Raw genomic sequence first — 57,671 nt, 5'->3', positions numbered from 1 at the left:
CGTAGTGAAAGCTGGCTGGCTCTACGCCGTTTTCGTCGAAGTATTGGCGTACGGCGTCCACCATCGGCGGCGGGCCGCACAGGTACACGTCGACATCTCCGTCGTTAATACATTCTGCGGGCATGTGCTGTGTCACCCAGCCCTTGCGCGGGTGCACGGATTCGGTTGCGGCCACAACGGTGCTGAACGTGAAATTCGGGAGCCTCAACGTGTATGCCTGAATGTCTTCGACCAGAACCAGGTCGAGGTCTCGCGTCACACCGTAGATGAGGTGCACCTTCTGCTGGGAGTTCGCGCGGGCCAATACTTCCAGCATCGACAGGAATGGGGCCAGCCCCGTACCTCCCGCGAGGAACAACAAGGGCCGTTCGACTGCACGCAAATAGAAGGTGCCCATCGGTCCAGTCAACTGAACCTTGTTGCCCGGCTGGGCCGATTCGAGCCATGTGCTCATGACGCCGCCGGAAATCTTCTTGATCAAAAAGCAGATTTTCGATTCGCCGGGCAACGAGGAGAACGAGTAGGAGCGATGCTGGCCGCTGCCGGGTACATCGATGTTGACGTACTGGCCGGCAAGGAACACGGGCGGTGTGCCGTCAACATCCATCTCAAGCACGACGGCCGCGTCGTTGTGCTTTTCGACCTTTGTGACCGTCGCGGCGAACTTGCTCTGCTCAGTCTTGCAGGCCGTCGATGACGCGGGGACGGCAATGACACAATCGCTTTCCGGAACCATCTGACATGTGAGGACGAGACCGCTCTGCTTCTCGTCGTCGGTCAACGCGTCTTCTATATAGTCGTCGCCCAGATCGTAGCGGCCACTCTCCGCCCGGCATTTGCAGGTACCGCATACGCCGTCGGAACAGTCCATCGGCAAGTTGATTCTGGCGCGAAAGGCGGCATCGAGAACTTTCTCGCCGGCCTTGCATTCGACGAAGCGGGTTACTCCGTCTTCGAAGTTCAGTGCAATGTTGTAGCTGGACATGTTGTCTCCTACTTCCTTGTCTCTATTCGACCGGTCGCATCAAACGTGATAGACGTCGAGTACCTGTCGGATATAGTCGTTCTTCAGTGCAATCTTCTTGCTGGCAATCAGCAGACGGTCGTCGACCTTGCGCAAGGTGACGTACATCGTGCCGAAGAACTGGTCGGTAATCCTGTAGCGATGAATGAGCGTGTTGAAGTTGTACCGAAGGTCCACCTCGCCATCACGTTCAACCAGCACTTCCACATTGGTCACGTTGTGGCTCGTGCGCGGTTCCGGCATCGAAGCGCCGCTTCGTTCGGTCTTGATGCGGAACACGCGGTCTTCGAGCCCACCGCGATCCGGGTAGTACATCAACGAAATCTGCGTCTGCGGGTCTTCTGTCAGGCTGTCATCGTCGTCCCACGCCGGCATCCAGTAAGTGACGTCCTCGGTATAGCAGGCAAGCCACTCGTCCCATTGACGGTCATCCAGGAAACGGGCTTCCTGATAGAGCGCGCGACATACTTTTTGATAGTCGAAGTTCATACCGTCGCCTCCGCCCGTTCTTTTCGCAACGCTTCGCGCATGACCTGCAGCCAGTACTCGTGCTGAACGACAAAGAGGCCCTCGTCTTCGCTCCGCTCTCCGGAGATGAGCGGATTCAAGCCCATGCTTTTGGCGTTTTCATCGGGTCCGTGAATCCACAGCGGAGCACCGCGCGAGAGGTCGTTCCACATCGTCGTTGAACCGGCGTAACCGGACTGACACGCGCGAAATTCTTCGAGATCGTCGCTGGTCCCCATGCCAGATACGTTGAAGAAATCTTCGTATTGGCGAATGCGGGTCGCGCGGTCTTCGGCACTCTCGCCCTTGGGGGCGAAACAGAAGATGCTGACTTCGGTCCGGTCTACGCTAATCGGACGAACCACACGAATCTGCGTGCTGAACTGATCCATCAAAAAGACATTGGGATAAAGGCACAGATTGCGAGTCTGGTTGATGACGAATTTGCCCTTGTCTTCGCCCACACGCGCCGTGATTTCGTCGCGGTGCCGATAAACCGGTCTCACTTCCGGGTTCATGGTGTTGGTCCACAGCAGGATATGACCGTGCTCGAATCCGTACACGCCGGCAATCGACTTGCTCCAGCTGTTCGCATCCACTGCCTTGGTGCCTTCTTCCTTGCGCCGGCCCATCGTCGCGGCATAGTTCCAGTGGACGGTGCTGACGTGATAGCCGTCGCAACCGTTTTCCATCTGCATCTTCCAGTTGCCGTCGTAGATATACGAGGAGTTTCCGCGCAATACCTCCAGGCCGTCGGGTGCTTGCGCAACGATCTGATCGATGATGACCTTCGTCTCGCCGAGGTAATCCTCAAGCGGCATGACGTCGGCATTGAGACTGCCGAAAAGAAAACCGCGATAGCTCTCGAAGCGCGCAACCTTCTTCAGGTCGTGAGAACCTTGCTTGTTGAATTGCACTGGATATTCGGTGGTCTTCTCGTCCTTCACTTTCAGGAGCTTCCCGGCATTCGAGAAAGTCCAACCGTGAAAAGGGCAGGTGAAACTGCTCTTGTTGCCGTGCTTGCGGCGACACAGCATTGCACCTTTGTGCGCACACGCATTGATGACCGCGTGCAATTCGCCGGTCTTGTCACGGGTAATGACGATAGGCTGACGACCAATCGACGTGGTGTAGTAGTCGTTGTTATCAGGAATCTGGCTTTCGTGTGCGAGATAAACCCAGTTGCTCTCGAAGATGTGCTTCATCTCGAGTTCGTACAAGTCGGCGTTGGTGAAGATGTCACGGCGGCAGCGGAAAACACCGTTTTCTTTGTCGTCTTGCACTGCGTTACTCAGCAGGTCTTCCAGCTTCAACGCCTTGTCGATAATTGCAGACATGTTTGCTCTCCCTATGCGGGCTCCATGGCGGAGCCCTTGCATCGGTTCAGTGATTTATGCGGAGAATCAGGCAGCGAGTCGGTCAGAAAGCCGCCGTGTCGAGCGGTTAAACCGCGGCTGACGCCCTCGGGCGATTGACCAACTGATTGTCTTTACCCTCAATCAATGGGCTCAGCGCAATGTCGAACTGGATCTCTTTGTACGCATCGGCCTTCAGACCCAATGCAATGCCGCCGGTCTTCTCGACCACGTGAGGTACGAGTTCTTCGCGGGTCGCATAGGCGAAGTCGTCCCAGATCAGCGGGTCGCCTTCGATATTGATTTGCGTCGTCAGCTTGCGTGTTTTATCGCTGGTGACGAAGAAGTGCACATGCGCCGGACGATTACCGTGTCGAGCAAGCATGTTCAACAGTTGCTGGGTCGCACCCTGCGGCGGGCAGCCGTAGCCAACCGGCATGAGCGTGCGGAATTCGTATTTACCGTCGGCACCGGTTCGCACTGCGCCGCGAAGGTTGAACTCGCTTTGTGCACCGGTCGGGTCGAAGTGCGAATAGAAGCCCTTCGAGTTGGCATGCCAGCACTCGACCACCGCGCCCGCCACGGGCTTGCGATCGGGTCCGGTGACTGTGCCATGAATGATGAGCGGGCCAGCGTCTGCGTCGGGATTGATATCGATTTTCGACACACCGTCGCGAACCGGCGCGCCGGCGACATACAACGGTCCTTCAATGGTTCGCGGCGTGCCGCCATGGATGTCTGCCTCGAGGTCCTGCGCATCCATGCGAATGTCGAGATACTTTTCCAGCCCAAGACCTGCAGCCAGAAGCGCCGCTTCGCCGTCTTGTCCGAGCTTATTGAAGTAGGTCACGCCCGCCCAGATCTCATCGGGGGTCATGTCGAGGTCGTCGATAGCCTTGAACAGGTCGCTCAGCAGGCGATGGGTGATCTCCTTGGCGCGGGCGTTGCCGTCCTCGCGACCGAGGTTGGCGGCGGCCGCGAGAAGGTTCTGCACTTCGTTCGTTTTAAACACTTTGGCGTTCATTGTCTGCTCCTGACTCTCTATTTTTCGATGGGGTTAACCCTTGTTTCTGCGCAGATTAAGTATGCTCAGAAGGTATAATCGGGTTGTGAAACTCGGTATGAATGCAGGATAGTTGAGGCCAAACCGACCGGTCCAACACCGATTTAGTATCGGGCTATATCTAAGAGGTATTAAATGGAGCTACGACACCTCCGGTACTTCGTGGCGGTTGCCGAAGAGCGGAACTTCACGCGTGCCGCGCAACGGCTTCACATCGCCCAGCCCCCGCTCAGTCGGCAGATACAGCAACTGGAAGAGACGTTGGGCGTGCAACTCTTCGAAAGAAACTCGCGCCCGCTGAAACTGACGGAGACGGGCAAGTTCTTTTACGGCCACGCGGTGCAATTGCTGGCACAGACTTCAGAACTCGAATCGATGACGCGCAGAGTCGGCAACATCGAGCGCAGCATGTCCGTCGGCTTTGTCGCATCCACGCTCTACGGGTTGCTGCCAAAAATAATCCGCCGCTTTCGCGACGAAAACCCGACCGTCGAACTCAGCCTTCACGAAATGTCGACTACCGACCAGATCAGGGCGCTCAAGGACGGCCGTATCGACATCGGGTTTGGCCGCATCCGGCTAGAAGATCCGAACATAAGGCGAGTGGTTCTGCGAGAAGAGAAGATGATTGTCGCGTTCCCTCTCGGCCACCCGCTTTCGATTTCCAGGCCTGTCTCGGCATTACGCGACCTCGTAAACGAAACGCTCATCATCTACCCGAAAACGCCCCGTCCAAGCTACGCGGACCAGGTCCTCGCTGCTTTCCAGGATCGCGGATTGAAGCCGCGAAAGATCTATGAAGTTCGCGAAATACAGATTGCGTTGGGGCTAGTCGCCGCAGGCGAGGGGATTTCCATTGTCCCGAGCAGCGTCTATGGTTTGAAGCGCGACGACGTGAGCTACAAGGAACTGGACGACCCGACTCTGGTGTCGCCAATCATCATGAGTGTGCGTGCGATGGACGAGTCGCGCGACATCAGCGAGATGCTCGATCTGATCTATCGGCTGTACGAGGAAGAGCAGGTGGCATCCGTCGCCCGCACGGACGGGGGTCGGTAAGCCTGTCATACCTCGCGGGTATGGCACTAGACGTCGATGGTCTTGGACAGGGGAAGATTGCGCGCGCAATACTTCTGCAACCCATCCATCTCGTCATCCCAGGTATGAATCCCCAAATCACCTCTGTCGAAGCGATTCTGGTTGACCTTCCAACCATTCGCGCGCATCAGCTCTCCATGGCGACGATGCAGCAACAAACCATGGTCATCATCCGCCTTCGCGCGAGCGACGACATCGAGGGCATAGGGGAGGCGACCACTATCGGCGGTCTCTCTTACGGCGAAGAAAGTCCCGAAGGCATCAAACTGACCATCGACACATATCTGGCGCCAGTGTTGGTGGGACAAGACGCGACGGACATCAACGACGTCATGCTCAAGCTGAACAAGGCGGCCCGCGGCAACCGGTTCGCCAAGTCCGGCATTGAAACGGCGCTGCTGGACGCACAGGGAAAACGTCTTGGCGTGCCGCTGTCGGCGCTGCTAGGCGGATCTGTTCGCAAGACGCTTCCGGTGCTTTGGACGCTCGCGAGCGGCGATACCAATCGCGACATCGAAGAAGCCGAAATGCTTCTTGCCGAACGTCGGCACGATACGTTCAAGCTGAAGATTGGACGGCGTAGCGTTCGCGACGACGTAGCGCACGTGTCCAAAATCAAGGCCGCCCTCGGGGACCGCGCAAGAATCACCGTGGACGTGAATCAGGCATGGAACGAAATCGATGCCGCACTGGGAATTGCCGCGCTGGAAGCGGCCGGCATCGACCTCATCGAGCAGCCCACGCCGCGCGAGCAACGTGGAGCGCTTGCCCGCCTCGCTGCTCGCTTCATCGTGCCGATCATGGCGGACGAGGGCGTCACGGGCCCCGAAGACGCTCTCGATCTTGTACGTGGCTCCTGCGCCGACGTTTTCGCGCTGAAGATTGCGAAGTCCGGCGGTATCTACGCGATGATGCGGACCGCTGCCGTCGCCGACGCCGCCGGCGTGGCGCTATACGGCGGCACCATGCTCGAAGGCAGCATCGGTTCGATTGCTTCCGCGCACGGATTCAGTGCACTCCCGCAATTGTCATGGGGTACTGAGCTTTTTGGGCCACTCCTGCTAAAGGATGACGTGGTGACGGCTCGCCCCCAGTATCGCGATTTCGACTTGCATCTTCCTGAAGGGCCGGGGCTCGGACTTCAGATCGATGAAGAAAAGCTCGCTTTTTACCGCCGTGATAAACAGGCCTGAGCACACCGGGCCATTCCACATTCGTTATGACGCAATCGCCAGCAATGGAGAAGGGCGTCGCGCAAGGAGGAGAACATGCTGTATCTCGCAAGAATGGATGTACACCTGCCGCAAGATATGCCGGTCGTTCAGGCCAATGAGATTAAGGCCCGTGAAAAGGAATATTCGCAAGAATTACAGCGGCAGGGGAAATGGCAGCAATTGCACCGGGTCGTCGGTCAGTATGCGAACTACAGTATCTTCGACGTCGACTCGCACGACGAGCTACACGAGATTCTTTCTGGCCTACCGCTATTTTCGTACATGTCGATCGAGGTGACAGCGCTTGCACGTCACCCTTCGTCGATACGATAGAAGCCCGGACCGATAGGCCCAGGCGCTGCCGCCAGCCCTACAGCTTGAAAAAGCGGACGGTGGAGTTGAGTTCGTGGCCCTGCGACTTGAGCGAATCCGAAGCTGCGGCTATTTCCTCGACAAGTGCGGCATTCTGCTGGGTCGATTGGTCCATTAAGGCGACTGCCTGATTCACTTCATCGATCGCACGGCTCTGTTCGCGAGCCGACGTAGCAATCTCGCCCGTGATCGTCGCGACATGCGAAATGGCGGTGGCCAACTCGGCAATGGTCTTTCCGGCGAGGTTGACCTGTTCGGCACCCGCCTCGACATTCACGACCGATGACTCCAGCAGTCCCTTGATCTCTTTGGCTGCGGTCGTTGAGCGTTGGGCAAGGTTGCGAACTTCGGCGGCGACGACGGCAAAGCCGCGTCCGCTTTCGCCCGCACGGGCGGACTCGACCGCTGCGTTCAAAGCGAGGATATTCGTCTGGAATGCGATGCCTTCTATCATGCCGACGATCCCTACAATCTTGCTGGATTGCTCGACCGCGGCGTTCATCGTGTTCGCGGCCTTCAAAACCGCTTCATTCCCGCGATGCGCCGTCTCTACTGCGCCGCTCGCCACGCTATTGGCGCTCTTCGCCTGTTCGGCCGTACCGCGTACCGTTCCGGCAAGCTCCTCCATACTCGCAGCCGTCTGCTGCAGCGAAGCCGCCTGCTGCTCAGTCCGCGATGACAGGTCCAGATTGCCTGACGATACTTCACCCGCCGCGAGTTCGAGATGGCCGCTGCTGCTCACGACCTTCTGCATCACGCCGTGGAGCTTCGCGACAAACGCATTGAACTGACGCGCGAGAAGTCCGACTTCATCTTCGCTATCGAGCGGCAGCCGCCGGGTCAGGTCACCGTCGCCGGCCGCGATCTCATGCATCGAACTGGCGAGGCTGCGGATCGGACCGGTCATCTTCCGCCCGAGCAGGATCGTCATACCAAGTCCTGCGGCCAGCACGAGAAGACCCGTCGCGATCAGCGTCAAAGTCAGCTTGTTGGCGGCCGCCATCATTTCCGGCCCTGGCACCAGGGCGAAGTATTTCCAGCCGTTCTTCGGCGACGTATAGACGAAGGATTCGTATGAAACGCCGTCCATCTGCACAGTGGTCAGCCCGTCGGACGACGCGGCCAGTTGCGCATAGCCTCCGCCAAGGCCTTTCAGATCCTTGAATTCGTGTTCCTTGGCCCTGGGGTCGATCAGGATCTTTCCGTTGTTGTCCGCGACGAGCAGGTAGCCCGTCTTGCCGAACTTGATACCGCTGGTGAGGCGAGCGAAGTCAGCAAGCGAGATGTCGCCCTCGAGCACGCCGAGGATTTCTCCCTTGCTGTCTTTCACGACACGAGCAAACGAAATGATCGCACCGCCCGAACCCGCTGCGCTCAGATAGGGAGCAGGGCGCACGACGCGATCGGGCGCCGTCAACGCTAACTGATACCACGGCCTCACGCGAGGATCGTAGTGGTCGCCATTCATGCTCTCGATTGGCCACTGGACGTAGCCGCCCCAGCGCGTGCCGATATCGAGGTATCGCATGTTCGGGTGACTGTCGCCGAACTGCTTGAGCAGGGCGAAAATGGTTTTTTCGGTTTCGCCGTTCGCATCCGGCGTCATCTGCCCGCCGTGGCTCAGATAATCGGTGATGCTCTGGTCAGCCGCTCTTAGTTGCGTTGTCTGTACCAGGTAGCTGATGTTTTGCTCGACCTCGCGGAAATTGGTGTCGAGCGATTCATCGGCCTGAAGAATGCGCTCATGGCTGGATCGCTCGAACTGGTCGACAGCCTGCTGCCGCACATTGCGCGCGCCGACCGTGGTGAGAAGAAGAACCGCAACCGCGAGTGCAGCACCGGCCACAGCGCTGAACTTGAAGGCGATCGAACTCGTAAGCTTCACAAATGACCTCTGAGCAGTATCTGAACTTGAACCGTAATGTATTGTTGAGCGCAACGGCCGCAGAGCGGGCCGTTATGATGGTTGTCGGCCTGGTTTCCGGGTGCTTGAGCGGAGTTGGTGCCAAACTTCGAAATATTTCTGCGGCATGCGCGCGTGTCGTGTTGGCGTTGGGGGGATTGTTTGTGTTGAGGGGGCCGTGGGCTCGGGCGCTTTCAGGAACAATTTTCCCACGGCAGTTGGCGCACAAAATTGTTCCTTTAGGCAGTATGTCAGTCGAGGGCCGCCGTAGCAGGCCTGACTTCGCCACCGGAGATGCACGAGCGGGCAAAGCCGCCGTTACGCCACTTCTGCCAGTATCCCGCTGACCTCGGCCAGCGCTTGCCGTCGCAGTTCGCCGAGATCGACATTCGCCACGGCATCGTCCTTCACCACGCAGCGCCCCGCCGAGAATAGTGCCGCGACCGTCGGCCGTCCGCCCGACGCCACCGGTCCGATCGCTGGATCGTGCAGACCGAAGTAGCGGGGATCGTCGAGCCGGTACACGGCGATATCGGCGGAGTAGCCCGGCGCAATTCGCCCGACGCCTTCGAGTCCAAGCACGCGCGCGCCACCCGCCGTCCCCCAGTGCACGACTTCTTCCACCGAAGCGGCGTCGGCGCCGCCTTCGAACGTGCCGCCCCGATAGACAGGTTGCGCCGCCATGCCGCGCCGCGCGCGCTGCGCGAGCCACGCCATGTGGACCTCGGAGATCATGTCGGCGGCTTCGTTGGACGCCGCGCCATCGACGCCGATCGACACTCGCACGCCCGCGTCCGCCATCTGGCGCACCGGCGCGATGCCGCTGCCGAGCCGCCCGTTCGATTGCGGACAATGCGCGACCCCGGTTCTAGTCTCGGCGAGCAGCGCGATCTCGTGTGCGTCGAGCTTGACGAGATGCGCGAACCAGACGTCGTCGCCGAGCCAGTCGTATTCGCCGCAGAACTCGACCGGCGTTGCGCCATGCATCGCCTTCGCGCTGTCCTGATAGCCAACCGTCTCCGACAGGTGACTGTGCATCCTCAAGCCGAGCCTGCGCGCGACGCTGGCCGTCTCGCGCATCTCGTGCGGCGAAATCGAATAGAGCACGGTGGTCGGCGCCATTGCGACACGACGCATCGCGCGCGGTGAGGCATCGTGATAAGTCGATGCCAGCCGCTCGATATCGGCGAGATAGGCATCGAGCGACTCGGGCCGGAGCGCGGTCGGCAACTCGGCTTCGAGCTGGCGCGTGCGCGTCGCGCCGCCGCGCAACAGCACGAAGCGCAGGCCGAGCTTGTCCGCTTCGTCGAAGAGGATAGCCGAACTGTCGAACGGCATGCCCGGGTAGTACAGGTAGTTGTGGTCCGCGACCGTCGTGCATCCCGAGCGCATCAGTTCGATCAACCCGATGCGGGCAGCGAGGCGGAAGCGCTTCTCATCGAAGAGTACGCGAAAGCGATACGGCGTCGCGGCGAGCCACGGCGTGAGGGAGGCGTTGAGTCCCGCAGGATCGCCCTTGAGCAGCGACTGGAAAAGATGATGATGCGTGTTGACCCACGCCGGATAGACCACGCAATCGGAGGCATCGACTATCGTCTCGCCCTCGCGCGGCGCGAGCCTGCCAATCGCTGCGATCGTTTCGCCTTCGATGCGGATGTCCGGTCCGTCCACGCGCGCGGGTTCTTCGGCGCTGCCGTTGCCACCGGTCATGATGGCCGCTGCATTGCGAATCAGTATGCTCATATCGATGGTCTCAGAGTTCGCTTTCGTGCCAGCCGCGCAAGCCGATGCGCGCGACCCATACGGTGATGCCGAACAGCACCACGCCCGTGAGCGTGATCAGAAAGAGCGCCGCAAAAAGGCGCGGAATGTTCAACTGGAATCCCGCCTGCAGAATCTGATAGGCCAGACCCGAACCGCTGCCGCCGGTTCCCGCGACGAACTCCGCGACGACCGCACCGATCAGCGAAAGTCCGCTGGAAATCCGCAAGCCGCCGAAGAAATACGGCAGCGCGCTCGGGATGCGCAGACGCACAAGCGTCTGCCAGCGTGTCGCGCGATTGATGCGAAACAGGCTGACAAGGCCCGGGTTGACGCTGCGCAAGCCGAGTGCGGTGTTCGAGATGATAGGGAACAACGCGACGAGCGTCGCGCAGATCACGAGCGCGAACGTCGTGTCCTTCACCCAGATGATGATGAGCGGCGCAATCGCGACGACTGGCGTGACCTGCAGCAAGATTGCATAAGGAAATAAGCTCGCCTCGATCAGCGGACTCTGCGCGAAGAGCAGTGCGACCGCCACGCCCAAGACTGTTGCGAGTGCGAAGGCGAGCAGCGTGATCTTGAGCGTCGCGAGAAGACTCATGACGAGCATCGGGCCATCGGCGACCAATTGCAGCGCGATGTCATGCGGCGCAGGCACGAGATACACCGGCACTTTGAAGAGCGCGCACCAGCCTTCCCAGACCAGCAGCATCAATATGCCGACGACACAGGGCGCCATCGCCTTCGCTACGCCGGGCCGCTGTAACAGCGGCGGGCTGCGCCGGCGCTCGGCTGTCGGCTGCATCGCAGGCTTCGTTGCAAGCGTCTGACTACTCATGATTGCGCTCCTTCGGTATCGACCTGCCTGTCTTCACTCGATGCCAGATGCGCGTCGGTGATCAGGTCCGACAGCGTCTTGCAATGTTGCATGAAGGGTGCCGACACGCGATACGCTTCGTCGCGTTCGGCCGGCCCGCCGATCGGCACGTCGGCGATGATGCGCCCTGGACGCGCCTGCATCACAACCACGCGTCCCGACAGATACACCGCCTCGTAGACGCTGTGCGTGACGAACACCACGGTCATGCCGCGCTTCCTCCAGAGCGCGCGAAGATCGGCATCGAGCTTGTTGCGCGTGAATTCGTCGAGCGCGCCGAATGGCTCGTCGAGCAGCAGCAGGTCGGGTTCCGTGACAAGCGCCCGTGCCAGCGACGCACGCATCTGCATTCCGCCCGACAGCTCGCGCGGACGCGCTGTGCCGAAGCCGCCAAGACCGACGTTCGTGAGCGCCGTGGCGACACGCGCGTCGGCTTCGCGTCGCGGTACGTGCGCGAGGTCAAGCGGCAGGCGCACGTTGTCGGCAATCGACGCCCAGGGCATCAGCGTGGCTTCCTGGAACACCATCGACATGCGCCGCCCGACCGATCCGACGACGCTGAACGGCTGGCCCCACCACCGCATGTGACCGTGCGTGGGTGTCTCGATGCCCGCGAACATCTTGAGCAGCGTGCTCTTGCCACAACCCGACGGTCCGAGCAGCGAGACGAATTCTCCCGCGCCTATGGTGAGGCGTACATCGTCCAGTGCGATCGTGCCATTCGGATAGACCTTGTCGACACGCTGGACGGCGAGCGCCGTGTCTTTGCTGTCATCGCTCATGGCCTCATGCCTCCTCTGTATCGATGCGGAACACTTCACGCTCGCCGTGCTTTTCGAGCAGCTCGAGCAGCATGCGGCGCATCAGCAGTCCGGGCTGATCGGATGCCATGTGGCATTCCTGCTGGCGGCGCACGTCGATGCACGCGTCGTAGTCGGTGGCTTCGAGAATCTCGCGGTCTTCATCGGTGATCGGCCGGTCCCAGTCGATCAGCTCCTGGGTCGAACATTGCTCTTCGGTGTCGTTGCGATAGAGCCATTGCACGAGCATCATCGTCCGGTCGTCGATCGGCGTCGCGCAGTTGTAGATGATGTGATGCACGCCGCTTGCCGGATACATGCAGCCGAAGCGCCGCGCGAACGGCAAGTACCATCGGTTCATCAGATGGCGCTCAGTGATGTCGTCGGTGGTGCCCGTGATGCGGAAGCTGGCTTGCGGGTTGCGGATCGGCACGCGCGTCTCGGCCTCAAAGCCCCATTCGTTCGGACGGAACTCGTACTTCGATGGCTTCGGATTGTCGAAGAGACCGAAGTTCGACTTGTGCACGAAGCTGAAGTGCGAGTTGTCGAACGAATTCTCCATCATGCGCAGCGGGCTTGTATTCCACTGTTCATAGAACTGCAGGATCCGCCGGTAGCCCGGTGCGGTTTCCTCGGCAAATTCGGGAATCGGCTGCAGCGGGTCGTCGAGCGCAACCCACGCGTAACCGTAGCGCTCCTCGCAGCGATACGACTGCACGATCGCGCGCGACGGAATCTCGCCGCCCGCGTTTTGCGGAATGCGCACGCACTTGCCGCTGCAGTCGTAGGTCCAGCCGTGATAGCCGCAGGCGATGTTGCCATCGGCATCGACGAATCCCTTCGAGAGCTTCGCCGTGCGATGGCAACAGCGGTCGCGCAGCGCATGCGGCTTGCCGCCCGCGCCTTTCCACAGGACGATCGGTTCGTCAAGCAGCGTGAACGGCTGCGGACCTGCGTCGAGTTGCGAGATCGGCATGACCGCGTACCAGAAGCGGCGCAAAACTTTCTGACGTGTAACCAGCATGATCGGACTCCTTGATTCCGTGAAGCCCGCTCAGGGCATGACCTTCGCGTTCTGGATGTACTGCAGCGTATAGGCGCTCTTATAGTCGGTGCTCGCTTTGAGCAGCTTCGCGCCGACCATGTAGTCGTAGGTCTGCTTCCAGCGCGTGTCGGTCATCGCGCCGATGCCGAGCGTCGAGGCGTCTCCGCCCGTCACGAGCTTCAGCTTCTTCAGTTGCGCCACGCCGAACGCGAGCTGCGCATCGGTCATCTCGGGATTGTCCTTCTTGATGAGCGCGTTGCCCGGCGCCGGATCGACGAGATAGCTTTTCCAGCCTTCCATCGACGCCTTCACGAAGCGCGCGACCACATCGGGCTTCTCGGCAAGAGTCTTCTTCATGCCGACGATGGTGGTGTTGTAGGGCGGATAGCCGGCGTCGGCAAAAAGGAAAAAGTGCGTTTTCACGTTCGCGCGTTCGGCCTGGAACGTCTCGGATGACGGATACGCCTGCATCGCGACGTTTGCATCGGCGAAGAACGGCTGAATGTTGAACGTATAGGGACGCGTCTGACCGTCGCTATAGCCATACTTCTCCTTGAGCCAGGGCCACCACGACGTGCGGCCCGAGCCCGCGACCAGGATTGTCTTGCCTTTGAGGTCCGCGAGGCTCTTCACGTCGTCGTGCGTGAGCATGCCTTGCGGGTCGAACTGAAATGAGGCGGCGACCGTCGTCACCGGAATCCCCGCCTCGACGCTCGACAGCACCTGGAAGTCGTAGCCGAGAATGAAGTCAGCCTGGCCGCCGACGAGCAACTGCATACCGTTGACTTGCGGGCCGCCCATCCTGATCGTGACGTCGAGCCCGGCTTTCTTGTAGAGGCCCGTGGCCTGCGCCTGATAGAAGCCGCCATGCTCGGCCTGCGCATACCAGCTTGTCAGGATGGTGATGTGATCGTCGGCGCGCGCCGATGTCGTCGAACAGATGCTCGCGGCTAGAACGATGCTGCTCAAGATGCGATTCAATACACGCATGAAAAGGGCTCCCCTGTTGGAACGTAGGAAGACCATGCGGACGTAAGAACGTGTCGGGCGCAATGCGCTCGGCGTGCCGGATGACGATCGAGGAAGATTCGGGGCGATTCACGCAACGCTTCCTGTCGACGGAATCCGGACGATTCCGTTCGAACGTCGAGGCTGGTCGACGTAGGCGCGCGATGCGCCCCAAGAGCAATGCCCCACGCCGGTCAGATACGCCGACGCTAGCCGCTTATACTCTGCAACGCTTTAAGCGATATCCATGCCAGAGATTCGTTGCCGGGACTGCCGGACCGTGTCGTTGCAAGCCTGTCAGAGAGGGCGATACAGGGGCAGCGGCGCCCAATCGTGAGGCATGGACGCACTGTGAAGGAACGCCTTCCTCACAGAGAGACGTTGTACGGTTTTATAAAGGTAGGTGGAAACCCAACCCTTTTTCTGACGGACGCTCTTCAATCAGACGGAAACGATTTTAAAGAGATCGAATACAGATGGGGCTCGCCGTGAGCACATGAATGGCGCTCGCTGTTCGCAGGGCGCGTTCAGGCGCCCCGCCAAGCGTCGAGCTCTGCGCGAAGCGCAGCCACTACGCCAGTCCAGTCGCCTCGTGTCGTTTGTCGAAACAAGTGCGCCTGTGCGTACCATGGACTATCACTTCTGTCGAGTTGCCATCTCCAGTCCGGCATGAACGGCACAGCAATCCATACGGGCTTTCCGAGCGCCCCCGCCAGATGCGCTACGGCCGTGTCGACGCTGATCACGAGGTCGAGGCGAGCGATCAGCGCAGCCGTCTCGGCGAACGTAGTAAGCTGCGCGGAAACATCGCGCAGCAGCGCGCGCTGCTCAAGCTGCGCGAGGCACGTCCGATCACTGTCACGTACATCATGTTGCAACGCGAAGAAGTCCGCGTCGGCATCGAATAACGGCGTCAGTTGTTCGAGCGATATAGACCGGTTGTGGTCATTCACATGTGTCCGGCTTCCCGACCATACGATCCCAACCTTCGGCCGTCGAGCAGAGGCGGCAAACAGATCGTCCCATTGACGGACAAGCGCGTCGTCTGCGTGAACATATGGACCGGTCACCGCGAGATCGGGTGCGCGAACCTTGAGCGCAAACGGCAGACTCAGGGTCGGAATGTGATAATCGAAATGCGGCACTTCTCCCGTCTCGCCGATGACTTCGGCCGCGCCCCGATAATTCTTCAGAAGCGGCAGCAGTGCATCCTGAACGCGCAACACGACGCGAGCTCCAGCCGCACTGAGCCGATCCACGAAGCGTACGAATTGCAGCGTGTCGCCAAACCCCTGCTCGTGATGAACGAGTATTGTCCTGTCACGTATCGGTTGCCCGCCGGTCCATAGGGTGCTCTGCGGAAAGCCGTGGCTACCGGTGCCATCGCGCCAACGCCATTCGTATTCGCGCCAGCCGTGTTCGAATTCGCCGAGCAGCAAATTCGTCTGAGCCCGATTGGTGCGGGCACCGACGTCGTTCGGATCGAGCGAAAGCGCCTTCTTGAATTGAAGCAACGCCTCATCGAAGCGTCGCAGATCTCGCAAGGCGACACCGAGATTGACGTATGCGCGCACGAAACGCGGTTTGAGCGCGATCGCCTGCCGGTAAGCATCCAGCTCGTCCTCATAGCGCTCCAACTTACCGAGCAGCGAGCCCCGGTTGTAATGCGCTTCGGCTGACTGCGGCTGGATTTTGCACAGATGCACCAGGATTTCGAGTGCACGCTGCAATTCACCAAGCTGTATCAGCTCCATTGCGACGCCATGCAATGAAGCGGCATGGTCTGGAAACCGGGCCAGGCAGCGCTCGAACAGCGCTATTGCATCGTCGTGACGTTGTGCCAACTGACACACCCGCGCGGCGAAATTCAGTTGTTCAAACGACACGGACATGTGCGCCGATGCCTGTATCAGAAACTCTGCTGCGCGTGCATGATCGCCTTGTTCGGCGGCGATGTAACCGAGGCCCGAAAGCGCTTCACTGTGGTCGGGGACGCTTGCGAGAATACCGTGCAGCAGACTTGCAGCATCGTCAAGTTGACCGGCCATGAGGTTCTTTTGGGCGGCGGCGAGAGCGTGTTCAATGTGCATTGTCACGGGATCTGCTGAACCCATTGACTCCGCCAACCCGGCGCTTCAAAGGGATCTGAAAAGTACTGGGTCTCGTGAATGACCTTCCCCTTGCGGAACTCCATAATGCTTACCGTGTAAGCCGGTCGCCCGTCATAGGTGATGGAGTATTCCGTGATCCATAGATTACCTTCTCCTTGAATTCGCCTGACATCGAAACCTGCTGGCTTGCCTGGATGATGACTCCGCAGTGCCTGCAAATTCATTCGTCCGAGGATTCGTTCGCCTGACTGGGGATAGTCACAGATGGCATCGTCATCGTAAATATCGTGTTCTGCGTCGAGATCGCCGGCCGCTGACGCTTGCCAGTGCGCATTCAGGGCTTCAATTATTTTCTCTTCCTGCATGGAGTGCCTCCGGCTACCTTAAGTTCACCTATTGCGTGCGTCGTGGGATAAACCCGGGCGCCCGTCCAGACGACTTCGAGACTCCACGAAGCATGTGCTCAATGTGTGCTCTTGCCGAGGTCTAAACTTCATCGTGATGGGCAGTTGCTAGCAAGGGGACGACTTCACGAATTGTCTACGATATCTTCGAGCCGGTGTCGAACGACCGTTCCTGGCCCTATCAAGCCGGAAAACATAGATGCATGGCTCAACCCCGATCCACAGGACCGGGAGGCAATGTACGCACTACTCGATGACAGGGACCGGCCGTACTACGAGCATCGCATGGCCGCGTGACGAACACTGCTGGCTCGTTTCCGAGCCTTTCGGGGCCGGCATCGCGAATGCCACGCGCCGAGAGGGCGAACCGACTCAGCCAAGCAGTGCAAGCTCCGGCATGGAAAACCCGGGAAGGAGGCAGACATGAGGCAATACAGCACGCGGGTTCCCCGCCTCGGCGTGGTCGCTGCGGTTATCCTGGCCGGCCCGATGCTATTCCAGCCGGCCTTTTCTCAGGACGCAAGCTTCCAGAAGTCAGGCCAACTGGCCGGTGCGGGAGCGCTACGACATATTCAGGCACGCATCACGGGTGTAGACCTGTCACACAACAGTGTGACCTTGCGCGACACGCGCGGCGAAATGGCCGTGATAGAAGTCAGCCCGGACGTCACAGAATTAAAAGAATTTGACGTGGGGGACACGGTGAAAATCGCATATAGAAACGCAATTCTGACGCACCTCACCAAGTCCGCATCCAGCGGCATCCGCGAGCGAATCGAAACCGAGGTTGTGCAGCCAACACAGGATGGCGAAGCCAGTTCTACCCAGAGCGTGGAGCTGCTGGCGACAGTGCTGAAAATCGACCGGAAGAAACGGTTGGTCACACTGCGCGGCCCGACCCTAACTGAGGAATTCGACGTTGCCCCAGACTGTTCTATTGACGGTCTGAAAATCGGAGATTCGGTCCGCGCGAAATTCGTCTCTGCCCGAGCAACTTCGGTTGAGCGGGTCGGGACTGCTCCGCAGTGATAGATGTGTCGCCCGGCGGCACTTGTCATTGCGACGCAAAACGGTTGCGCGATGTGCATGCATCTCCAATGGACAGCGTGTGCTGGAAAAAACGCGCTGCCGCCAAATCGCCGGAGCGGGCAAGAATGGCACCCGCCTATAATCACTATCAAAAGGTGGGCAGCGCCGTAGCGGGAAACTGCTGGAACGTAAGCGGAGGGCGGATGCGATGCGACGGTTGCAGAAGTTGTAGTGGGCTGAAGCAGCAGTTCGCTCCGCAGTTACATGCTTTGAGGCTCAACAATGAGGCGGCGTCGTGACTACAGACTCCAATAAAAATAGCATGGCTGCGCTGACGCTGGCTGCCATCGGAATTGTGTACGGCGACATTGGAACCAGTCCGCTATACACAATGAAGGAGGTATTCGCGAAACATCACGGTCTTTCGCCTGTCCCCGTCAATGTGCTGGGGGTGGTCTCGCTGATTTTGTGGGGCCTAATAATCGTAATTTCGCTCAAGTACGTAACTCTTGTTTTGCGGGCGGACAACCGAGGGGAGGGCGGAATTATGGCGATGACCGCGTTAGCGCTATCGTCGGTCACTCAGAAATCCCGTTGGTACTACCCGGTGATGCTGCTTGGCATGGTCGGCGCAGGGCTGTTTTTCGGCGACGGTGTGATTACGCCAGCCATTTCAGTCCTGTCGGCCATTGAAGGGCTGGAAGTGGCCGCACCTGCTCTTAAGCCGTATGTTATCCCTGTGACATTGGCCGTTCTGGTTGCACTCTACTTGTTGCAACGCAGGGGCACAGCCGGTATCGGAAAATGGTTCGGCCCGATTGTGCTGGTCTGGTTCATTACGCTTGCTGCGATGGGCGTTGCTAATATCGCTAAGAACCCGTTCATTCTGATTGCCTTTAATCCGCTCCACGCCCTCGGCTTTCTCATCCACAACGGGTGGTTGGCCTTCGTCGCTCTCGGTGCGGTTGTCCTGGCGCTTACTGGTGCGGAAGCGCTGTATGCTGATATGGGCCACTTTGGCAAGAAGACAGTTCGCCTGGCCTGGTTCTCTATCGTCGCTCCCGCGCTGGCACTCAATTACCTCGGGCAAGGCGCCTTGTTGTTATCGAATCCGGCAGCGGTTTCGAATCCTTTCTTTTTGCAGCTTGGCCCCTGGAGCGTCTATCCGCTCGTAGTGCTCTCGACGATGGCGACCGTTATCGCATCGCAGGCGACAATCTCTGGTGCATTTTCAGTGACCCAGCAAGCTATTGCGCTGGGCTTCCTGCCCCGGATGCGCATCCGCCAGACCTCTGAAAGTCACAAGGGGCAAATCTATATCCCACTCGTCAATTGGCTTCAGCTCACGGCTGTCATATTGGCCGTTGTGGGATTCGGCTCGTCTTCCAATCTGGCTTCGGCCTATGGCATTGCTGCGACCGCCACGATGTTGACGACGACGCTGCTGACGTTCTTCGTTGTTCGTTTCGGCTGGAAATTTCCGCTGTTGCTGTCGGTCGCAGCAACCGGATTCTTCTTGACGATTGACGTCGCTTTGTTCTCTTCCACGAGTTTGAAAATCATTAGCGGCGGCTGGTTTACGCTAACAATCAGTGCGCTGATGGTCATGCTCATGCTGACGTGGCGAAGGGGGCGCGAACTGGTATTCCAAAGCCTCCAACGCCAACTCATCCCTCTCGACGACTTCCTCCAGTCGCTCTTCATCAATCCACCACTGCGCGTGCCTGGTACGGCCGTATTCTTCCGTGCAGAAGGTGACGGCGTACCCCATGCGCTGTTGCACAACCTACTGCATAACCAGGTGCTGCATGAACGAACGATATTTTTGACTGTGTACGCCACCGACATCCCCAGAGTTCCGGATAGGGAACGCATCAAGGTGGTCCCGCATGGACACAACTGCTATCAGGTCAACGTCTACTATGGGTTCTCGGATGAGCGCGACATACCGCGCGCTTTGCAAGAAGGCCGGCATGCTGGGCTCTCGATTGACCCGATGCAAACCTCCTTCTTTATCGCCCGCCAGACAGTCCTCGCCACGCCGAAAGCCGGCATGGCGCTATGGCGGGAGGCCTTGTATTCCGCGATGTCTCGCAACGCTCGCGACGCGGCTGATTACTTCAAGATTCCGCCCAATCGGGTCATCGAACTGGGAGCGCAGGTGGAGATTTGAAGGGTAGTGCCAACTCGAGCGAAGAGTTTCGGGTCCGTCCTTGGCATGACGGCCTGTCGGCGCTTATCGTGGAAACCGCAACCACGCCGAACGTATATTCACGCAAAAGCACAACTTCTAAGGCTGCGGGTGCGGTATTCGAGCCGTGCCTTGGATGAGTGCAGGACGGGCTTTGAGATGTCTGGCCGCGTCCAATCGTTCAATATGACGTTTTCTTCGGCGACGGCGCGACCGGCTTGCGGAAGGTTTCCAGGACCGTTGCTGCCTCGAAGGATTTCGTAGCTGAGCGTGTGCTCTTCATCAGCGCCTCGATGCGTTCCGCGGTATCCGTGGAGGGCGCGGGGGTGTACACCATGATGCGCGTACCCGGAGCATCGGGCACCTCGAGCGACAGTGCATCCAGCTCGAGTACGCCCGCAACGGGATGCTCAATCACCTTTCGCCAGTCGCTGCGCTTGAGCACGTCGTGCTCCGCCCACCATTTGCAAAACTCCGAGTCGGTGTCGTTCAGTTCCTCGACGAGATCTCGAAGAAATACTTCGCCGGAGGGACGGAGAATGTAGTCTCCGCGGAACTGTGCGAGAACGCATTTCGCATAGGCGTCCCACTCTCGGAACAGCTTTCGGGCACCTTCCGCATGAAACGTGAACCACAGGAGATTGCAACGGCCCGCCGGCAGGTTTCTGAAGTCAGTGAACACTTTAGTTGCAGCCTCGTTCCACGTGACATAGTTCCAGTTGCCGTCGACCACATAAGCCGGCATGTTGCCTAATTGCTTCAGCATCCGGCGCACGGTGTCAGTCACGTTTTGCGCGATCGGATAAGGCCCGGGCGGCGTGTAATGGTTCGCAAGTTCAAAGAGGTGTGTCCGTTCGTGCGGAGAGAGTTTCAATGCATTAGCTATGCTCTCCACGGTTCGAAACGACACGTTGACTTCGCGGCCCTGTTCGAGCCACGCGTACCACGTGACGCTGATGCCCGCCTTCTCCGCAACCTCTTCACGACGAAGCCCAGGGGTTTTCCGGCGTGGTCCGGATGGGAAATCGATGTCTTCCGGACGCAGACGAGCTCGGCGAGTGCGCAAGAAATCGGCCAGTTCGTTTAACCGCTGCTGCTTTTCCACCGATTCGTCTCCTTGAGTTTCCTATTCCTGTTACTGCCATTACTAGTAATAGCAGTTGCTAGTTTAGCGAAACGAACCGTGTCACTCTGAGCCCGTCGCTGGCGTTCACCATCCGGTGTTCGGTGAAACGATTATATGTCGTGATCCGAATGAAGATGAAAGGCCCGTGCATGAACGACCGGCAGGACGACAAAAACATTCACGGAGACATAAATGCATCTTTCGTTTCGCCTGATCCGCGCAACCGGGCTGGCTCTCGCTGCCGCGTTGACGATTCCGTCCATGAGCGCGCGCGCCGACTACGCAGGAGCCGCGCGAACCTTCCTTTTCAACCCCGCCGTTCAGATCCCTTTCTCCGATACCGCTAAATTCAAAAAGAAGCCGCCCTACGTGATCGGCTTCGCCAACGCGGGGCTTGGCGACAGTTGGCGCGTAGTCATGCAGCACTCGCTGATGAAGGCGGCGGCGGAGCACACCGATGTCATCAAGCAGCTCATCGTCACTAACGGCAACATGGACGACGCGAAGCAGGCCGCCGACATCCAGGACCTGATATCGCGCGGCGTCGACTTGCTGATCGTCAGCGCGAACACCCAGAGGGCGCTCGATCCTGTCGTCTCGCGCGCGATGAAGCAGGGCATTCCCGTCGTGATGGTCGACCGCCGGATCTCTTCGGATAACTTCGTCTCCTTCGTGACGGGCTCGGATGCCATGATGGGGCGCGTGTGGGCGCAATGGATCGTCGAGAAACTGCACAGCAAGGGCAACGTCGTCATGCTTGCAGGACAGGCGGGTTCGAGCGTCAGTGCCGACCGCGAGGCCGCGGCCAGGCAGGTGTTCTCGCAGTATCCCGACATCAAGGTGCTCGACACGGTCTACTCGGACTGGAGCCCTGTCAAGGCGAAGCAGCAGATGCAGGCGATGATCGCCAAGTACGGGCATACCATCAACGCGGTCTGGTGCGCTCATGGCTTGCCCGTCGCCGGGTCCATCGACGCGTTCATTGCCGCGGGCTTCAAGGCCGGCGAAATCCCGCCTCATACGACGGCGGACCTCAACGGCCCGCTGCAGCTTGCGTTGAAGTACAAGATTCCAATGCTGGAGATCGGCTATCCGCCAACCATGGGCCGCACTTCCATCGAGGTTGCGCTCAAGGTTCTAAACGGTCAGACCGTGCCTAAGATCTACGAGATCAGTCCGCAGATCGCGCTGACGCGCGGGGACGAGACGGCGTCGGTGCCGCATCCGGACCAGTACATCGATCAGATCGTCGACAGCAAGGGACCGCCCGATGTAATCATCGACGGCGGAATGGGCCCGGGTTACAACCCGGCGACCTTCAAGGTCAAGCTGCCGGGTGAGAAATGAACGGGCACGCTGACATCAGCGCCGGGGATCTGCTAGAGGTGATTCGGATCACCAAGGAATTCCCCGGCGTGAAAAGCCTCGATCAGGTGTCGCTCGGTGTGCGCGCCGGTGAGATTCATGCGCTGGTGGGCGAGAACGGCGCGGGTAAATCGACGCTCACCAAGATCATGGCCGGCGTCTATGCGCCGGATTCGGGCGAGATACGTTTCGCCGGCCAGCCGTTGCAATGGAAATCGGCCGCAGACGCGAAACGCCATGGCATCCATGTGATCCACCAGGAGCTGGTGCTGTTTCCGCAATCTACGGTCGCTGAGAACATCTTCGCGGGCGCCGAGCCGCGCACGCGGATCGGGGTACTCGATCATGGCCGGATGAATCGGGATGCACAGGCGTTGCTGGGCGAACTGGGCGTGCGGCTCGATTCCCGCGAGCGCGTCGGCAACCTCTCCGTCGCCGATCAGCAGATGGTCGAGATCGCCAAGGCCATGGCTGGCGAGACGCGCGTGTTGATCCTCGACGAGCCCACTGCGGTCATCGCGGGCAAGGAAGTGCAATTGCTATTTGCGCGCGTGCGGGCGCTGCGGGCAAAGGGCGTCGCGATCGTCTATATCTCGCATCGGCTCGACGAGATATTCGAGCTGTGCGATCGGGTGACCGTGATGAAGGACGGCCGCAAGGTCGCGACGCAAAGTGTCGCGAACACCACGCGCGATCAACTGGTACGTCTGATGGTGGGCCGCGAGATGAAGGACATCTATCCGGACAAGCCGATCCTCGCGCCCGGCGTTCCGAACGTGCTGGAGGTGAACGGTCTGTGCGTGGGTAATCGCGTAGTCGACGCGTCGCTTACCGTGCGTGCCGGCGAGATAGTGGGCATCGCGGGCATGGTGGGATCGGGCCGCACGGAGCTCGCCGCAGGAATCTTCGGTGCGCTGAGAGCGCATCGCGGCACCGTCGACATAGGCGGTACCCGGCGCACCCGCATGACGCCCCGAACCGCCATCCGGCTCGGGCTGGGTTTTGTCACCGAGGATCGCAAGTCCCAGGGGCTGCTCATGCTGCTCGATGTCGCGCAGAACGTCACGGCCACCACCCTTGCGCAGGTGTCGCGCTTTGGCCTGATGCGCCCGGCGCTGGAGCGCGCAGCGGCACAGGCAGCAATCAACGAATACAGGATTGCAGGCGCCCATCCCGCCGGCGGCGTCGCCACGCTCTCCGGAGGGAACCAGCAGAAGGTGCTGATAAGCCGCTGGGTGCGCGTGTGCAAGCGTGTGCTCATTCTCGACGAGCCGACCCGTGGCGTCGATGTCGGTGCGAAAGCCGAGATCTACCGCGTCATGCGCGAATTGACCTCGCGAGGTCTTGGAATCCTGATGATCAGTTCGGAGTTGCAGGAGGTGATCGGCATGTCGGATCGCGTGCTGGTCATGCGGGAAGGCCGTATCAACGGCGAAGTGAGCGGCGAACAGATGACCGAGCACGACATCATGCGCCTTGCCACGACCGAAACGTCACAAACCACAGGAGACGCGCATGAGCACGCTTATTGATCGAACCGGCGGCAGGGCAACCGGCATGCGGCGCCACGTGGCGCATAACGCCGCTCCGTTGGCCGGGTTCTGTCTGCTGGTTTTGCTCCTGATCGCAGGCGCCTATGCCAGCGACCGCTTCGCGACCGTCGGCAACCTGCTGAATGTTCATCAGCAAGCCACGGGACTCGCCCTTGTGGCCCTCGGGCAGACGCTGGCTATTCTGACCGGCGGCATCGACCTCTCGGTGGGTTCGCTCATCAGCGCGAGCGCGACTCTCACGTCCGGCCTCGCGGACAACCCTCATGGCGGATGGACGAGCGCCATCGTTGTCGTGCTGCTGCTTTCAGCAGTAGTTGGCCTGATTAATGGCGGCCTCGTGCTGCGGCTCAAGGTCCATCCGCTGATCGTGACGCTCGGCATGGGCGCCGTTTTGCAGGGCGCGATTCTGTACTACTCACTCGGGCCGGCAGGCAATGTTCCCGACGGCTTCGATTCGATTGCCTACGGCCGCTTCCTGAACATACCGGTGACGGCGACGATCGTAGTACTGCTTTACTTTGCGCTGTCGTTTTTCATGCGCCGCACGCGCCTCGGACACTACATCTACATGGTCGGCGACGACGAACATGCGGCCAGCCTCACAGGCGTTCCCAAGGCGCGCGTGATCCTGTTCGTGTACGTCTTCTCCGCAATCTGCGCGGGCGTGACCGGTATCTATCTGGCTGCGCAATTCGGCTCCGGACAGCCCTATCTCGGCGTGAACTACACGCTGGCGTCGATCACGCCCGTGGTGGTGGGCGGCACCGTGCTGACCGGCGGCCGGGGTGGTGTGATCGGCACGCTGATCGCCGTCTACCTGCTGAGCCTTCTCAACAACCTGATCAACTTCGCCGGGATCGCGTCGCAGTACCAACTGATTGTCCAGGGGTTAGCCGTCATCATCGCGGTGTCGGTCAATGCGCAGCGCAAACGGGTGACAGCATGAGTTCGGTTCTCTCCAAACGTCCGTCGCTTGCACGCTATCTCTCGATAGATACAGCGCGCCGCTACGGCATCTATGTCTTCTTCGCGGTCCTGGTCATTGCCTCCGGTGTGTTTTCGCCTACCTTCCTGCGGCGCGACAATGTCGTGAACATGCTGATGCAGTTCGCGCCGCTTGGCATCGTCGTCATTGGGCAGGTGTTCGTGATCCTCGTAGGCGGGCTCGATCTCTCCGTCGCTTCCGTGATGGCGACGGCCGCAGTCATAGCTACGGGCTTCGACGGCACAAACGCATCGGCACCCGCGATCTTCGGCGCGACCGTCGCCATGTGCATGTGCTCCGGCCTGTTGAATGGACTGCTTGTCACGAAACGGCAGGTCTCGCCGTTTCTCGCGACGTTCGCTACGGCCGTCGTACTCGAAGGTCTTCGCTTCGCCTACACACAAGGCGCGCCCTCAGGCAACGTCCCGCCCGTTTTTCACGAGATGGGTACCGGCTTTGCCGCGGGACTGCCGGTCAACATACTGATCCTGGCCGCGTGCGCCACGTTGTTCGGCGTGTTGCTGCATCGGTCCACGTTCGGGCGGCGCGTCTTCATGGTGGGCGGCAATTCGGAATCGGCGCGTCTGGTGGGCGTACGACCGGATCTCGTGCGCATCGTCTGCTATGTACTCAGTTCGCTGTTGGCGGGACTGGCGGGGCTCATCCTGTCGGGCTTTGTCGGCATCGTCGACAACTGGGTCGGCAAAGGCTTTGAGCTCGATTCGATCGTTGCGGCGGTCATGGGCGGCGTCGCGCTGTCAGGCGGGCGCGGTACCTTGCCGGGCGGACTGATGGGCGCCGCGATTCTCATCATCGTATTCAACATCGTGTTGCTGATCGGCATGCCGGTTCAGGCGCAGACCATCGTCAAGGGCGTGATCATCATCGGCGCATCGGCCTGCTATGTGACCCGGCGGCGCCGCTAGCAGACCTGATTTCAGGAACGACGCTAGCGCGGGCGAGCGTCCAGCAGAGGAGGAGCAGGCATGAGAGCAGTCAGGTTTCATTGTGCACACGACATTCGCGTGGAGAACGTGCCGGACCCGAGCGGCATCGGCGCAGATCAGATGATCGTCAAACCGATGTGGTGCGGCATCTGCGGTACCGACCTGCATGAATACCAGGCAGGTCCGATCGTCGTCCCGACCGAGCCGCATCCGCTGACGGGGGCCAAGGCGCCGCAAGTGCTCGGCCATGAGTTCAGCGCCGAAGTGCTCGAAGTGGGGCGGGACGTGAAGAACGTGCGAGCGGGAGACCGCATATCGGTCATGCCGCTGGCATCTTGCGGGCAGTGCTATTACTGCGTGCGGGGCATGCGTCACCTTTGCACGAAGATGGGGTGCGTCGGCTTGAGCTGGGACGGTGGGGGCATGGCGGAATATACCGTTCTCAATGACTATCACGCGAACAGGCTGCCGGATAACGTCAGCGACAAGCAGGGCGCCCTGATCGAGCCCGCGGCGGTCGCCCTCTATGCGGTGGATCGCGGCGGCGTGACGGTCGGCTCGTCTGTGCTGATCACGGGCGCGGGGCCGATCGGCGTGCTGGCGGCGCTCGCGTGCCATGCGGCTGGCGCCAGCCAGATCTTCGTGAGCGAACCGAACCCCGCCCGTGCCGCAAAGATGTCAGAGTTCGGCGTGACCACGCAGATCTTCGATCCCACGGAGGGCGAGTTGCCGGAGAGGATTCGCGATCTGACCGAAGGCGTGGGAGTAGACGTGGCGATCGAATGTTCGGGCAACCAGCATGCACTGAACGCATGCGTCGACGCCGTGCGATCGGCCGGCGCAGTCGTTCAGGCCGGCTTGCACGTGGGCACCGCCACCGTCGATCCGATGAAGTGGTCGCTCAAGGACATTCACATAGAGGGCACGTGGTGTTATCCGGTCACCATCTGGCCGCGCATCATCGGCATGATCGCGAACGGAAAATTCCCGGTGGAGAAACTCATTCACGACCTGATCGACGCGGACGACGTCGTGGCCAAGGGCTTCGACGCCCTGAGCGACAAAGGTGGCGACAAGATGAAGATCCTGATCAACCCGCAGACGACCTGACAAGCGAGCACGCACGAATGACTGATCAAAACAAGGTGAAAAAGCCTTCGATAGGCTGGATTGGCCTCGGCAAGATGGGCACACCCATTGTCCTCAACCTGCTCAAGGCGGGTTACGACGTGGTCGTGTACGACGTCGATCCGGGGCGCCTCGGCGAACTCGCTACGCACGGCGTGAGGCCGGCGCCCGATATCGCGGCGCTCGCGGCATCGGCGCAACTCGTCTTTTCCATCATCCCCGATGACGCGGTTCTGTTGAAGGTCGCGCTCGGGTCGCAAGGTGTGTTCGCGAACCTGCCGGCGGGCGCCGTGTATGTCGACATGAGCACAGTGTCGCCGGCAGCATCTGCAGCCGTTCGCGACGCTGCGAAAGAGCGGGGCATCGGCTATATCGCGGCGCCGGTCTCGGGCAGCACCGTCCTCGCGGAGAAGGCCCAGCTCACCGTGTTCGCGTCGGGCCCCAAGGATGCGTTCGACGCGGCGCGCGGTGTATTCGAAGCGATCTCGGCGCGCCAGTATTACGTTGGTGAAGACCAGCAGGCGCGCTATCTGAAGCTTGCCATCAATCATCTGGTGGGGTCGACGGCGGTGCTGCTCGCGGAAGCACTCACGCTCGGCAAGAAGGGCGGCCTCGACTGGACCGAGATGCTGACCGTGATCGGCGATAGCGTCGCGGCTTCGCCGCTCATCAAGTACAAGCTCGACCCGCTCAAGCAGCGCGATTTCAAGCCGGCGTTTTCAGCGCGGCAGATGCTCAAGGACATGTCGCTGGTGGTGGATGCCGGCGAAGCCGCAGGTGTGCCAATGGCGGCCGCCGCCCTGGTGCGCAAGCAGTTCGCCGAGTATGTGGACGCGGACGGCGCGGAACTCGATTTCTTCTCGATCGTGCGCGCGGTTGAATTGAGCTCCGGCTTGCACAATTGAGCGCCGCTCGCATCACAACTATCAGGAGTCGCATATGCATTACACCGTTTATTGCCTTGACCATGACGGCATGGTCGAACGCCGCCTGTCCCACTACGACGCCCACAAAGCCTATCTCGCGACTGCGCCGGTCAAAATGGTGATGTCCGGCCCGCTGCTTGCGGCGGACGAGAAGACGATGATCGGCAGCTTCTTCCTCTATGAAGCCGACGACATCGGCCAGGTTGTCCGCTTTAATACGAACGATCCGTTCAACGAGGCCGGCATCTGGAAGAGCGTCGACATCCGCCCGTTTCTCAAGCGCGTCGACAACCGCTGATCCATGCTTCACGACCGATAAATCGCCATGCGTAATCTCGACGAAAACACCATCACTGATGCGGTACTCAAGCGCCACGAGGGGGCGTCCAATGTCCGTCTGAGGGCGGTTATGACGAGTCTCGTCCGGCATCTTCATGATTTCGCGCGCGAGGTGCAGCTGACCGAAGATGAGTGGGAAGCGGGTATCCGCTTCCTGACGGAGGTCGGTCATATCACGGACGGCAATCGTCAGGAGTTCATTCTGCTCTCCGACACGCTCGGACTCTCGATGCTCGTCACCGCAATGGCGAACAGGAAGCCCGTCGGATGCACCGAGGCCACGGTCTTTGGGCCGTTTTTCGTCGGCGGAGCGCCAGTGCATCGCAATGGCGACGACATTGCCAACGGTGCCGGCGGCGAGCCATGCTTCGTCTCAGGCCGCATCATGGGGCTCGAGGGCGAAGCTGTGCCGAATGCGCGGATCGAGGTCTGGCAGGCAGATTCGGCTGGCTTCTACGATGTTCAGTACGAAGGCGATACGCACCGGGCGCGGGCAGTGCTGCACAGCTTGCCCGATGGTTCCTATCACTTTCGCTCGATCGTGGCGGAGCCTTATCCGATTCCGCACGACGGACCCGTAGGCAAGCTCCTGGCCGCGCTTGGGCGCCACCCGTGGCGGCCCGCTCATCTGCACTTCATGATCACCGCGCCCGGCTATGAGCGGCTCGTGACCCATGTGTTTCGCGACGGTGACCGCTACCTCGATTCCGACGCCGTGTTCGGCGTGCGCTCGTCGCTAATTGCAGACTGGATTCACCATGAAGAGGGCGTGGCGCCCGACGGCACGCGCATGCAGTCGCCGTTCAGCACGCTCGCTTTTGACTTTGTCCTGAACCGTTCATCATGACACCGAGCATCGCGACGCCATTCATCTATTCCACCCGCGCGACCCGCATTGTTTTCGGCGCGGGCTCGCTCGCGCGGCTCAGTGACGAACTCGACGAACTCGGCATCCGGCGCGCGCTCGTGCTTTCGACGCCGGAGCAATGCGCGCTGGCCGAGCGCGTGCGCGAGCTGGGCGGAGGACGCTGCCATGCGATATTCGATCGGGCAGTCATGCACGTGCCGGTCGAAACCGCCGAAGCCGGTGTCGAGGCGGCCCGCGATGCCGGAGCCGATGGACTGGTCGCGGCAGGAGGCGGTTCCACACTGGGCTTGGCGAAGGCAATCGCGCTGGAAACGAGCTTGCCGATCGTCGCGATCCCCACGACTTACGCGGGCTCCGAAGTCACTCCCATCTACGGGCTGACCGCGAGCAGCGAAAAGAAGACCGGCAAGAGTCATCGCGTTTTGCCGCGCACGGTGATCTATGACGCCACGCTCACGCTGAGCTTGCCGGTGGGGCTGACCGCCACCAGCGGACTGAACGCCATCGCCCATGCGGCTGAGGGCTTGTACGCGCAGGACATCAATCCGGTCATGTCGATGTTCGCGGAAGAGGGCGTGCGCAGTCTTGCGCGAGGCCTCGTATCGGTATGCGAACGTCCCGACGATCTGGCTGCTCGAGAAATCACGCAATACGGTGCATGGCTTTGCGGCACTGTGCTGGGCAATGTGGGCATGGCCTTGCATCACAAGCTGTGCCATACGCTTGGCGGCACCTTCAATTTGCCGCACGCGCAGACGCATGCCGTGGTCCTGCCCTACGCCATGGCGTTCAACCTGCCGTCGGCGCCCGATGCCGCTCAGCGCCTGCGCCGGGCACTCGATATGAGCGATCCAGTGGCTGCGCTCTTTGATCTCGGCCGGGCCTTGGGAACGCCCCGTTCGCTTGCCGAGCTCGGCATTCAGGAGCGCGATCTCGACCGTGCCGCGGAAATCGCCATGCGCTCGCCGTATTTCAATCCCCGCGCACTTTCCCAAAGTGGCATCAGGCAGGTATTGCAGATGGCGTTCGAAGGCGTCCGCCCGACCATGGCGTCGTTTGGTCCTCCGTAAAGTCCGGCTTGAATAGCCGACGGATACACCGTTTCACGCACGCGGCTGCAAAAGCACGAAGCAGGGCAGTCGTTTCCCAGATATCTCAACGAGTAACGTTCATTTCATGAAAAATCGCGCTCTTATCATCGGGGCCAGCGGCATCGCAGGCAGCAATCTGGCCGATCGGCTGATCGAGGCCGGCTGGGGAGTCTACGGGCTATCTCGCGGCCGCACACAAATATCGCCAGCGGTTCAGCCGATCATTGCCGACCTGGCATCGGCGGAGTCGGTGCGGGCCGCGCTTCACTCGCTCGACGTAACTCACGTGTTCTTCACTGCCTGGGCGAGGCAGGCGACCGAGCTCGAGAACATCCGTGTGAACGGCGCCATGGTCAGCAACGTACTCGATGCGCTCGAAGCCGGGCCGTCGAAACTGGAGCATGTTGCCTTGGTGACCGGACTCAAGCACTATCTCGGCCCCTTCGAGGCTTATGCGACAGGCGCCGTTCCGCAGACACCGTTTCGCGAAGAGCAAGGCCGTCAGAACGTCGACAACTTTTACTACGAGCAGGAAGACCGCGTATTCGCCGCGGCACAGCGTCAGGGTTTTACATGGAGCGTTCATCGGCCGCACACGATCATCGGATTCGCGGTCGGCAACGCGATGAACATGGGCACGACGCTCGCAGTCTATGCGACGCTTTGCAAGCAAGCGGGACTGCCTTTTGTTTTCCCTGGCTCGGCGACGCAATGGAACAGCCTGACCGACATGACCGATGCGCGTCTTCTCGCCCGGCATCTCGAATGGGCCTCGACGTCGGAAGCGGGTCGCAATCAGGATTTCAATATCGTCAACGGCGATGTCTTCCGCTGGAAATGGATGTGGTCCCGTATTGCAGACTATTTTGGCGTCGAGGCGGTCGCGTTTGACGGAGAAGTGCGCCCTCTAGAAAGCCGCATGCGCGACGCGGGCACACAATGGAGGCAGATTGCCGCGCGCTTCGATCTCGTGGAGGCCGACATCGACAGGCTTGCATCGTGGTGGCATTCGGACGCCGACCTCGGCCGTCCGATGGAAGTGCTTACCGATATGTCGAAGAGCCGCAAGGCCGGTTTCCTGGACTTTCAGGCGACCGATGAGGCGTTCTTCGATCTGTTTGGCCGGCTGAAAGCGCAGCGGATAATCCCCGCGTGATAACTGACCGGACGCACATGTGGTCTGGCTTGCCGTCCGTCGTCTGAAGTATTCGACCGGTCCGGAAGCGCCGCCGCAATGAGACCTTTTGAAAGCCGACCAGTCTCTTTGGCGGCTCGCCCGTCGAGAGAGGCAGATTTATGCATGCGTACTGGCCGTTCGCAGCACGCAAGGGCAGGGCCGCTATCTGCTTCGGGCTTTTGTCTGGTTTAACCAGCTTGAGGCAGCGGCGCAGCGGCTTACATTAAAGGACTGCGTAGACGATGCGGGTGATGTAGCATCTCTGCCGTGACCTGCAGTGCCTGTCGACAACCCTCGCGATCTTGCGGGCCACCCAGACACACGCGGATCGTATTCGGCGGATTGCCGTCCGTCGAAAAAGCCGCCCCCGCCACCGCCCCGACGCCCTGATTGCGCAATTGCAGCGCAAGCTCCGACGCACTCCAGTCACACTGCGGCGGAATCGGCAACCACAAATGAAAGCCATCCGACTGCGCTTCGTAATGCCAGTCGGCCAGTTCCTGTGAGGCAATGGTCTGACGCACGTTCGCTTCCTTGCGGATCGCGTCAAGCATCTCGTGCGCGGTGCCGTCGTTGACCCATTGCGTCGCCAGCAGCACCGTGAAAGGACTCGGCATGACGGTCGTCGCGCGTAACGCGCCCGCGACGCGCTGCGTCTGCCTCGCTGTCGGCGCGCGCAGATACGCAACGCGCAGCCCTGCGCCGAACGTCTTCGAAAACCCCGTCACATACCACGTCAGTTCCGGCGCAAGTGATGCCAGCGCAACCGGCCTGTTCGCCGGCAGCCAGCCGTATGCGTCGTCTTCGATGATGGGAACGCTGTAGCGCAACGCGACATCGGCGAGCGCTTCACGCCGCTGCGTGGAAAGCGTCAGCGTGCTCGGATTCTGCAAGGTGGGATTGCAGTAGAACGCACCGGGCTTTCCGGTCTTGCACAGCGCTTCGAATGCATGCGGCAACGGTCCTTCTTCATCACGCGGCAGTGGTTGCAAACGTACGCCGAGTTGCGATGCGATCGCCTTGATGCCGGGATACGCAAGCGTGTCGAGACATATCGTTTCGCCGGGCCGCGCGAGTTGCGATACCAGCGCCACGAGTGCGCTATGGATGCCGGGGCACACCAGCACCATATCGTCTTCGCATTCGGGCAGACGCTCTTTCAACCACGCACGTCCAGCCGCGCGATCGTCGGGCGTGCCGCCAAAATCCTGATAGCGCAGCAGCCGGTAAGGATCGGTGTGGGCGAGCAGATGCGCGGACGATTCACGCAGCCGTGCCGCAAGCTCGGGCGGCTCGGGCGGCATGTTCATCGACATCTCGACGCTGCTGCCGCCCGCGAGCGGCAAAGTCTGCGTGCGTCCGCGCACGAACGTGCCGCTGCCCGCGCGTGCATCGAGCAGGCCGCGCTTGCGTGCTTCCGCATAGGCGCGCGCGACGGTCGTGTAATTCAACTGCAATGCACCTGCCAGATCACGTAGACCAGGCAAACGGTCGCGAGGACGCAAACGGCCGCTCGCCAGATCTTCTTCGATCAGATCCGGTATCACGAGATATGCCGGTTTGCGGCTTTCAGTGAGCCGCTTGAGCCAATGATGCGTGAGACTGTCCATGCTGTATTCCCGGTGCGAAAGCGTATGCGTGAGCGTGAATGTCTTATTCAAAGTACCACGTGAATCGCGCAAAAAAATATCGGTTTTCATTCAATCAGAAACTTGATCGCATTGATTGGATGAATGCACGCTTGCGGGGTATCGCGCACCATCCGCACGCAAAAGGCGCTGCGTCGTTGTGCGAACCGATGCATGCGAATCTGTCGCCGATACCCAAAACCCCATGCCGGACAAGGCTCGCAAAGATTTTTTCGGATCGCTCGAACAGTCGCGGTTTGATTGATTGGAAGTTGATCGCATGAACCGGGCCGGAAATTGGCATATCCGTTGCGTTAAGTGATTCGCCGATCGGGGTATTTCCGGTTGAGCAATCCGATCAATTACGCGACTTATTGGAGAGCGATATGCCTGCCGTCAACAAACCTCTGCATCAGAAAGGCGACTACCTGGTCGACTACGAAGAAAAAGTCTTTCCTGACGTCAAGGCCGAGCCCGGCGAGAAAGCGCTCGTCACTTTTCATACCGTCGCATTCGAAGGCTCGATCGGCTTCGTGAATCTGCTGCAGGCAACGCGTCTGCAGCGTAAGGGCTTCGATACGTCCGTGCTGCTGTACGGTCCTGGCGTCACGCTCGGTCTGCAACGCGGCTTCCCGACACTCGGCGACGAAGCGTTCCCCGGCCATCTGAACTTCAACAAGCAGCTCGTCAAGTTCATGGAAGAAGGCGGCAAGGTGTACGCATGCCGCTTCGCGTTGCAGGCGCTGTATGGTCACGGCGAGGCTTCGCTGATCGAAGGCATTCGCCCGATCAACCCGCTCGACGTGCTGGACCTGCAGCTTCTCCATCGCAAGGAGAACGCGCTGATCATCCATACGTGGACTGTCTGAGCGAGCCGGGTGCCGATCATGTCCGAGCAGCGAATCATCCGTGCAGCGGCGGTGCAGATTGCGCCCGACTTCGAGCGTCCCGGCGGCACGCTCGAGCGGGTTTGTACCGCCATCGACGAAGCCGCGGCGAAAGGCGTGCAACTGATCGTCTTTCCCGAGACTTTTGTGCCGTACTACCCGTACTTTTCGTTCGTGCGTCCGCCTGTCGCGTCGGGCGCCGAGCATATGCGGCTCTACGAGCAGGCCGTGGTCGTGCCCGGTCCCGTCACGAAAGCCGTGAGCGAGCGCGCGCGCCGTCATTCGATGGTGGTCGTGCTCGGCGTGAACGAGCGCGATCACGGCAGCCTGTACAACACGCAGCTCGTGTTCGACGTCGACGGGAGGCTCGTGCTGAAGCGCCGCAAGATCACGCCGACATTTCATGAACGGATGATCTGGGGGCAAGGCGATGCAGCGGGGCTGAAAGTCGCGCATACGGGCATCGCGCGAGTCGGCGCGCTTGCGTGCTGGGAGCACTACAACCCGCTCGCGCGCTATGCGCTGATGACGCAGCACGAAGAGATCCATTGCAGTCAGTTCCCGGGCTCGCTGGTCGGTCCGATTTTCGCCGAGCAGATCGAGGTCACGATCCGTCATCACGCGCTCGAATCGGGTTGCTTCGTCGTCAATTCGACGGGTTGGCTGCGCGAAGCGCAGATCGAATCCGTCACCACGGACCCGAAGCTTCAAAAGGCGCTGCGCGGCGGCTGCATGACGGCCATCGTGTCGCCAGAGGGCCAGCATCTCGCCGAGCCGCTGCGCGAAGGCGAGGGCATGGTCGTCGCGGATCTCGACATGTCGCTGATCACAAAGCGCAAACGCATGATGGATTCCGTCGGCCATTATGCGCGGCCCGAACTGCTGAGTCTTGCCATCAACGATCGCCCGGCGATGCCTGTCGCGCCGATGGCGACGTCGTTCGAACGCGCGGACGCCGCGCCTGAAATCACGAGTGGAGGTCAGGATGAATGCCAGCATGAACCTGTCGCCGGCTGAGCCGCGTACGCAGCGTCAGATGATGGAACTGCGCACAGAGCTGCAATCGGCGGGGCTGCGCCTCGTCGATCCGAACGCGGGGGCCGCGAGCCGTCGTGGTGGCGCGGGCCCGTCCGACCACAAGGCCGTGACCGTGGATGGCGTCACGATCATGGTGCCCGTGCATACCAGTTCTGCGTGGAATTCGCCGTTCGTCGCGGGCGCGCCGGATGAAGCGGGCGCGAGCGCGTTGATGCGCGGTACGATTCCGATCGCCAGCATCAGTTTTCCGAAAGCGCCGCGCTTCACGCAGTTGCAAACGCTCGACGGTGTGCCGTACTCGCACATCGCGACGCTGCACGGCACCGATGTGCTCGCAACCACCGTGCTGCAAACCTGCATCCGTTACGAGAGCCGCAAGAAGACCTGCAAGTTCTGCGCGATCGGCCAGTCGCTTGCAGCGGGCCGCACGATTGCGCGCAAGACACCGGAGCAGCTTGCGGAAGTAGCGCGCGCTGCGGTGCTTCTCGACGGCGTCAAGCATATGGTGCTCACTACCGGCACGCCGCCCACGTCCGACCGCGGCGCACAGATCCTGTGCGAAAGCGCATTCGCGATCAAGGCTGCCGTCGATCTGCCGATCCAGGCGCAGTGCGAACCGCCTGACGATGACGCATGGTTCGAGCGTATGAAAGCGAGCGGTATCGACACGCTCGGCATGCATCTCGAAGTAGTGACGCCGGAGGTGCGCGCGCGCGTGATGCCGGGGAAAGCAAGTGTGCCGATCTCGCGCTATCTGGAAGCGTTCAAGGCAGCCGTTGCCGTGTTCGGCACGGGGCAGGTCAGCACGTACATTCTCGCGGGTCTCGGCGATACACCCGAAGCGATCCTGTCGATCTCGCGCGAACTGATCGATATCGGCGTGTATCCGTTCGTCGTGCCGTTCGTGCCGATCAGCGGCACGCCGCTCGAAGATCATCCCGCGCCTTCGCCTGAATTCATGAAGTCGATCCTGGTGCCGCTCGGCGCAATGCTGCGCGACGCGCAGATGCGTTCCGCCGATATCAAGGCCGGTTGCGGTAAATGCGGCGCGTGTTCGTCGCTGGCATCGTACGAGGATTGATCATGTTCTGCGAGACATTCGACGAACTCGATGCACTGCCGCTCGCCTTCACGCCTGCCGAGTACCGCGTGAAATGGGCGACGCTGCCGTGGGAGAGCAAGGAAGCGTATGCGTTGCGGCGCGCGGTGTTCTGCGTCGAACAAGGCATTTTCGTCGGCGACGATCGCGACGAGATCGACCGTGATGCGAAGCTGCTGGTTGCGCTGAGCTGCATTGCGGGCGTGCCGGAACAGGTGGTCGGCACGGTGCGGATTCACGAAACGCAGCCGCGCACGTGGCTTGGTTCGCGTCTCGCGGTGCATGCGGCGTTCCGTTCGCATGGCAAGCTCGGCTCGACGCTGATCCGTCTCGCTGTGAGCAGCGCCCACGCACTGGGATGCGATACTTTTCTCGCGCACGTGCAGAGCCAGAATGTGCCGTTGTTCAGGCGGTTGCACTGGCAGACGGTTGCGGAAGAAACGTTGTTTGGGCGGTCGCATCATCTGATGCAAGCGGAGCTCACGCACTATCCACCGTGTTTTTCGCCGGAAAGTGGCTTCGTCACGTCATCGCGAGGCCGCTCATGAGTTTGCGCGGGCTCGTTGAACGTCTGCATGAAAGCCGTGGCTTTCGCCATAAGACGGATATCGCAGGCGTGGTGGCGTCGCTGGCGTCGCGTCTTCCGAACGGCACACGTGATCTCGCGCAAGCCGTTGCAGTCGGCGACGATTGCGCGGCGATTGCCGACGGCGACGGCTATCTGCTGTTGGCTATCGAAGGCCTTGTCAGCGATTTCGTCGAGACGATGCCGTGGTTCGCGGGCTACAGCAGCGTGATGGTCAATATCAGCGACGTATATGCGATGGGCGGCCGTCCGCTTGCCGTCGTCGATGCGTTGTGGAGCGATGGGCTCGAATCGGCGGAACAGATTCTGGCGGGCATGGCGGCGGCATCGAGCGCGTATGGTGTGCCTGTCGTTGGCGGGCATAGCAATACGCGTAGTGCGGAGCCGCAGCTGGCGGTTTCGATACTCGGCCGTGCGCGCGCATTGCTGTCGAGCTTCAATGCGCGGCCGGGCGACACCCTCGTGATGGCCGTCGATCTGCGCGGCCGTTTCGAAGATCCGTATCCGTTCTGGAACGCTTCCGTGGGCGCACCAGCTGAGCGCCTGCGCGATGATCTCGAACTGCTGCCGCAGCTTGCTGAAAGCGGCCTGTGCGAGGCGGCGAAAGATATCAGCATGGCGGGCGCGCTCGGCACATCGCTGATGCTGCTGGAATGCTCGGGTGTTGGCGCGCGTATCGATCTCGATGCGATCCCGCGTCCAGACGGCGTGGATTTCGAGCGCTGGCTGAGCGCATTTCCGAGCTACGGCTTTCTGCTCTCCGTGTGCGATGAACATGTGGATGAGGTGCACGCTTGCTTTGCGCAACGCGGCCTTGCATGCGCGACGATCGGCAGCGTGGATGCGTCGCGTGAAGTGGTGCTCACGCAGCAAGGTGATTCGGCGTTGCTGTGGAACTTCAGGGAGAGCGCATTCATCGGCGCGCCGGTGGGAGAGCCGAAATGAACGGCACGGCAATGCGCATTGCGCTGTTCACGCATTCCGTGAATCCTCGCGGCGGCGTGGTACATACGCTCGAACTTGGGCGGGCGCTGCATGAAGCCGGGCAGGACGTCACGATCTTCGCGCCGTCCGTGGGCGGGGCGCCGATGTTCCGCGCATCGCCTTGCCGTGTGGTACTCGCGCCAGCCGCTGCGCACGGCAACGATACGGTGATGATGGTACAGACGCGGATCGACGCGTTGAAGGCAGCGTTGCTCGAAGAGGGCGCATCGGGCTTTGACGTACTGCATGCACAGGACGGCATCGGCGGCAACGCGCTCGCGGACTTGCGCGAAGCGGGCTCGATTCGCGGCTTCGTGCGCACGGTTCATCATGTCGACGCATTCGATAATCCGCGCCTGAGTGCGTGGCAACGACGTGCCTATGCGGATGCCGACACGGTCCTGTGCGTCAGTGACACGTGGACGCGCAAGATGCGCGACGAGTTTGGCGTGACGGCATCAACGGTCAATAACGGCGTGGACGTAGCGCGCTTTCGTGACGTCGGCAGCACGGATGTTTGCACTAAGTTCGGCCTGAGCGGCAAACCGATGGTGCTAGCGGTAGGCGGCATCGAAGAACGAAAGAACACATTGCAACTGCTGGAAGCGTTCGCGTTGCTCCGGCAAACGCATGCCGAAGCGCAGCTTGTACTCGCAGGCGGCGCGAGCCTGCTCGATCACGATACCTACACGCAGCGCTTTATCGCGCGTGCGGCGCAGGTAGGGCTTCGTATCGGCAAACATGAGCCAATCGTAGTCACAGGCCCGCTCGAAGACGCAGCGATTCCGGCGCTGTTGCAACGCGCGGACGTCGTATCGATGATGTCTTTACGCGAAGGTTTCGGGCTGGTCGTGCTCGAAGCGCTGGCAGCGGGCACGCCCGTCATCGTCTCGCAGATCGAACCGTTCACCGGCTATCTCGACGAACGCGTCTGCTGCGGGGCGCAACCCGATGACGCGACAAGTATCGGCGACGCGCTGCGCCGCGCGTTGCACGAACGCGGCGGCGTTGACTTCGAACACGCGGTGCCCGAACTTCTCGCGCGCTTTAGCTGGCGCGAAAGCGCGCGTCGTCATATCGCGCTGTACGCGAATCACGTGCAGCGCATCATGCAGCCGCTCGGTGCGTGAATCTCTCATTCAAAGGAAATGTGATGCCAGTCATGCACTTCAAGGTCCAGTGGCCGGACGGCAGCGAGGCCAACTGTTATTCGCCTTCGACGGTGGTCGGCGAGTTCTTCGTCGCCGGTCAACGCTATGCGCTGGGCGATTTTGTCGAACGGGCGCGCGAGGCGTTGCATATCGGCTCCGAACGCGTACGCGAGAAGTACGGCTTCGCATGCTCGGCGGCGATGGATCAGCTCGCGCAGATCGAAGAACTTGCGCAGCGCTTTGCCACCGACCCGCACGCGGAAGTCAAGGTCGTCGAACTAATTTGAATCCCGAACGCAGGAACGAATCATGTCGAACGCAAACACTGTCGCATCCGATGCGCTGACCGATGTCCCGCACCACACGGTGATCGTGGTGGGCGGCGGGCAAGCTGGTTTGTCGATCAGCTACTACCTCAAAGAGGCGGGCATCGATCATCTTGTGATCGAAAAGCATACGGTCACGCATACGTGGCGCTCGCAGCGCTGGGATGCATTCTGCCTCGTCACGCCGAACTGGCAATGCGCGCTGCCGGGCCATCCGTATCGCGGCGACGATCCGCACGGCTTCATGAAGAAGGACGAGATCATCGCTTATCTGGACGGTTTCATTGCGATGGTCGATGCACCCGTGCTCGAACACACGGAAGTCCGCAAGGTCCGGCGCCTGCCGCCGGGCGGCTACTTCGTGTCGACGTCGAACGGCGACTTCACGGCCGATCAGGTCGTCGTTGCCTCGGGTGGCTATCACAAGCCGATCGTGCCGCGCATGGCGGAGCGCCTGCCCGCCGGCATCGTGCAACTGCAGTCGTCGCATTATCGCAATCCGCAGGCGTTGCCGGAAGGCGCCGTGCTCGTGGTGGGTTCGGGGCAATCGGGTGCGCAGATCGCCGAAGACCTGCATCTGGCGGGCCGCAAGGTGTTTCTCGCGGTTGGGGAAGCACCGCGTTGCGCGCGTTTCTATCGTGGCCGCGACGTGGTGGACTGGCTCGCGGACATGCGGTACTACGACATGCCCGTCGACCAGCATCCGCTGCGTGAAGGCGTGCGCGACAACACGAACCATTATGTGACGGGGCGCGATGGCGGGAGAGACATCGATCTGCGACGCTTCGCGCTTGAAGGTATGGAACTGTACGGCAGGCTCGACGATCTCCGCGACGGCTGCCTGCATTTCGCACCGAACCTGAGGGGCAATCTTGATAGCGCCGACGACACATACAACCGTATCAACGCGAGCATCGACGCGTTCATCGACAAGCAGGGTATCGACGCTCCACCTGGCGCTCCCTATGAGCCGGTGTGGTGCCCGGAAGGCGAGCGCACGTCGCTGGATCTCGCGCAGAGCGGCATTACGTCGATCATCTGGTGCATTGGCTTTACGCCCGATTTCAGCTGGATCGATGCGCCCGTGTTCAATGGACGTGGATATCCTGCACACAATCGCGGCATCACGCCGCAAGCGGGCTTGTATTTCATCGGACTGCCGTGGCTGCATACATGGGGATCGGGGCGCTTCTCCGGCATCGCACGCGATGCCGGGCATGTCGTCGGCGCGATCCGGGTGGCGCTCGACCAGGCGTCGACGAGCCTCGCGGCGTGAGCATGATCCAACCTTATCGGGCGGGCATGCCGCAACTGAGCTACACGGGACTGTCGGAGAACTGGTTGCTCAAGGAGTGCGGCCATCGACATTGGGAAGCGCTCGCCGCTCACGCGGGCCGCGCGCAGCCCGACTTCCGTGACAACAACGGCGGCCGCTCTTATGCAGCCTTTACGGCGATCCGCTTGCAGACCTGCGGTCTCGACTCGATCGCCGAAAACGATGCGTTCGAGATCCGCAGCACGCTTTGCAGAACAGGGCCTGTGCGCCATTTCAGTACGCACCATGTCGTTCGCGATGACCTGACAGTCGCGGAGATCGGGATGTCCTCTGCGTTCGTTACACGCGGCGAGGCGCGCAGCAATCGTTCGGCGGCGCGGGCGGCACTTGCTTCACTGGCGGGTGAAATCGTGCCGATCCCCGAAGAGGCATTGGACATGACGCAGATTGGCAAACGACTTCGAGCAGACGACCGTGACGCAATTCCCGGCCTCGGGCCTGCCACGCGCAAGCCGATCGAGTTCTTCCCGTGCCCGAATAGCGATTTCAACGGCGCTGACTTCCTGTACTTCGCGAGCTTTCAGGCCTTTATCGATCGTGCCGAGTGGCAATGGGGGCGCTTCGGCGAGCCGCCTGTCGTCTCGAGCCGTTCGCTGTTCTATTACGGCAACGTCGACGTGGGCGATACGTTGACCGTGCATATGGTCGGACAGGCGGAAGACGGGCAGGGCATCCGGCACTGGACGGAAGTGCGGCGCAGCAGCGACGGCGCGAAAATCGCCGACGTCACGACGGAAAAACGCTGGAGACATCGATGAATACGCAACGGCGGCGTCGGTCAGATCGCGTGAAGCTCAAGCGCGTCTATACGCGCGCGGATATTGAAGGCATCGCGCATATCGACAGCATGCCCGGCGAGGCGCCGTTCGTGCGCGGTCCATTCGCGTCGATGTATACGCAAAAACCGTGGACGATACGCCAATACGCGGGGTACGCGCAGGCCTCCGATACGAACCTCGCATTTCGCACCGCGCTGGCGGAAGGCGCACAGGGGCTCTCCGTCGCCTTTGATCTGCCGACCCAGCGCGGCTACGATTCAGACGACCCGGCTGTGAGCGCGGACGTCGGCATGACGGGTGTTGCAATCGATACAGTGGAGGACATGACTCGCCTCTTCGAAGACATTGCACTCGACCGCGTGTCTGTATCGATGACAATGAACGGGGCGGTCCTTCCTGTGCTGGCTGCTTTTATCGTCGCGGCGGAGGAAAGCGGCGTTGGCGCCTCGCAACTGAGGGGAACGATTCAGAACGACATCCTGAAAGAGTTTATGGTGCGGAATACGAGCATCTTCGCACCTGAGCCTTCATTGCGCATCGCCGCCGACGTTGTCGAGTATCTCGGCAAAAACGTGCCGCGGTTCAATGCACTCTCGGTGTCGGGATATCACTTTCAGGAAGCGGGTGCGGACCCTGTGCTTGAACTTGCGCTGACAATGGCGAATGCGCGCAAGTACATAACGGCCCTCGCAGGTCGCGGGATGCAGGCCGATGATGTCTGTCAGCGGATGAGCTTCTTCTTCGGCGTCGGTATGGACTTCTACGTCGAAATCGCGAAGCTGAGAGCGGCACGAATTCTGTGGGCGGATATTGCCTCGGCAAGCGGCGCAACGTCGGATAGGGCGCGCGCACTGCGGATGCACTGTCAGACATCGGGATGGTCGCTAACGGCGCAGAAACCGATGAACAACGTCGTGCGCACGACAGTCGAGGCGTTGGCAGCCGTGTTCGGCGGAACGCAATCGCTGCACACTAACGGCTACGACGAAGCGCTTTCGCTTCCTTGTGCGGATGCGTCGAGGCTCGCTCGCGACACCCAACTGGTGCTGCAGCACGAAACCGGCGTATGCGATGTCGTCGATCCGTGGGCCGGTTCGTACATGATGGAGAAGTTTACGGCGGAGATCTGTCAAAAGGCGCTAACGGTGATGGCAGAAATCGAACGCCGTGGTGGCGTGGTGGACGTCGTCGAATCGGGGTGGGTTCGGGACCAGATCCACAGGTCGGCTTTGAATATCCAAGCGGAAATCGAGTCGCGAAAACGCACGGTTGTGGGCGTCAACGATTTCATGACGGGATGCGATGAAGACCTTGGAGAGCCACAGACTGTCGATGGCCGGCGGGTGCGCGTGCTGCAAACGCAAAGGCTTGCTCACATCAAGGCGAGGCGTGATCCAACGAGAGTACGCAACACGCTGGATGCGCTGACGCGGGCCGCCCGGGGCAGAGACGGAAATCTTCTTGAACTGACGGTGGCATGCATGCGAGCGCGTGCCACCGTCGGCGAGTGCACGCAGGCACTGGAAGCCGTATGGCCCAGATATCAAATCGGCTTGCCGCTACTGCGCGACCACTACGGCGCAAACCTCGAAAGCGACAAGGACTGGCAGGACACATGCCGCGCGGTGGCCGACGCAACGAAGCGCCTGGGCCGTGCGCCACGTGTGTTGATTGCAAAGCTGGGACAAGACGGACATGACCGGGGAGCGCGCATTATCGCAGCGGCATTAAGCGATGCGGGCTTCGCGGTTTTTACGGGATCGATGTTCGCATCACCTTCCGATACCGTCCAATTGGCTGAAGGCGAGCGGGTTGACGTTATCGGCGTGTCCTCTCTCGCGGGCGCACAAAACGATCTGATTACCGCCTTGCATGATCAACTGACTGTACGCGGTCTGCGGATACCCATCGTGGTGGGCGGGATCATCGACCAGGCGAGTCAACTGGTCCTTCGACGCTCCGGAGTGGCGGCCTGCTTTCCGGCGGGCACGCCGATCAAAAAAATCGTAACGCTATTGGCTGCGATAGCTGTAGCGTCTGCAGAAAAATGCGTCGAAGGTGGCCATCCGTTACACGAGAGTGCTTAACGAGTCGCGAGCTGCTGTTCGGGAGCGATGGTTACAGCACCAGGATCGCCGCGCAGTGCGCGAAGTCTGGTGGTAGAGGACAACCTTGGTCCAATCCTGCGCGCGCACGTCGAAGGGTAAGTCGGCGTGAGGCGCCGTCGACTTCGCGCACGTTAGAAGAACGAGCGATGGCTTTGCGGGGCAACGAAGACGGTGATTCTCGCTGCGGTCGTATGTGGTGCTGGAAGAGGTAGGTTACCTTCAGGTTGTTGTCCCACCAGAGGTTCACATATTCAACGGCAACCCCGCGATGGCAGTATTGCGGGCTGTCTTGCTGCACAGTCGATGGCTCTAGCTATGAGCATCGACCCATGCGCGAGCCCAATCCAACCCTGCGAGCTCAGCGTCCACCTCACTTTCAAAGTGGCCAAGGACACCTGAAGCATGGACAAGCTTGCCGCGAAGGGTGATGGTTCCGCTCGCCGCATAAGGTTCTCGCTGAAGCTCACCCTCGAGCTCGACGATTGAGTGTCCCCACACTTGATACCCGTGGTAGCTCTGCGATTGCATTAGCGGACGACGCGAGCGGATAGCGCATGGCCTCTCACGCGAAGGACGTTGCCTTCCGGTGTGACCTGCCGCGGAATTTCAGACATGTCCGGTGCGTCTTTAGGCAAAGTCTTTGGCACATTGCCCTGTTTCGCGACGAGCTTTGATGCAGGCGCCGATGTGGGCCTTGAATTCACCTTCTTCGGATGCAGAGCCACGTGCCGCCGCACGGCGAGCTTGTGCAGGGCAGTCGCCCTATGTGGCGCAGTCCCGCGCGCCTCCGGCGGATTCCAGACTTCCGAATATGTGCCGGCTCCGAAAGCAGTCGGCGCGAGCGCCGCCGTCAACAACGCAAGTCCAAGTCTTCGCACGCTTTCCCCCTTGCCTAGTGGCCTCCAGAATGGTTTCGCTAACGCGCCCCAAGCATTCGAAGGCAGCGGACTCACTGGCCCAACGACGCGAGCTCGCCCAGCGCCGCTAACCCTTCGCCTCAAACGTCGCAATTTCCAGCATGGAAAGGCTCGCCGCTTGGTCCACACCCAACGACTGCTCTTTGCTCCGGAAAACTTCGCGGTTCGCTGTCACGAAATACCCGCCCGACACTGTACATCCATACAGGTTTTCGTGCAATGACGTCTGCCATGCGTTGCGACATCCAGTGGCAAGGAGCTCGGAACGTCGTTTGCTGTCCGTAGTGTCTCTACCACCACATAAGCAGTCACGATGGCAGGCGAAAATTCCTACAAGCCGGGCGAAATAGTGAAAATCTCAGGCGTCTAAGAAGCTCGAAGTTAGCTGCGCTCACCCTGGCAATCCGACGTCGAACATGCGGTCAGTCGCGGGCTTTCGCGTCGGGTACATCCCCGCGCGAGATGCAGTGTGCGCCCGACAGGGTAGTCGGGCATCGTCCATAACGCGGCTCCTGATTACACTGCTCAATGGCTACAGCACGCGGTTCGCAATCTCCAGCTCTAAGCCGTTACGGGAAGATGCGAGACTTCGCGCATACGCCCGAACCGGCGCCTGCGAAGGGGGCAACGCGCCAGCCAGCGCGTCTAAGCTTCGTCGTGCAGAAGCATTGGGCTAGCCGCCTTCACTATGACTTCCGTCTCGAGCTTGACGGTGTGCTGCTATCCTGGGCGGTACCCAAGGGCCCGTGCTACGACCCGCAAGAGAAGAGAATGGCCGTCCACGTGGAGGACCATCCGGTCGACTATGCAACATTCGAAGGGACAATCCCGCCCAGGCAGTATGGAGCCGGTACGGTGATTGTGTGGGACCGTGGGACGTGGGAGCCTGTCGGGGACCCTCGAAAGGCAATGAAGGCCGGCAAGCTGGTCTTCCGCCTCCATGGCGAAAAGCTGGCCGGCCTATGGGAGCTTGTGCGCATATCCAAGCCGGAGGACAGCCAGGACCAGTGGATGCTTTTTAAGAAGCGCGACGAATGGCTCAACCGTTAGCTGAGTATGACGTCATTAAGGCGCTGCCCGACAGCGTCACGACAAAACCGCTAGGCCTCATCGAAGAGCGTGAGCCGAAAGTATCCCGGCCCGCGCCGGTCACTCCGCCGGCGATAGACCTGTCGGCCGCAGTCCGCGCGCCGCTACCCGCAAAACTCGAACCGCAGCGCGCGACCCTGGCCTCGTCGCTACCTGCAACCGGCGACTGGATAATCGAATCCAAGCTCGATGGTTACCGGATGCTCGCCCGGGTCGACAAGGGGCGCGTACGGTTATTCACAAGCGGCGGCCACGACTGGACGAAGAAACTTGCGACGCTGGCGACTGAAGTCGCGAAGCTCCCCCTCTCCAGTGGATGGCTGGACGGGGAGATAGTCGTGCTCAGGGACGGGCTGCCAGATTTCGGCGCTTTACAGACTGCGATAGATGGCGCAGGGAATGACGAAATCGTCTATTTCCTGTTCGACCTGCCGTACTGTGACGGGAATGACCTGATGGGCGTCCCGTTATGGGCGAGGCGCGCGCGACTGGCACAGCTTCTTGAGAAGGATAGCGACCGCATACGCTTCAGCCAGGCTTTTGACGCACCAATCGTGCAGATGTTTGAAGCCGCAGCGGGACTCGGACTCGAGGGCTTGATGCTGAAGCGTCGCGACGCCCGATATGAGTCCGGACGGACCGAAGCCTGGCTGAAAGCGAAATGCCGGTTGAGGCAGGAGTTCGTTGTGTGTGGCTTCACCGCCAGGGGCGGTAAGGAAGGCGAAGTCGGCAGTTTGTTGCTCGGCTATTACGCAGGCAAAAAGCTTCACGACGCGGGTACTCGAAGCGATTGACCGGAAAATTGCCGGAAAACAGATTGTTTCGCCTGAGGCACCGGCCGAAGAGTCAGGCGGTCAGGTGATTGACCTGATGGAAGCACTTCGCGCCAGTCTCAGCGCCAATAAGGACAAGCGTGAGGCGCCGGTTAGGACGGCGGCGACGAAGACGCCGGCCACGAAAAAGACTCCGCCCGCTGAGGTCGAGGTACTCGCCGCCAAACCGCGCCGGCCTGTCAAGCGCGCGACACCGAAACCGGACGTCAAAGAGGCGCCACCAGCCAAGGTCCGGGCACGCAAGTGACTAGACGGAGCCAGTCTAACGATTACTCGTTGCGCAGCCTGCAATCGCTGCTGGGCGTGTCGCGTCGGGTCCTCTCCGGGCTGATTGACGCCGGATTCGTCCACCCGTCGCGTGGCCGACGCAACGAGCTTCGATTCTCCTTCCAGGACGTTGTGCTGCTGCGCACTGCGTTCCAGCTGCAATCTGCCAAAGTCTCCGCACGAAAAATTCTGAGGGCGCTTGCCAAGCTGAAAGCCGAACTCCCTGACGAGCTTCCCTTGTCCGGGATTCGAATCACGTCTGTCGGTGAGACCGTGGCCGTGAGGTCGGGACAGGCGCAGTGGGACGCTGATTCGGGCCAGCATCTGCTTGACTTCGAGGTCGCACCTATCCGGGGGGACGTGGCATTTCTCGACTCGGTGCCACGAAACCAGGAGAGCCGTGAAGAACAGGCGGAAGAATGGTTCGCACTGGCCGAACAGTTGACCGAAACCGACGCTGTCGGTGCAGAGCAGGCCTACCGGAAAGTGCTCGAGCTATCGCCATCACCGCACTACGACGCATACACCAACCTGGGCGTATTGCTATGCGAGGCAGAGACGCGCTGCGATGAAGCATTGTCCATTTTTGAAGATGCGCTTGAGCACTTTCCCGAGGACGCGTTGCTGCACTTCAATCGGGCGGTCGTGCTCGAAGAGCTTAAACGCTTCGATGCTGCCGAAGCGGCCTATCAGCGTTGCATAGAACTCGACCCGACGCATGCCGATGCTCATTTCAACCTCGCAAGGTTGAGTGAGATTCGTGGCGACAAGCAAGGCCTCGTCCGGCATCTCAGCGCTTATCGTCGGCTCGTCGGCTGAACAGGCTTCAATCGCGCGTCCTATCAAATAGACCGAGAACGCCTGAGGCTTCGACGAACTTTTTGTCGCGAGTTCAATTCGTTGGTGGCATAAGGATTCCTTCCCGCCCGCGATTTTTGTCGACTCGCCCGACCTCGTCGCAACGCAACTTCCAGTGCAGCACGCAGTTTTCATCGGCGGGTACTGCGAGAGGTTCTCTGCCTTTGCCCGCGCGCGGTTCCGCGTCTTTTCGATTCTTTCATCGGTGACCCGTATCGGCGGAATTCTAGCGTCCATCTCTTACTGCGACACAACCAGAGATCGCCCGGTACCAATTCCACGAGGCGCTCGTCTCATGTCGCTCAAATTCCAGCAGCAACCTGCGCTCCCGACACCTCGCAAAAAACGGACTTTGGAAGACAAATGTGAGACCCGCGCGTAAGCATCTCACGCCTGAGATGCCCAGAAATATTTGTTGTGCTTCTCTTTTTTGTCGATCTAAAGTCAACCGTCGAACGCTTACTGATTGTTCGTGAGCACCTCACAGAAATATTTGTTGCACACTTCGTCGAGGAAATAAATCGACAAATCGGTTCACACTGAAATTCTTAGTAATCCGACATAAACCATTCACCGAAACGGGAATCTGAAATGCGCAAGATGGCTTTGGCTTGTTCTGCAGCACTCGTTGCACTCGGCACCGTGACAGTGACGCCGGCCCGGGCCGAGGTCACGCTGTACGGCATTCTCGATACGTACCTGGGTTATACGAACGCAGGCGGCAAGGGCGCGCAGACCGCGATGCAGAGCGGCGGTCTGTCGGCAAGCCGCGTAGGGATCAGAGGAAGCGAAGATCTCGGCGGCGGCCTGCGTGCAACCTTCGATCTCGAGAACGGCATTCTCACGAACTCCGGCGCGGCGACGGATTCCACGCTCGCTTTCAGCCGCAGTGCGTGGGTGGGTCTCGGCACGCCGTATGGTGAATTCCGTTTCGGCCGTCAGAACTCGGTGCTGCTGCTGATGCACAGCAAGTTCGACGCATTCTCCGGCGGTACGTATGGCTCGTTTCTTCACAACGCGTCGACGTTCGTGTTCCGCTACGACAACATGATCACGTACTGGTCGCCGAACATCGCGGGATTCACGTTCTCCGCGGGTGCGAGCCTGGGCGGTCAGACGTCGCCGCATGACGCGTTGAATGCCTACGTGGGATCGATCGATTATCAGCGTGGCCCGCTTTATCTCGGCGTCAGCCACGCGGAACAGAATGGCGCGAACGGAACAGTCAATACGAAGACGACGTTCGCGGGCGGCAGTTATCAGTTCGGCAGTGTGACGGGCTACTTCGGCTATTACCGCGGCAACAACCTCGGCTCGAACATTTCAACCAATGTCCAAGGCAAATATCACCTGCGCTACAAGCTCAGCCTACGGGATCTGACCAGCCCGCGAACGCGACAACGCCCCCGCGTCAGCTGATGGCATCGGAACAACGGCCCGCCAACAACCGCATCACGAACGATCGCGCGGCATCGCCTGCAACGTATCGACGATTTCGCGCATCAGCGCTTTTCTGTCATCCGAAGCTCGCTGCACCATGCCGACCGTGCGCAGCGTCGGCGGGCTCGAAATCGGAATGACGCGCAGCAGCGGGTCGTTCAGCCAGTTGCCGCGTATCAGCAGCGGCAGCACCGCGACGCCTACTTTCTCGCGCACCAGCGCGGCAATCGTCTCGATCGAATTCAGTTCGAGATACTCGTTGACCATCAAGCCCGCTTTCTCCAGCGCCTGCTCGACCACCTGCCCCGTGCGCACGCGCCGGTCGAAGCGCAGAAAGCCGTGCGCGCGCAAGATGCGCTGCGGGTCGTTATCGGCGATGTCGCGGTTCACTACCAGCACCATCGGTTCGGTGTAGAGCGTGGTCCATTTGAGGGTGTCGGGCAGCGTCTCGTCCGCGCGCGCGACCACGGCCGCGACGTCCACGTCGCCCGCTTCGACCATGCCCGCCAGTTCGTCCGACCGCGCCGACAACAACCGCACGTCGAGCCGCGGGTGCGTCGCCTTCAGCCGCGCGACGGCGAGCGACAGCGCGCCGATCACCGACACCACCGCGCCGATCGTGACGGGGCCTTCCATCGCGTCGGTGGGCTTCGCTTCGAGGTCGGCGAGCAGGTCGAGGATCTGCTCGACCTTCGGCCAGATAGTCATCCCGTGCTGTGTCAGCGTGATCTGTCGCCCGCGGCGGTCGAACAACTGGCGGCCCAGCGCTTCCTCCAGCCCGCGCATCTGCAGGCTAACGGCCGCCTGCGTCAGCGCGACCTTTTCGGCAGCCGTCGAGAACGAGCCGGTGCGGGCAACGGCCCTGAAAGTCTTCAGCATGCGTAGCGTCGGCATTCGTTCGATCCATGAGAAAAACTTAAGTGTGGAAAAGAAAGTTTAATATTTTTTGTACGTTGGCAGCCAGATAATCGATTTCACAACGATCTGGAAGGACGAGCCACGCAATGCGGAGTAAACAGGCATGACCGCAGCAGAACGCCGGCCGGTTCTCGACGTACAAGGCTTCTCGCTGAGCTTTTCGAATTTGCCCGACGCACCGAACGTCGTCGACCGGGTGTCCTTTCTCGTCCACGCGGGCGAGACGCTGTGCGTGGTCGGCGAGTCCGGCTGCGGCAAGAGCGTGACGTCGCTCGCGCTGATGGGGCTGCTCGCCAGCCCGCCCGCACGTCGCGTCGCGGGCACGGCGCATTTCGAGGGCGTGGATCTGTTCGGGCTGTCTGAGCGCGAACTCGCCGACATTCGCGGCAACCGCATGTCGATGATCTTTCAGGAGCCCATGACCTCGCTGAATCCCGCCTACACGGTCGGCGAGCAGATCGGCGAGAGCATCCGGCGGCATCGCGGCGTCAGCCGCGCAGCGGCGCGCGAAGAGGCGCTCAAGATGTTGCGGCTCGTTCATATTCCCGCGCCCGAAACGCGGCTCGATGCGTTTGCGCATCAGCTGTCGGGCGGCATGCGCCAGCGCGTGATGATTGCGATGGCGCTCGCGAACAGCCCGCGCCTGTTGATCGCCGACGAACCCACTACCGCGCTCGACGTGACCATTCAGGCGCAGGTTCTGGCGCTCGTGCGCAATCTGCAGAAAGAGACGGGCACGGCGATGCTGCTGATTACGCACGATCTCGGCGTGGTCGCCGAAGTGGCGGATCACGTGGCGGTCATGTATGCGGGCAAGATCGTCGAGTACGGCACGGTGTCCGATCTGTTCGACGATCCGCAGCATCCATACACGATCGGGCTGATGGGCGCGATTCCGTCCGTCGGCAAGCGAGAAGGGTCGCTCGCCACGATACGCGGCTCCGTGCCGACGCCCGAGCAGATGCCGCGCGGCTGCCGCTTTGCGCCGCGCTGTCCGTTTGCCGAACAGCGTTGCATCGACGCCGCGCCGCCCGAGCGAACGCTCGAAGGCGAGCATCGCGTCGCCTGCTGGCTCGCGCCTGTCGAGCAGCTCGTGAAGCCCGCGCAGCAAACGGAGCTGACATGAGGCCCGCGAATCTGTCACACCCCGCGTCACACATCGCGACGCCCATCATCGAAGCCAGCGCGCTCACCAAACGCTTCGGCGGCGAGCGGCAGATGTTCACGCGCACGCCCACGGTTCATGCCGTCAACGAAGTCTCGTTCGCCGTGCACACGGGCGAGACGTTCGCGATCGTCGGCGAATCGGGCTGCGGCAAGTCGACGCTCGGGCGCATGCTGCTGCGTTTGATCGACGCGACGCAAGGGCGCGTGCTGTATCAGGGCGAGGACATCACGCATTGGCAGGGCGCGAAGCTGCGCCGCTTGCGCCGCGACATGCAAATCATCTTTCAGGACCCGTTCGCGTCGCTGAATCCGGGGATGACGGTCGGGCAGATCATCGGCGAGCCGGTTGCGTTTCATGGTCTCGCGAGCAGCGGCAGCGAGTGCCGCGAACGCGTCGCGCAACTGCTGACCAAAGTCGGCCTGCAGCCGGCGTATGCGCAGCGCTATCCGCATGAATTCTCCGGCGGCCAGCGCCAGCGCATCGGTATCGCGCGGGCGCTGGCGGGCGAGCCGAAATTGATCGTCGGCGACGAGCCCGTGTCGGCGCTCGATGTCTCCGTGCAGGCGCAGGTGATCAACCTGCTCGAATCGCTGAAGGCCGAACTCGGGCTCACGCTGATCATGGTCGCGCACGATCTCGCCGTGATCCGTCACATGAGCGACCGCGTCGCGGTGATGTATCTGGGTGAAATCGTCGAACTGGCGCAGGTCGACGAACTGTTCGACGCGCCGCTGCATCCGTACACGCAGGCGCTACTGCGCGCGATTCCCGCCAGCAGTCCGCACGAGCGCCGCACGAAGCCCGCGCTGCAAGGCGATCTGCCCAGCCCGACGGCGCCGCCGCCCGGCTGCCGCTTTCATACGCGTTGCCCGCACGCGAAACCGCGCTGCGTGCAGGAGCGCCCGCTGTCCGAAACGCTGCCGGGCGGACGGCAGGTCGCGTGTCATTTCTGGCGCGACGTGCAGAACGCGGGCGGCGGCACGCCGCTCGTCGCGAGCGTCAGCACGAAGCTCAACGAGCGCCTGGCGATCTATCGCGAGAAGCAGAATCAGACGCAGGCCGCACCGAGCGCCGAAGCGAACCGCTAACGATCACCTATGGCAACCCGAACCGCAACAAGGACACGACGCATGCGAAGAATGTTGATTGCCGCCGCGCTCGCATTGAGCGCTTCCGCCGCGATGGCGCAGACCACCATCCGCATCGGCCTGCAGGACGATATCGGCTCGCTCGACCCGGCCCGCAGCGTGCAGTTTGTCGACCGGATCGTGTTCGCGTCGCTGTGCAATTCGCTCGTCGATTTCGCGCCCGATCTGAAGATCGTGCCGATGCTCGCCACGTCGTGGACCACGGGCGACGACGGCAAATCGCTGACGTTCAAGCTGCGCCAGGGCGTCAAGTTCCAGGACGACGAGCCGTTCAACGCCGCCGCCGTGAAGGCGAACCTCGACCGCTACCGCACGCTGCCGACCAGCAACCGCAAGAGCGAATTGTCGTCGGTCGATCATGTGGATGTGATCGACGACAGCACCGTGAAAATCGTGCTGAAGCAGCCGGACGCCGCGCTGCTCGCCACGCTGTCGGACCGCGCGGGCATGATGCTCGCGCCGAAAACGCTGAGCGACGCGGCAAGCGTCGCGTCGCATCCCGTGTGCTCGGGGCCGTACAAATTCGTGCAGCGCGTGCAGAACGATCGCGTGGTGCTCGAGAAGTTCGCCGGTTACTGGGACGCGGACAAGTATCCCGTCCAGCGCGTGGTGTTCCAGCCGATTCCCGACAGCACCGTGCGTCTCGCGAATCTGCGCTCGGGCTCGCTGGACATGCTGGAGCGTCTCGCGCCGTCCGACGTCGCCGCCGTCAAGAGCGATGCGAACCTGCAGTTCAAGCCGGTGACGGGTCTCGGCTTCTACTACGTGACGTTCAACATCAACAACGGCCCGCGCGGTAACGGTCCGCTGAAGGACAAGCGCGTGCGGCAGGCGTTCGAGCTGTCGATCGACCGCGATGCGATCGACCAGGTGATCGGTGCGGGCATCTTCACGCCCGCGAACCAGGGCATTCCGAAATCGAGCCCGTACTACAACGCGTCGCTGCCGACCTCGAAGCGCGACGTCGCGAAGGCGAAGGCGCTGCTGAAGGCGGCGGGCCAGGAGCATCCGACCATTGAATTCGCGTATCCGAACAACACGGTCGCGAGCCAGATCACGCAGATGCTGCAGGCCATGCTCAGCGAAACGGGCATCACGCTGAAGCTGCGTCCGAGCGACTACGCGACGGAACTGAACGCAGGCCACACCGGCGACTTCGAAGCGATGTACACGGGCTGGTCGGGGCGCCTCGATCCCGACGGCAACCTGCATCAGTTCAACACCTGCGCGGGCAACCTGAACTACGCGCACTACTGCAACCAGCAGGTCGATTCGCTGCTCGATTCGGCGCGCACCAGGCAGACCCAGGCCGAGCGCAAGTCCGACTACGACGCCGCGGGTAAGATCCTCGCCGACGACGATCCCATCGTCTACATCTACGCGCAGCCCTGGCCGTTCGTGCTGTCGAAGAAAGTGCAGGGCTTCACGCCTTACGCCGACGGTCTGGTGCGCCTGCGCGGCGTGTCGATCAAGGGCTGAGCGTCATGCTGCCGATCATTGCGAATCGCCTGCTCGTGGCCGTGCCGACGCTGATCCTGGTGTCGATGCTGATTTTCGGCTTGCAGAAGCTGCTGCCGGGTGACCCGGTCCGCGCGATGGCGGGCGAGGATCAGGACCCGCAGCTGATCGCGACGCTGCGGGTCAAGTATCACCTCGATCAGTCCGTGCCGACGCAGTACGCGCTTTGGATGCGCGATGTCGCGCACGGCGATCTCGGTTCGTCTTTGCGCACTGACGTGCCCGTGCGCGCGTTGATCGCGCAAAAACTGCCCGTCACGATCCAGCTCGCGGTGATGGCGATGATTCTCGCCATTGGCATCGGCATTCCGGCGGGCGTGATTTCGGCGGCGAGCAGGGGAGGGCCGCTCGACTACGCGGCAAACATCTTCGCGCTGTCGGGCATGTCGATACCGAATTTCTGGCTCGGCATCATGCTGATTTTCATCGTGTCGGTGCGCTGGCATCTTTTGCCGTCGTCGGGTTATGTGTCACCGGGCGAGGACTTCTGGCTCAGCATCAAGACGATGCTGATGCCCGCGTTCGTGCTGGGCGCCGCGCTCGGCGCGCAACTGATGCGCCATACGCGCAGCGCAATGCTCGGCGTCTTGCGCACCGACTACATCCGCACGGCGCGCGCGAAAGGCTTGCTGCGCCGCGCCGTGGTCGTCAAGCACGCGTTCCGCAATGCGCTGATTCCCATCGTCACCGTGCTCGCGCTGCTGTTCGGCGAACTGCTCGCGGGCGCCGTGCTGACGGAGCAGGTGTTCACGATTCCCGGCTTCGGCAAGCTCGTCGTCGATGCGGTGTTCAATCGCGATTACCCCGTCGTGCAAGGCGTCGTGCTCGTCACGGCGGTCGCATTCATCGTCGTGAACCTGTGCGCGGATGTGCTCTATATCCTGCTCAATCCCCGACTGAGGCGCAGTTGATGGCTACTTCAATCGATGCCCGATCCGCGTCGGCGGCCGCCGCGTTGCCGCGTCGCCAACGCCGGGGGCTCACGCGCTTCATGCGCAATCGCGCGGCCGTGTTCGGTGCGTTTCTGGTGACGCTGATCGTGATCATGGCGTTGTTCGCACCGTGGCTCACGCACTACGACCCCGTGCAGGCGAGCTTCATGACCGTGCGCCAGGCGCCGTCGGCAGCGCACTGGTTCGGCACCGACGAACTCGGCCGCGACGTGCTGAGCCGCCTGCTGTACGGCGCGCGTGCGTCGTTGCTGGCGGGCGTCGTGTCGGTCGGCATTGCCGTCGTGCTCGGCGTGCCGCTGGGGTTGATCGCCGGTTACTTCGGCAGGTTCGTCGACGGCGTGATCTCACGCATCGCCGATGCGCTGCTGTCGATCCCGTTCCTGATTCTCGCGATCGCGTTGAGCGCGTTTCTCGGCCCGAGCCTGACGAACGCGATGGCCGCGATCGGCATTTCGGCGATGCCGCGCTTCATTCGCCTCACGCGCGGCCAGGCCATCAGCGTGAAGGCCGAAGAATATGTGGAAGGCGCGCGCGCGATCGGCCTCGATCACGCGCGGATCATGCTGCGCTACATTCTGCCGAACGTGCTGCCGCCCATCATCGTGCAGGCGAGCCTGACGGTGGCGAGCGCGATCATCGCCGAAGCGAGCCTGTCGTTTCTCGGGCTCGGACAATTGCCGCCCGCGCCGTCGTGGGGCTCGATGCTTAACACGGCAAAAGACTTCGTGAGCCAGGCGCCGTGGATGTCGATCTTTCCCGGCATCGCGATCTTCCTGGCCGTGCTCGGCTTCAACCTGCTCGGCGACGGCCTGCGCGACGCGCTCGATCCGCGCGAATCGTGATGCTTTTCGCGCGCTACGGCTTTCGATGGCGCGCGGTCGAACCAGCAAAACCACCAGAGTGACAACATGACAAGCTTCAACTGGCAGAACCCTTATCCGACGCTGCGCATGCCCGTGTTCGCACGCAACATCGTGTCGACGTCGCAGCCTCTCGCCGCGCAGGCCGGGTTGCGCATGCTGTGGAAAGGCGGCAATGCCGTCGATGCGGCCATCGCGGCAGCGGCGGCGATCACCGTCGTCGAGCCGGTGTCGAATGGACTCGGCAGCGACGCGTTCGCGCTCGTGTGGGACGGCAGCAAGCTGCACGGGTTGAACGCGTCGGGCGTCGCGCCCGCTGCGTGGAACGTCGACTATTTCAGGCGCAAATACGGCGAAAACAACGGCGTCGCCGTGCAGCCCGTGCGGGGCTGGGACACGGTGACGGTGCCGGGGGCGATCGCGGGCTGGGAAGTGCTGCATCGGAAGTTTGGCTCGCTGCCGTTCGCCGATCTGATGGAGCCCGCCATCGAGATCGCCGAGCGCGGCCATGCCGTGGCAAACGTCGTCGCGCGCAAGTGGGCGGCCGCCGTGCCCGAACTGAAGAACCAGCCGGGCTACGCCGATACGTTCATGCCGCGTGGCCGCGCGCCCGAAGTCAGCGAACTGGTGAAGATGCCGGGCCACGCCAAGACCTTGCGCATGCTGGCCGAACACGGTCCGCGCGCCTTCTACGAAGGCGAAATTGCCGAACGCATCGCGGCGTTTTCCCGCGAATGCGGCGCGGCAATGACGCTCGACGATCTGCGCAACTACCAGCCCGATTGGGTCGAGCCGATCGGCAAGAACTATCGCGGCTACACGGTGCACGAGATTCCGCCGAACGGGCAGGGCATCGCCGCGCTGATCGCGCTCGGCATTCTCGAACAGTTCGACGTGGCCGCGCTGAAGCTCGACGGCATCGAATCGCAGCATCTGCAGATCGAAGCGATGAAGCTCGCGTTCGCGGATGTGTACCGCTACGTCGCCGATCCGCGCTCGATGGAAGTGACGCCTGCGCAAATGCTCGACGACGCCTATCTGAAATCGCGTGCGAAGCTGATCGATCCGAAGCGCGCGACGCACTTCGGATTCGGCATGCCGAAGGCGGGCGGTACGATCTACCTGTCGGCGGCCGACGAGCGCGGCATGATGGTCAGCTTCATCCAGTCGAACTATATGGGCTTCGGCTCGGGCTGCGTCGTGCCTGAAATGGGCATTTCGATGCAGAACCGTGGCTGCGGTTTCTCGATGGACCCGAAGTCGCCGAATGTGGTCGAGGGCGGCAAGCGGCCGTTCCACACGATCATCCCGGCGTTCCTCACGCAGCAGGTGGACGGCAAGCAGGAAGCGGTCATGAGCTTCGGCGTGATGGGCGGCGACATGCAGCCGCAAGGGCACCTGCAAACCGTGGTGCGCATGCTCGATTACAGCCAGCAGCCGCAGGCGGCATGCGATGCGCCGCGCTGGAAGGTCAACCGCGATTTCTCCATAGATATCGAATCGACGCTCGATCCGCAGACCTCACGCGCGCTCGAAGGCCTGGGCCACACGATCAAGTCGATCGATGATCCGTATATGGATTTCGGTTCGGGCCAGTTCATCTGGAAGCTCGATCGCAACGAGCCTGAACGCGGCTATGTCGCTGCAAGCGACAGCCGTCGCGATGGGCTGGCCGCAGGGTTCTGAGCGTCGCATCGGCTCCCGGCGCGTCGCGTCGCGCGCCGACCGTTCCTGCGGCGAACCGCGAGGGCGTCAGCGGACGTCTTCGCCACCTTTACATACACACAGAAGCTCCGTTTTATTTGACATAATATAAATTATCAACGGAATGGATGTGAGTCCCAAGTTCAGATGTCGCGTTTCCGCTAAATAGAAATGTCGTATTTCGACATTAGTTTGATCGTCGACCATCCGTTTGGGAGCGCCGGCGATGAACGCGACTGGGACGATCACGATGACGATGCGTGAAGTGGATCGGTTCAAGGTCATTCAGGCCGTGACCGAGGCCCGGCTCAAGCCGGGCCAGGCGGCTGAGCGCCTGGGATTGTGTGTACGCCAGGTCGAGCGGCTGGTGCAGCGTTATGAGGCAGCCGGCGTGGCCGGACTGGTGTCGGGCAAGCGTGGCCGGCCGGGCAATCACCAGCTTCCTGCCGGCAAGGCGCAGCGGGCGCTGGCGCTGATCCGCGAGCGCTACACGGATCTGCACGCGCACGGCAAGCCAGTGGCGTTCTACAGCGACAAGGCCAGCGTTTTTTACGTGAAGCAACGCTCGGAGACGGCGGGCAAAGGCGTCACGCAGTTCGGCCGGGCCCTGTACGAACTGAACATCGACGCGTTCTGTGCGAACACGAGTCAGGCCAAGGGACGTGTCGAGCGGGCCAACCTGACGCTGCAGGATCGCCTCCTGAAGGAGCTGCGGCTGCGTGGCATCAGCACCCGCGAGGCGGCCAATGCATATGCGCCCTCCTTCATCGCCGACTTCAACCGTCGGTTCGGCAAACCGCCCAGGA

The 57,671-nt window shown here is 61.2% G+C and carries 53 protein-coding genes and 1 pseudogene (2 of these 54 only partly in view); 38 read left to right on the top strand and 16 right to left on the bottom strand.

Translation table 11 applies throughout. The features are described 5' to 3' along the window. From benC to catA, 4 genes are all read right to left on the bottom strand, one after another. On the bottom strand, positions 1-985 hold the 5' portion of the coding sequence (gene benC, locus H281_RS0105590; protein ID WP_020066095.1) for a benzoate 1,2-dioxygenase electron transfer component BenC. Its footprint begins 38 nt before the window's first position; only the first 985 of its 1,023 coding nucleotides appear in the window; its start codon is at positions 983-985; the stop codon falls past the left edge of the window. A gap of 39 nt (positions 986-1,024) precedes the next feature. After that, complete coding sequence (gene benB / locus H281_RS0105585) at positions 1,025-1,513, bottom strand: benzoate 1,2-dioxygenase small subunit (RefSeq protein WP_020066094.1); 489 nt, start codon at positions 1,511-1,513, stop codon at positions 1,025-1,027. After that, entirely contained in the window at positions 1,510-2,868 is a 1,359-nt protein-coding gene (locus tag H281_RS0105580; RefSeq protein WP_020066093.1) for a Rieske 2Fe-2S domain-containing protein, read from the bottom strand. The genes benB and H281_RS0105580 overlap by 4 nt, the downstream gene beginning before the upstream one ends. Positions 2,869-2,974: 106 nt before the next feature. Beyond that, positions 2,975-3,910 (bottom strand): catechol 1,2-dioxygenase, encoded by a 936-nt coding sequence (catA, locus tag H281_RS0105575; RefSeq protein WP_020066092.1) that lies wholly within the window; start codon positions 3,908-3,910, stop codon positions 2,975-2,977. Between the two features lie 174 nt (positions 3,911-4,084). Between catA and H281_RS0105570 the strand changes: the two genes are divergently transcribed. The 3 genes from H281_RS0105570 (at position 4,085) to catC (ending at position 6,594) form a co-directional block, all read left to right on the top strand. Beyond that, on the top strand, positions 4,085-5,008 hold the full coding sequence (locus tag H281_RS0105570) for a LysR family transcriptional regulator (RefSeq protein WP_027804322.1): 924 nt from the start codon (positions 4,085-4,087) through the stop codon (positions 5,006-5,008). A gap of 104 nt (positions 5,009-5,112) precedes the next feature. Then, positions 5,113-6,240, top strand: a complete 1,128-nt coding sequence (locus H281_RS0105565) for a muconate/chloromuconate family cycloisomerase (protein ID WP_027804321.1) — start codon at positions 5,113-5,115, stop codon at positions 6,238-6,240. Between the two features lie 75 nt (positions 6,241-6,315). Next, a complete protein-coding gene (gene catC, locus H281_RS0105560) occupies positions 6,316-6,594 on the top strand; it encodes a muconolactone Delta-isomerase (protein WP_020066088.1) in 279 nt (92 codons plus the stop codon). Positions 6,595-6,631: 37 nt separating this feature from the next. On the opposite strand, the gene H281_RS0105555 is transcribed toward catC, so the two are convergent. From H281_RS0105555 to H281_RS0105520, 8 genes are all read right to left on the bottom strand, one after another. Beyond that, complete coding sequence (locus H281_RS0105555; RefSeq protein WP_020066087.1) at positions 6,632-8,518, bottom strand: methyl-accepting chemotaxis protein; 1,887 nt, start codon at positions 8,516-8,518, stop codon at positions 6,632-6,634. Between the two features lie 336 nt (positions 8,519-8,854). Beyond that, positions 8,855-10,279 carry an amidohydrolase family protein gene (locus H281_RS0105550; RefSeq protein WP_020066086.1) on the bottom strand — a complete coding sequence of 475 codons (1,425 nt, stop codon included), beginning with the start codon at positions 10,277-10,279 and terminating at the stop codon, positions 8,855-8,857. A 10-nt stretch (positions 10,280-10,289) separates the two neighbouring features. After that, complete coding sequence (locus H281_RS0105545) at positions 10,290-11,105, bottom strand: ABC transporter permease (RefSeq protein ID WP_027804320.1); 816 nt, start codon at positions 11,103-11,105, stop codon at positions 10,290-10,292. Positions 11,106-11,134: 29 nt separating this feature from the next. Next, positions 11,135-11,959 (bottom strand): ABC transporter ATP-binding protein, encoded by an 825-nt coding sequence (locus H281_RS34350; RefSeq protein WP_020066084.1) that lies wholly within the window; start codon positions 11,957-11,959, stop codon positions 11,135-11,137. Positions 11,960-11,963: 4 nt separating this feature from the next. Beyond that, positions 11,964-13,001, bottom strand: a complete 1,038-nt coding sequence (locus H281_RS0105535) for an aromatic ring-hydroxylating dioxygenase subunit alpha (protein ID WP_020066083.1) — start codon at positions 12,999-13,001, stop codon at positions 11,964-11,966. A gap of 30 nt (positions 13,002-13,031) precedes the next feature. Then, on the bottom strand, positions 13,032-14,012 hold the full coding sequence (locus tag H281_RS0105530; protein WP_020066082.1) for an ABC transporter substrate-binding protein: 981 nt from the start codon (positions 14,010-14,012) through the stop codon (positions 13,032-13,034). A gap of 545 nt (positions 14,013-14,557) precedes the next feature. Beyond that, positions 14,558-16,120 carry a tetratricopeptide repeat protein gene (locus H281_RS0105525; protein ID WP_020066081.1) on the bottom strand — a complete coding sequence of 521 codons (1,563 nt, stop codon included), beginning with the start codon at positions 16,118-16,120 and terminating at the stop codon, positions 14,558-14,560. Between the two features lie 2 nt (positions 16,121-16,122). Then, positions 16,123-16,506, bottom strand: a complete 384-nt coding sequence (locus H281_RS0105520) for a nuclear transport factor 2 family protein (RefSeq protein ID WP_020066080.1) — start codon at positions 16,504-16,506, stop codon at positions 16,123-16,125. Between the two features lie 216 nt (positions 16,507-16,722). Between H281_RS0105520 and H281_RS37730 the strand changes: the two are divergent. The 3 genes and pseudogenes from H281_RS37730 to H281_RS0105510 all read left to right on the top strand — a co-directional run. Continuing rightward, a pseudogene (locus H281_RS37730) lies at positions 16,723-16,842 on the top strand (SOS response-associated peptidase family protein); the annotation flags it as partial. 126 nt (positions 16,843-16,968) lie between these two features. Beyond that, positions 16,969-17,574, top strand: a complete 606-nt coding sequence (locus H281_RS0105515; protein ID WP_020066079.1) for a hypothetical protein — start codon at positions 16,969-16,971, stop codon at positions 17,572-17,574. Between the two features lie 295 nt (positions 17,575-17,869). Beyond that, positions 17,870-19,747: a potassium transporter Kup gene (locus H281_RS0105510; protein ID WP_027804319.1), complete on the top strand. Its 1,878-nt coding sequence runs from the start codon at positions 17,870-17,872 to the stop codon at positions 19,745-19,747. A 199-nt stretch (positions 19,748-19,946) separates the two neighbouring features. Here the strand turns inward: H281_RS0105510 and H281_RS0105505 are convergent, their stop codons facing one another. Then, positions 19,947-20,870, bottom strand: a complete 924-nt coding sequence (locus H281_RS0105505) for a helix-turn-helix transcriptional regulator (RefSeq protein WP_020066077.1) — start codon at positions 20,868-20,870, stop codon at positions 19,947-19,949. A gap of 213 nt (positions 20,871-21,083) precedes the next feature. Here H281_RS0105505 and H281_RS0105500 point away from each other — a divergent pair, with 213 nt between their 5' ends. The 10 genes from H281_RS0105500 to H281_RS0105455 all read left to right on the top strand — a co-directional run bounded on the left by H281_RS0105500 (position 21,084) and on the right by H281_RS0105455 (position 31,249). Beyond that, entirely contained in the window at positions 21,084-22,238 is a 1,155-nt protein-coding gene (locus H281_RS0105500; protein ID WP_020066076.1) for an ABC transporter substrate-binding protein, read from the top strand. Continuing rightward, complete coding sequence (locus H281_RS0105495) at positions 22,235-23,788, top strand: sugar ABC transporter ATP-binding protein (protein WP_020066075.1); 1,554 nt, start codon at positions 22,235-22,237, stop codon at positions 23,786-23,788. Before H281_RS0105500 ends, H281_RS0105495 begins: the two co-directional genes overlap by 4 nt. Next, a complete protein-coding gene (locus tag H281_RS0105490) occupies positions 23,772-24,755 on the top strand; it encodes an ABC transporter permease (RefSeq protein ID WP_020066074.1) in 984 nt (327 codons plus the stop codon). Before H281_RS0105495 ends, H281_RS0105490 begins: the two co-directional genes overlap by 17 nt. Further along, positions 24,752-25,720 (top strand): ABC transporter permease, encoded by a 969-nt coding sequence (locus tag H281_RS0105485; protein WP_020066073.1) that lies wholly within the window; start codon positions 24,752-24,754, stop codon positions 25,718-25,720. The genes H281_RS0105490 and H281_RS0105485 overlap by 4 nt, the downstream gene beginning before the upstream one ends. A gap of 60 nt (positions 25,721-25,780) precedes the next feature. Next, on the top strand, positions 25,781-26,851 hold the full coding sequence (locus tag H281_RS0105480; protein WP_027804317.1) for a 2,3-butanediol dehydrogenase: 1,071 nt from the start codon (positions 25,781-25,783) through the stop codon (positions 26,849-26,851). A gap of 17 nt (positions 26,852-26,868) precedes the next feature. Further along, on the top strand, positions 26,869-27,774 hold the full coding sequence (locus H281_RS0105475; protein ID WP_020066071.1) for an NAD(P)-dependent oxidoreductase: 906 nt from the start codon (positions 26,869-26,871) through the stop codon (positions 27,772-27,774). 34 nt (positions 27,775-27,808) lie between these two features. Then, entirely contained in the window at positions 27,809-28,093 is a 285-nt protein-coding gene (locus tag H281_RS0105470; protein ID WP_020066070.1) for a YciI family protein, read from the top strand. 27 nt (positions 28,094-28,120) lie between these two features. Then, entirely contained in the window at positions 28,121-28,981 is an 861-nt protein-coding gene (locus H281_RS0105465; protein WP_020066069.1) for an intradiol ring-cleavage dioxygenase, read from the top strand. Continuing rightward, entirely contained in the window at positions 28,978-30,072 is a 1,095-nt protein-coding gene (locus H281_RS0105460; RefSeq protein ID WP_020066068.1) for a maleylacetate reductase, read from the top strand. The genes H281_RS0105465 and H281_RS0105460 overlap by 4 nt, the downstream gene beginning before the upstream one ends. 106 nt (positions 30,073-30,178) lie before the next feature. Next, a complete protein-coding gene (locus H281_RS0105455) occupies positions 30,179-31,249 on the top strand; it encodes an SDR family oxidoreductase (RefSeq protein WP_020066067.1) in 1,071 nt (356 codons plus the stop codon). Between the two features lie 239 nt (positions 31,250-31,488). Here the strand turns inward: H281_RS0105455 and H281_RS0105450 are convergent, their stop codons facing one another. Further along, the gene (locus tag H281_RS0105450; RefSeq protein WP_027804316.1) at positions 31,489-32,880 is read right to left on the bottom strand and encodes an aminotransferase-like domain-containing protein; all 1,392 of its coding nucleotides are present in this window, start codon (positions 32,878-32,880) and stop codon (positions 31,489-31,491) included. Between the two features lie 404 nt (positions 32,881-33,284). Here H281_RS0105450 and H281_RS0105440 point away from each other — a divergent pair, with 404 nt between their 5' ends. From H281_RS0105440 to scpA, 10 genes are read left to right on the top strand one after another with little or no spacing between them, the layout of a single operon-like run. Further along, positions 33,285-33,767 carry an MSMEG_0572/Sll0783 family nitrogen starvation response protein gene (locus tag H281_RS0105440; protein ID WP_012403844.1) on the top strand — a complete coding sequence of 161 codons (483 nt, stop codon included), beginning with the start codon at positions 33,285-33,287 and terminating at the stop codon, positions 33,765-33,767. 18 nt (positions 33,768-33,785) lie between these two features. After that, a complete protein-coding gene (locus H281_RS0105435) occupies positions 33,786-34,802 on the top strand; it encodes a Nit6803 family nitrilase (protein WP_027804315.1) in 1,017 nt (338 codons plus the stop codon). Then, the gene (locus tag H281_RS0105430) at positions 34,771-35,904 is read left to right on the top strand and encodes an MSMEG_0568 family radical SAM protein (RefSeq protein ID WP_027804314.1); all 1,134 of its coding nucleotides are present in this window, start codon (positions 34,771-34,773) and stop codon (positions 35,902-35,904) included. The genes H281_RS0105435 and H281_RS0105430 overlap by 32 nt, the downstream gene beginning before the upstream one ends. A 2-nt stretch (positions 35,905-35,906) precedes the next feature. Next, positions 35,907-36,470, top strand: a complete 564-nt coding sequence (locus H281_RS0105425; protein WP_027804313.1) for an MSMEG_0567/Sll0786 family nitrogen starvation N-acetyltransferase — start codon at positions 35,907-35,909, stop codon at positions 36,468-36,470. Next, complete coding sequence (locus H281_RS0105420) at positions 36,467-37,453, top strand: sll0787 family AIR synthase-like protein (protein WP_020066061.1); 987 nt, start codon at positions 36,467-36,469, stop codon at positions 37,451-37,453. Before H281_RS0105425 ends, H281_RS0105420 begins: the two co-directional genes overlap by 4 nt. Then, on the top strand, positions 37,450-38,622 hold the full coding sequence (locus H281_RS0105415; protein WP_020066060.1) for an MSMEG_0565 family glycosyltransferase: 1,173 nt from the start codon (positions 37,450-37,452) through the stop codon (positions 38,620-38,622). Before H281_RS0105420 ends, H281_RS0105415 begins: the two co-directional genes overlap by 4 nt. A 23-nt stretch (positions 38,623-38,645) precedes the next feature. Beyond that, the gene (locus H281_RS0105410) at positions 38,646-38,930 is read left to right on the top strand and encodes an MSMEG_0570 family nitrogen starvation response protein (RefSeq protein ID WP_020066059.1); all 285 of its coding nucleotides are present in this window, start codon (positions 38,646-38,648) and stop codon (positions 38,928-38,930) included. Between the two features lie 22 nt (positions 38,931-38,952). Next, complete coding sequence (locus H281_RS0105405) at positions 38,953-40,245, top strand: MSMEG_0569 family flavin-dependent oxidoreductase (RefSeq protein ID WP_020066058.1); 1,293 nt, start codon at positions 38,953-38,955, stop codon at positions 40,243-40,245. Between the two features lie 2 nt (positions 40,246-40,247). Then, positions 40,248-41,063, top strand: coding sequence for a Pnap_2097 family protein (locus H281_RS0105400; protein ID WP_033379393.1), 816 nt, complete (start codon positions 40,248-40,250; stop codon positions 41,061-41,063). Then, on the top strand, positions 41,060-43,171 hold the full coding sequence (scpA, locus tag H281_RS0105395; protein WP_020066056.1) for a methylmalonyl-CoA mutase: 2,112 nt from the start codon (positions 41,060-41,062) through the stop codon (positions 43,169-43,171). Before H281_RS0105400 ends, scpA begins: the two co-directional genes overlap by 4 nt. Before the next feature lie 330 nt (positions 43,172-43,501). On the opposite strand, the gene H281_RS37205 is transcribed toward scpA, so the two are convergent. Then, positions 43,502-43,720 carry a hypothetical protein gene (locus H281_RS37205; RefSeq protein WP_020066055.1) on the bottom strand — a complete coding sequence of 73 codons (219 nt, stop codon included), beginning with the start codon at positions 43,718-43,720 and terminating at the stop codon, positions 43,502-43,504. A gap of 917 nt (positions 43,721-44,637) precedes the next feature. On the opposite strand from H281_RS37205, the gene H281_RS37725 reads away from it, so the two are divergent. From H281_RS37725 to H281_RS0105360, 5 genes are all read left to right on the top strand, one after another. Further along, positions 44,638-45,159 (top strand): DNA polymerase ligase N-terminal domain-containing protein, encoded by a 522-nt coding sequence (locus H281_RS37725; RefSeq protein ID WP_456306464.1) that lies wholly within the window; start codon positions 44,638-44,640, stop codon positions 45,157-45,159. Beyond that, the gene (locus H281_RS37720) at positions 45,144-45,992 is read left to right on the top strand and encodes an ATP-dependent DNA ligase (protein ID WP_027804310.1); all 849 of its coding nucleotides are present in this window, start codon (positions 45,144-45,146) and stop codon (positions 45,990-45,992) included. The genes H281_RS37725 and H281_RS37720 overlap by 16 nt, the downstream gene beginning before the upstream one ends. A gap of 64 nt (positions 45,993-46,056) precedes the next feature. Then, positions 46,057-46,278 carry a hypothetical protein gene (locus tag H281_RS0105370; protein ID WP_020066052.1) on the top strand — a complete coding sequence of 74 codons (222 nt, stop codon included), beginning with the start codon at positions 46,057-46,059 and terminating at the stop codon, positions 46,276-46,278. Between the two features lie 29 nt (positions 46,279-46,307). Beyond that, positions 46,308-47,117, top strand: coding sequence for a tetratricopeptide repeat protein (locus H281_RS0105365; RefSeq protein WP_020066051.1), 810 nt, complete (start codon positions 46,308-46,310; stop codon positions 47,115-47,117). A 630-nt stretch (positions 47,118-47,747) separates the two neighbouring features. Beyond that, complete coding sequence (locus H281_RS0105360) at positions 47,748-48,575, top strand: porin (RefSeq protein WP_020066050.1); 828 nt, start codon at positions 47,748-47,750, stop codon at positions 48,573-48,575. Between the two features lie 33 nt (positions 48,576-48,608). Here H281_RS0105360 and H281_RS0105355 read toward each other — a convergent pair whose 3' ends face one another. Continuing rightward, positions 48,609-49,490 (bottom strand): LysR family transcriptional regulator, encoded by an 882-nt coding sequence (locus H281_RS0105355; RefSeq protein ID WP_020066049.1) that lies wholly within the window; start codon positions 49,488-49,490, stop codon positions 48,609-48,611. Between the two features lie 127 nt (positions 49,491-49,617). On the opposite strand from H281_RS0105355, the gene H281_RS0105350 reads away from it, so the two are divergent. The 7 genes from H281_RS0105350 to H281_RS0105320 form a co-directional block, all read left to right on the top strand. Continuing rightward, positions 49,618-50,640, top strand: coding sequence for an ABC transporter ATP-binding protein (locus tag H281_RS0105350; protein ID WP_020066048.1), 1,023 nt, complete (start codon positions 49,618-49,620; stop codon positions 50,638-50,640). Then, positions 50,637-51,770, top strand: coding sequence for an ABC transporter ATP-binding protein (locus tag H281_RS0105345; protein WP_020066047.1), 1,134 nt, complete (start codon positions 50,637-50,639; stop codon positions 51,768-51,770). The genes H281_RS0105350 and H281_RS0105345 overlap by 4 nt, the downstream gene beginning before the upstream one ends. 42 nt (positions 51,771-51,812) lie before the next feature. After that, positions 51,813-53,309, top strand: coding sequence for an ABC transporter substrate-binding protein (locus H281_RS0105340; protein WP_027804307.1), 1,497 nt, complete (start codon positions 51,813-51,815; stop codon positions 53,307-53,309). A 5-nt stretch (positions 53,310-53,314) separates the two neighbouring features. Next, positions 53,315-54,259 carry an ABC transporter permease gene (locus H281_RS0105335; protein WP_020066045.1) on the top strand — a complete coding sequence of 315 codons (945 nt, stop codon included), beginning with the start codon at positions 53,315-53,317 and terminating at the stop codon, positions 54,257-54,259. After that, positions 54,259-55,143, top strand: coding sequence for an ABC transporter permease (locus tag H281_RS0105330; protein ID WP_020066044.1), 885 nt, complete (start codon positions 54,259-54,261; stop codon positions 55,141-55,143). The genes H281_RS0105335 and H281_RS0105330 overlap by 1 nt, the downstream gene beginning before the upstream one ends. Before the next feature lie 66 nt (positions 55,144-55,209). Further along, positions 55,210-56,847, top strand: coding sequence for a gamma-glutamyltransferase family protein (locus tag H281_RS0105325; RefSeq protein WP_020066043.1), 1,638 nt, complete (start codon positions 55,210-55,212; stop codon positions 56,845-56,847). 244 nt (positions 56,848-57,091) lie between these two features. Then, positions 57,092-57,671 carry the 5' portion of a helix-turn-helix domain-containing protein gene (locus H281_RS0105320; protein WP_027804306.1) on the top strand. It continues 572 nt past the right edge of the window, so only the first 580 of its 1,152 coding nucleotides appear in the window; the start codon lies at positions 57,092-57,094; its stop codon lies off the right edge, out of view.

The organism is Paraburkholderia caledonica, from assembly GCF_000383275.1.
Taxonomy (GTDB): Bacteria; Pseudomonadota; Gammaproteobacteria; order Burkholderiales; family Burkholderiaceae; genus Paraburkholderia; species Paraburkholderia caledonica.
The sequence above is the reverse complement of the archived record's forward strand: the minus strand, read 5'-3'. Positions and strand labels throughout refer to the sequence as shown.

Coding starts and splice junctions, on each gene's coding strand:
- H281_RS37720 (WP_027804310.1), top strand. CDS start 45,144: ATGGCTCAACCGTTAGCTGAGTATGACGTCATTAAGGCGCTGCCCGAC.
- H281_RS0105415 (WP_020066060.1), top strand. CDS start 37,450: ATGAACGGCACGGCAATGCGCATTGCGCTGTTCACGCATTCCGTGAAT.
- H281_RS0105440 (WP_012403844.1), top strand. CDS start 33,285: ATGCCTGCCGTCAACAAACCTCTGCATCAGAAAGGCGACTACCTGGTC.
- H281_RS0105535 (WP_020066083.1), bottom strand. CDS start 13,001: ATGCTGGTTACACGTCAGAAAGTTTTGCGCCGCTTCTGGTACGCGGTC.
- H281_RS0105465 (WP_020066069.1), top strand. CDS start 28,121: ATGCGTAATCTCGACGAAAACACCATCACTGATGCGGTACTCAAGCGC.
- H281_RS0105350 (WP_020066048.1), top strand. CDS start 49,618: ATGACCGCAGCAGAACGCCGGCCGGTTCTCGACGTACAAGGCTTCTCG.
- H281_RS0105430 (WP_027804314.1), top strand. CDS start 34,771: ATGAATGCCAGCATGAACCTGTCGCCGGCTGAGCCGCGTACGCAGCGT.
- H281_RS0105515 (WP_020066079.1), top strand. CDS start 16,969: ATGAGGCAATACAGCACGCGGGTTCCCCGCCTCGGCGTGGTCGCTGCG.
- H281_RS0105525 (WP_020066081.1), bottom strand. CDS start 16,120: ATGCACATTGAACACGCTCTCGCCGCCGCCCAAAAGAACCTCATGGCC.
- H281_RS0105480 (WP_027804317.1), top strand. CDS start 25,781: ATGAGAGCAGTCAGGTTTCATTGTGCACACGACATTCGCGTGGAGAAC.
- H281_RS0105450 (WP_027804316.1), bottom strand. CDS start 32,880: ATGGACAGTCTCACGCATCATTGGCTCAAGCGGCTCACTGAAAGCCGC.
- H281_RS0105475 (WP_020066071.1), top strand. CDS start 26,869: ATGACTGATCAAAACAAGGTGAAAAAGCCTTCGATAGGCTGGATTGGC.
- H281_RS0105490 (WP_020066074.1), top strand. CDS start 23,772: ATGAGCACGCTTATTGATCGAACCGGCGGCAGGGCAACCGGCATGCGG.
- H281_RS0105460 (WP_020066068.1), top strand. CDS start 28,978: ATGACACCGAGCATCGCGACGCCATTCATCTATTCCACCCGCGCGACC.
- H281_RS0105500 (WP_020066076.1), top strand. CDS start 21,084: ATGCATCTTTCGTTTCGCCTGATCCGCGCAACCGGGCTGGCTCTCGCT.
- H281_RS0105420 (WP_020066061.1), top strand. CDS start 36,467: ATGAGTTTGCGCGGGCTCGTTGAACGTCTGCATGAAAGCCGTGGCTTT.
- scpA (WP_020066056.1), top strand. CDS start 41,060: ATGAATACGCAACGGCGGCGTCGGTCAGATCGCGTGAAGCTCAAGCGC.
- H281_RS0105520 (WP_020066080.1), bottom strand. CDS start 16,506: ATGCAGGAAGAGAAAATAATTGAAGCCCTGAATGCGCACTGGCAAGCG.
- H281_RS0105325 (WP_020066043.1), top strand. CDS start 55,210: ATGACAAGCTTCAACTGGCAGAACCCTTATCCGACGCTGCGCATGCCC.
- H281_RS0105545 (WP_027804320.1), bottom strand. CDS start 11,105: ATGCAGCCGACAGCCGAGCGCCGGCGCAGCCCGCCGCTGTTACAGCGG.
- H281_RS0105455 (WP_020066067.1), top strand. CDS start 30,179: ATGAAAAATCGCGCTCTTATCATCGGGGCCAGCGGCATCGCAGGCAGC.
- H281_RS34350 (WP_020066084.1), bottom strand. CDS start 11,959: ATGAGCGATGACAGCAAAGACACGGCGCTCGCCGTCCAGCGTGTCGAC.
- H281_RS0105530 (WP_020066082.1), bottom strand. CDS start 14,012: ATGCGTGTATTGAATCGCATCTTGAGCAGCATCGTTCTAGCCGCGAGC.
- catA (WP_020066092.1), bottom strand. CDS start 3,910: ATGAACGCCAAAGTGTTTAAAACGAACGAAGTGCAGAACCTTCTCGCG.
- H281_RS0105470 (WP_020066070.1), top strand. CDS start 27,809: ATGCATTACACCGTTTATTGCCTTGACCATGACGGCATGGTCGAACGC.
- H281_RS0105495 (WP_020066075.1), top strand. CDS start 22,235: ATGAACGGGCACGCTGACATCAGCGCCGGGGATCTGCTAGAGGTGATT.
- H281_RS0105345 (WP_020066047.1), top strand. CDS start 50,637: ATGAGGCCCGCGAATCTGTCACACCCCGCGTCACACATCGCGACGCCC.
- H281_RS0105485 (WP_020066073.1), top strand. CDS start 24,752: ATGAGTTCGGTTCTCTCCAAACGTCCGTCGCTTGCACGCTATCTCTCG.
- H281_RS0105355 (WP_020066049.1), bottom strand. CDS start 49,490: ATGCCGACGCTACGCATGCTGAAGACTTTCAGGGCCGTTGCCCGCACC.
- benB (WP_020066094.1), bottom strand. CDS start 1,513: ATGAACTTCGACTATCAAAAAGTATGTCGCGCGCTCTATCAGGAAGCC.
- H281_RS0105550 (WP_020066086.1), bottom strand. CDS start 10,279: ATGAGCATACTGATTCGCAATGCAGCGGCCATCATGACCGGTGGCAAC.
- H281_RS0105410 (WP_020066059.1), top strand. CDS start 38,646: ATGCCAGTCATGCACTTCAAGGTCCAGTGGCCGGACGGCAGCGAGGCC.
- H281_RS0105340 (WP_027804307.1), top strand. CDS start 51,813: ATGCGAAGAATGTTGATTGCCGCCGCGCTCGCATTGAGCGCTTCCGCC.
- H281_RS0105425 (WP_027804313.1), top strand. CDS start 35,907: ATGTTCTGCGAGACATTCGACGAACTCGATGCACTGCCGCTCGCCTTC.
- H281_RS0105565 (WP_027804321.1), top strand. CDS start 5,113: ATGAATCCCCAAATCACCTCTGTCGAAGCGATTCTGGTTGACCTTCCA.
- H281_RS0105405 (WP_020066058.1), top strand. CDS start 38,953: ATGTCGAACGCAAACACTGTCGCATCCGATGCGCTGACCGATGTCCCG.
- H281_RS0105435 (WP_027804315.1), top strand. CDS start 33,786: ATGTCCGAGCAGCGAATCATCCGTGCAGCGGCGGTGCAGATTGCGCCC.
- H281_RS0105400 (WP_033379393.1), top strand. CDS start 40,248: ATGATCCAACCTTATCGGGCGGGCATGCCGCAACTGAGCTACACGGGA.
- H281_RS0105330 (WP_020066044.1), top strand. CDS start 54,259: ATGGCTACTTCAATCGATGCCCGATCCGCGTCGGCGGCCGCCGCGTTG.
- H281_RS0105570 (WP_027804322.1), top strand. CDS start 4,085: ATGGAGCTACGACACCTCCGGTACTTCGTGGCGGTTGCCGAAGAGCGG.
- H281_RS0105360 (WP_020066050.1), top strand. CDS start 47,748: ATGCGCAAGATGGCTTTGGCTTGTTCTGCAGCACTCGTTGCACTCGGC.
- catC (WP_020066088.1), top strand. CDS start 6,316: ATGCTGTATCTCGCAAGAATGGATGTACACCTGCCGCAAGATATGCCG.
- H281_RS0105580 (WP_020066093.1), bottom strand. CDS start 2,868: ATGTCTGCAATTATCGACAAGGCGTTGAAGCTGGAAGACCTGCTGAGT.
- H281_RS37725 (WP_456306464.1), top strand. CDS start 44,638: ATGGCTACAGCACGCGGTTCGCAATCTCCAGCTCTAAGCCGTTACGGG.
- H281_RS0105335 (WP_020066045.1), top strand. CDS start 53,315: ATGCTGCCGATCATTGCGAATCGCCTGCTCGTGGCCGTGCCGACGCTG.
- H281_RS37205 (WP_020066055.1), bottom strand. CDS start 43,720: ATGCAATCGCAGAGCTACCACGGGTATCAAGTGTGGGGACACTCAATC.